This window comes from Paracidovorax sp. MALMAid1276 (assembly GCF_049198005.1).
Lineage (GTDB): Bacteria > Pseudomonadota > Gammaproteobacteria > Burkholderiales > Burkholderiaceae_C > Acidovorax.
Genome location: NZ_JBMIRS010000134.1, coordinates 1 through 53,180, shown reverse-complemented (window position 1 = coordinate 53,180; position 53,180 = coordinate 1). Strand labels below are relative to the sequence as shown.

At 67.5% G+C, this 53,180-nt stretch carries 43 protein-coding genes; 17 read left to right on the top strand and 26 right to left on the bottom strand.

Annotated elements, in window-relative coordinates; all coding sequences use genetic code 11:
• Nucleotides 1-132: 132 nt before the first annotated feature.
• Nucleotides 133-1,113 (bottom strand): bile acid:sodium symporter family protein, encoded by a 981-nt coding sequence (locus ACOQFS_RS09280; RefSeq protein WP_421562604.1) that lies wholly within the window; start codon nt 1,111-1,113, stop codon nt 133-135.
• Between the two features lie 94 nt (nt 1,114-1,207).
• Between ACOQFS_RS09280 and ACOQFS_RS09275 the strand changes: the two genes are divergently transcribed.
• From ACOQFS_RS09275 to ACOQFS_RS09265, 3 genes are all read left to right on the top strand, one after another.
• Nucleotides 1,208-2,101, top strand: a complete 894-nt coding sequence (locus ACOQFS_RS09275) for a LysR family transcriptional regulator (RefSeq protein ID WP_421562603.1) — start codon at nt 1,208-1,210, stop codon at nt 2,099-2,101.
• Nucleotides 2,102-2,157: 56 nt separating this feature from the next.
• Nucleotides 2,158-2,763, top strand: coding sequence for a hypothetical protein (locus ACOQFS_RS09270; protein ID WP_421562602.1), 606 nt, complete (start codon nt 2,158-2,160; stop codon nt 2,761-2,763).
• Nucleotides 2,764-2,924: 161 nt separating this feature from the next.
• Nucleotides 2,925-3,935, top strand: coding sequence for a hypothetical protein (locus ACOQFS_RS09265; protein WP_421562601.1), 1,011 nt, complete (start codon nt 2,925-2,927; stop codon nt 3,933-3,935).
• Nucleotides 3,936-4,097: 162 nt separating this feature from the next.
• On the opposite strand, the gene ACOQFS_RS09260 is transcribed toward ACOQFS_RS09265, so the two are convergent.
• Together ACOQFS_RS09260 and ACOQFS_RS09255 are read right to left on the bottom strand one after the other, a co-directional pair.
• On the bottom strand, nt 4,098-4,916 hold the full coding sequence (locus ACOQFS_RS09260) for an NUDIX hydrolase (protein WP_421562600.1): 819 nt from the start codon (nt 4,914-4,916) through the stop codon (nt 4,098-4,100).
• A complete protein-coding gene (locus ACOQFS_RS09255; RefSeq protein ID WP_421562599.1) occupies nt 4,913-5,899 on the bottom strand; it encodes a quinone oxidoreductase family protein in 987 nt (328 codons plus the stop codon). The genes ACOQFS_RS09260 and ACOQFS_RS09255 overlap by 4 nt, the downstream gene beginning before the upstream one ends.
• 167 nt (nt 5,900-6,066) lie before the next feature.
• Between ACOQFS_RS09255 and ACOQFS_RS09250 the strand changes: the two genes are divergently transcribed.
• The gene (locus tag ACOQFS_RS09250; protein WP_421562598.1) at nt 6,067-6,966 is read left to right on the top strand and encodes a DMT family transporter; all 900 of its coding nucleotides are present in this window, start codon (nt 6,067-6,069) and stop codon (nt 6,964-6,966) included.
• A gap of 172 nt (nt 6,967-7,138) precedes the next feature.
• Here ACOQFS_RS09250 and ACOQFS_RS09245 read toward each other — a convergent pair whose 3' ends face one another.
• The 3 genes from ACOQFS_RS09245 to ACOQFS_RS09235 all read right to left on the bottom strand — a co-directional run bounded on the left by ACOQFS_RS09245 (nt 7,139) and on the right by ACOQFS_RS09235 (nt 12,082).
• A complete protein-coding gene (locus tag ACOQFS_RS09245) occupies nt 7,139-9,820 on the bottom strand; it encodes a bifunctional diguanylate cyclase/phosphodiesterase (RefSeq protein ID WP_421562597.1) in 2,682 nt (893 codons plus the stop codon).
• 18 nt (nt 9,821-9,838) lie between these two features.
• The gene (locus ACOQFS_RS09240; protein ID WP_421562596.1) at nt 9,839-10,915 is read right to left on the bottom strand and encodes a TRAP transporter substrate-binding protein; all 1,077 of its coding nucleotides are present in this window, start codon (nt 10,913-10,915) and stop codon (nt 9,839-9,841) included.
• A 336-nt stretch (nt 10,916-11,251) separates the two neighbouring features.
• On the bottom strand, nt 11,252-12,082 hold the full coding sequence (locus ACOQFS_RS09235; RefSeq protein WP_421562595.1) for an SDR family oxidoreductase: 831 nt from the start codon (nt 12,080-12,082) through the stop codon (nt 11,252-11,254).
• A gap of 65 nt (nt 12,083-12,147) precedes the next feature.
• Here ACOQFS_RS09235 and ACOQFS_RS09230 point away from each other — a divergent pair, with 65 nt between their 5' ends.
• Together ACOQFS_RS09230 and ACOQFS_RS09225 are read left to right on the top strand one after the other, a co-directional pair.
• A complete protein-coding gene (locus ACOQFS_RS09230) occupies nt 12,148-12,765 on the top strand; it encodes an SH3 domain-containing protein (protein WP_421562594.1) in 618 nt (205 codons plus the stop codon).
• A gap of 22 nt (nt 12,766-12,787) precedes the next feature.
• A complete protein-coding gene (locus ACOQFS_RS09225; protein WP_421562593.1) occupies nt 12,788-13,858 on the top strand; it encodes a M48 family metalloprotease in 1,071 nt (356 codons plus the stop codon).
• Nucleotides 13,859-13,972: 114 nt separating this feature from the next.
• Here ACOQFS_RS09225 and ACOQFS_RS09220 read toward each other — a convergent pair whose 3' ends face one another.
• From ACOQFS_RS09220 to ACOQFS_RS09170, 11 genes are all read right to left on the bottom strand, one after another.
• A complete protein-coding gene (locus ACOQFS_RS09220) occupies nt 13,973-14,857 on the bottom strand; it encodes a DMT family transporter (protein ID WP_421562610.1) in 885 nt (294 codons plus the stop codon).
• Nucleotides 14,858-15,114: 257 nt separating this feature from the next.
• Nucleotides 15,115-16,413 (bottom strand): DUF3422 family protein, encoded by a 1,299-nt coding sequence (locus ACOQFS_RS09215; protein WP_421562592.1) that lies wholly within the window; start codon nt 16,411-16,413, stop codon nt 15,115-15,117.
• Nucleotides 16,414-16,531: 118 nt separating this feature from the next.
• Complete coding sequence (locus tag ACOQFS_RS09210; protein WP_421562591.1) at nt 16,532-18,043, bottom strand: tripartite tricarboxylate transporter permease; 1,512 nt, start codon at nt 18,041-18,043, stop codon at nt 16,532-16,534.
• Between the two features lie 30 nt (nt 18,044-18,073).
• Nucleotides 18,074-18,562 carry a tripartite tricarboxylate transporter TctB family protein gene (locus ACOQFS_RS09205; RefSeq protein ID WP_421562590.1) on the bottom strand — a complete coding sequence of 163 codons (489 nt, stop codon included), beginning with the start codon at nt 18,560-18,562 and terminating at the stop codon, nt 18,074-18,076.
• A gap of 146 nt (nt 18,563-18,708) precedes the next feature.
• A complete protein-coding gene (locus tag ACOQFS_RS09200) occupies nt 18,709-20,508 on the bottom strand; it encodes a GspE/PulE family protein (RefSeq protein ID WP_421562589.1) in 1,800 nt (599 codons plus the stop codon).
• A 48-nt stretch (nt 20,509-20,556) separates the two neighbouring features.
• Nucleotides 20,557-21,321: a spermidine synthase gene (locus ACOQFS_RS09195; protein ID WP_421562588.1), complete on the bottom strand. Its 765-nt coding sequence runs from the start codon at nt 21,319-21,321 to the stop codon at nt 20,557-20,559.
• Nucleotides 21,322-21,882 carry a DNA-deoxyinosine glycosylase gene (locus ACOQFS_RS09190; protein ID WP_421562609.1) on the bottom strand — a complete coding sequence of 187 codons (561 nt, stop codon included), beginning with the start codon at nt 21,880-21,882 and terminating at the stop codon, nt 21,322-21,324. It abuts the gene before it with no gap.
• Nucleotides 21,882-23,513 carry a Na/Pi cotransporter family protein gene (locus tag ACOQFS_RS09185; protein ID WP_421562587.1) on the bottom strand — a complete coding sequence of 544 codons (1,632 nt, stop codon included), beginning with the start codon at nt 23,511-23,513 and terminating at the stop codon, nt 21,882-21,884. The genes ACOQFS_RS09190 and ACOQFS_RS09185 overlap by 1 nt, the downstream gene beginning before the upstream one ends.
• Entirely contained in the window at nt 23,510-24,892 is a 1,383-nt protein-coding gene (locus ACOQFS_RS09180) for an SLC13 family permease (protein WP_421562608.1), read from the bottom strand. Before ACOQFS_RS09180 ends, ACOQFS_RS09185 begins: the two co-directional genes overlap by 4 nt.
• 21 nt (nt 24,893-24,913) lie before the next feature.
• Nucleotides 24,914-25,915, bottom strand: coding sequence for a universal stress protein (locus tag ACOQFS_RS09175; RefSeq protein ID WP_421562586.1), 1,002 nt, complete (start codon nt 25,913-25,915; stop codon nt 24,914-24,916).
• Entirely contained in the window at nt 25,912-27,663 is a 1,752-nt protein-coding gene (locus ACOQFS_RS09170; RefSeq protein WP_421562585.1) for a cation:proton antiporter, read from the bottom strand. Before ACOQFS_RS09170 ends, ACOQFS_RS09175 begins: the two co-directional genes overlap by 4 nt.
• Before the next feature lie 260 nt (nt 27,664-27,923).
• On the opposite strand from ACOQFS_RS09170, the gene ACOQFS_RS09165 reads away from it, so the two are divergent.
• Nucleotides 27,924-29,336, top strand: coding sequence for a GntP family permease (locus tag ACOQFS_RS09165; protein WP_421562584.1), 1,413 nt, complete (start codon nt 27,924-27,926; stop codon nt 29,334-29,336).
• Between the two features lie 19 nt (nt 29,337-29,355).
• On the opposite strand, the gene ACOQFS_RS09160 is transcribed toward ACOQFS_RS09165, so the two are convergent.
• Entirely contained in the window at nt 29,356-29,919 is a 564-nt protein-coding gene (locus ACOQFS_RS09160; protein ID WP_421562583.1) for a DUF2062 domain-containing protein, read from the bottom strand.
• 113 nt (nt 29,920-30,032) lie between these two features.
• Nucleotides 30,033-30,860: a TatD family hydrolase gene (locus ACOQFS_RS09155; RefSeq protein ID WP_421562582.1), complete on the bottom strand. Its 828-nt coding sequence runs from the start codon at nt 30,858-30,860 to the stop codon at nt 30,033-30,035.
• Nucleotides 30,861-31,005: 145 nt separating this feature from the next.
• Here ACOQFS_RS09155 and ACOQFS_RS09150 point away from each other — a divergent pair, with 145 nt between their 5' ends.
• The 5 genes from ACOQFS_RS09150 to ACOQFS_RS09130 all read left to right on the top strand — a co-directional run bounded on the left by ACOQFS_RS09150 (nt 31,006) and on the right by ACOQFS_RS09130 (nt 35,429).
• On the top strand, nt 31,006-31,938 hold the full coding sequence (locus ACOQFS_RS09150) for a trypsin-like peptidase domain-containing protein (protein ID WP_421562581.1): 933 nt from the start codon (nt 31,006-31,008) through the stop codon (nt 31,936-31,938).
• Nucleotides 31,939-31,996: 58 nt separating this feature from the next.
• Nucleotides 31,997-32,992, top strand: coding sequence for an AAA family ATPase (locus ACOQFS_RS09145; protein WP_421562580.1), 996 nt, complete (start codon nt 31,997-31,999; stop codon nt 32,990-32,992).
• The gene (locus ACOQFS_RS09140; protein ID WP_421562579.1) at nt 32,973-33,986 is read left to right on the top strand and encodes a DUF58 domain-containing protein; all 1,014 of its coding nucleotides are present in this window, start codon (nt 32,973-32,975) and stop codon (nt 33,984-33,986) included. Before ACOQFS_RS09145 ends, ACOQFS_RS09140 begins: the two co-directional genes overlap by 20 nt.
• 38 nt (nt 33,987-34,024) lie before the next feature.
• A complete protein-coding gene (locus ACOQFS_RS09135; protein ID WP_421562578.1) occupies nt 34,025-35,068 on the top strand; it encodes a VWA domain-containing protein in 1,044 nt (347 codons plus the stop codon).
• Nucleotides 35,069-35,177: 109 nt separating this feature from the next.
• Nucleotides 35,178-35,429, top strand: a complete 252-nt coding sequence (locus tag ACOQFS_RS09130; RefSeq protein WP_421562577.1) for a hypothetical protein — start codon at nt 35,178-35,180, stop codon at nt 35,427-35,429.
• Between the two features lie 57 nt (nt 35,430-35,486).
• On the opposite strand, the gene lolD is transcribed toward ACOQFS_RS09130, so the two are convergent.
• Together lolD and ACOQFS_RS09120 are read right to left on the bottom strand one after the other, a co-directional pair.
• Nucleotides 35,487-36,206 (bottom strand): lipoprotein-releasing ABC transporter ATP-binding protein LolD, encoded by a 720-nt coding sequence (gene lolD / locus ACOQFS_RS09125; protein WP_421562576.1) that lies wholly within the window; start codon nt 36,204-36,206, stop codon nt 35,487-35,489.
• Between the two features lie 16 nt (nt 36,207-36,222).
• Nucleotides 36,223-37,476 (bottom strand): lipoprotein-releasing ABC transporter permease subunit, encoded by a 1,254-nt coding sequence (locus tag ACOQFS_RS09120; protein WP_421562575.1) that lies wholly within the window; start codon nt 37,474-37,476, stop codon nt 36,223-36,225.
• A gap of 82 nt (nt 37,477-37,558) precedes the next feature.
• On the opposite strand from ACOQFS_RS09120, the gene ACOQFS_RS09115 reads away from it, so the two are divergent.
• Nucleotides 37,559-38,518: a phosphoglycerate mutase gene (locus ACOQFS_RS09115; RefSeq protein ID WP_421562574.1), complete on the top strand. Its 960-nt coding sequence runs from the start codon at nt 37,559-37,561 to the stop codon at nt 38,516-38,518.
• Nucleotides 38,515-40,230 (top strand): single-stranded-DNA-specific exonuclease RecJ, encoded by a 1,716-nt coding sequence (gene recJ, locus ACOQFS_RS09110; protein WP_421562573.1) that lies wholly within the window; start codon nt 38,515-38,517, stop codon nt 40,228-40,230. Before ACOQFS_RS09115 ends, recJ begins: the two co-directional genes overlap by 4 nt.
• A gap of 68 nt (nt 40,231-40,298) precedes the next feature.
• Here recJ and ACOQFS_RS09105 read toward each other — a convergent pair whose 3' ends face one another.
• The 5 genes from ACOQFS_RS09105 to dnaG form a co-directional block, all read right to left on the bottom strand.
• Nucleotides 40,299-40,781, bottom strand: coding sequence for a chemotaxis protein CheW (locus tag ACOQFS_RS09105; RefSeq protein WP_421562607.1), 483 nt, complete (start codon nt 40,779-40,781; stop codon nt 40,299-40,301).
• Between the two features lie 17 nt (nt 40,782-40,798).
• Nucleotides 40,799-42,559 (bottom strand): methyl-accepting chemotaxis protein, encoded by a 1,761-nt coding sequence (locus ACOQFS_RS09100; protein WP_421562572.1) that lies wholly within the window; start codon nt 42,557-42,559, stop codon nt 40,799-40,801.
• 48 nt (nt 42,560-42,607) lie between these two features.
• Nucleotides 42,608-43,636: a Bug family tripartite tricarboxylate transporter substrate binding protein gene (locus tag ACOQFS_RS09095; protein ID WP_421562571.1), complete on the bottom strand. Its 1,029-nt coding sequence runs from the start codon at nt 43,634-43,636 to the stop codon at nt 42,608-42,610.
• A 223-nt stretch (nt 43,637-43,859) separates the two neighbouring features.
• Nucleotides 43,860-46,229 carry an RNA polymerase sigma factor RpoD gene (gene rpoD / locus ACOQFS_RS09090; RefSeq protein ID WP_421562570.1) on the bottom strand — a complete coding sequence of 790 codons (2,370 nt, stop codon included), beginning with the start codon at nt 46,227-46,229 and terminating at the stop codon, nt 43,860-43,862.
• 265 nt (nt 46,230-46,494) lie between these two features.
• Nucleotides 46,495-48,567 carry a DNA primase gene (gene dnaG / locus ACOQFS_RS09085; RefSeq protein WP_421562569.1) on the bottom strand — a complete coding sequence of 691 codons (2,073 nt, stop codon included), beginning with the start codon at nt 48,565-48,567 and terminating at the stop codon, nt 46,495-46,497.
• 66 nt (nt 48,568-48,633) lie between these two features.
• Between dnaG and ACOQFS_RS09080 the strand changes: the two genes are divergently transcribed.
• The 3 genes from ACOQFS_RS09080 to ACOQFS_RS09070 all read left to right on the top strand — a co-directional run bounded on the left by ACOQFS_RS09080 (nt 48,634) and on the right by ACOQFS_RS09070 (nt 53,104).
• Nucleotides 48,634-49,719: an ABC transporter substrate-binding protein gene (locus ACOQFS_RS09080; protein ID WP_421562606.1), complete on the top strand. Its 1,086-nt coding sequence runs from the start codon at nt 48,634-48,636 to the stop codon at nt 49,717-49,719.
• Nucleotides 49,720-49,722: 3 nt separating this feature from the next.
• Nucleotides 49,723-51,381 (top strand): diguanylate cyclase domain-containing protein, encoded by a 1,659-nt coding sequence (locus tag ACOQFS_RS09075; RefSeq protein ID WP_421562568.1) that lies wholly within the window; start codon nt 49,723-49,725, stop codon nt 51,379-51,381.
• 76 nt (nt 51,382-51,457) lie between these two features.
• Nucleotides 51,458-53,104 carry an acyl-CoA synthetase gene (locus tag ACOQFS_RS09070; protein WP_421562605.1) on the top strand — a complete coding sequence of 549 codons (1,647 nt, stop codon included), beginning with the start codon at nt 51,458-51,460 and terminating at the stop codon, nt 53,102-53,104.
• Nucleotides 53,105-53,180 lie beyond the last annotated feature (76 nt).

The window sequence follows — 53,180 nt, the reverse complement described above, 5'->3', positions numbered from 1 at the left end:
CTTCGACAGGCTCAGCCCGAACGGTGGGGCGAGGAGCCTGAGGCATGCCATTTATCAAGCATTTATCAGCCATTTTGGCCTCCAGCGCTTACTGGATAAGCGCTGGCAGCTATCCATTCAATAGCATTCCACTCACACGGGGCGCCGCGCATACCGCTGCGCCAGCACCGCGCACACCATCAGCTGCATCTGGTGGAACACCATGATGGGCAGCAGGATGGCGCCCACGGCGTGCGATGCAAACAGCACCTTGGCCATGGGCACGCCGCTGGCCAGGCTCTTTTTGGACCCGCAGAAGACGAGGGTGATCTCGTCCTCCTTCGAGAACCCCAGCCGCCGCGCGGCCCAGGTGGTGGTGGCCAGCGCCACCGCCAGAATCACCGCGCACACCGCCACCAGCCCCAGCAGCGCCGCCAGGGGCAACTGCTGCCACAGGCCCTGCACCACGGCCGCGCTGAAGGCCGTGTACACCACCAGCAGGATGGAGCTTTGGTCCACCGACCGCAGCACGGCCGCATGCCGCTGCACAAACCCGCCGATGAAGGACCGCAGCAGATGCCCCGCCACAAAGGGCACCAGCAGCTTCAGCATGATGCGGCCGATGTTGGCCAGCGTGCCTTGCGCCCCCTGCGCCGCGCCGCCCTGCGCCTCGGGCAGCAGCAGGCCCACCAGCAGCGGCGTGATCACGATGCCCAGCAGGGTGGAGGCTGACGCGCTGCAGATGGCCGCCGGCATGTTGCCGCGCGCCATGGCCGTGAACGCGATGGCCGACTGCACCGTGGCCGGCAGCACGCACAGGTAAAGCACCCCGGTGTAGATGGACGGCGTGACCAGCGGCAGCAGCACCGGCTTGAGCGCCCAGCCCAACAGCGGGAACAGCACAAACGTGGTGCCCACCACCACCAGGTGCAGCCGCCAGTGCGACAGCCCCGCCACGATGGCATCGCGCGACAACTTGGCGCCGTGCAGAAAGAACAGCAGCGCGATGGCCGCCACCGTCAGCCCCTCCAGCGCGCGGGCCACGGCCCCGCTGGCGGGCAGCAGGCTGGCCAGCGCCACGGTGCCCAGCAGCGCCAGGGTGAAGTTGTCGGGAAGGAATCGGGAGCGGGCCATGGTGCGCGGAGGCGAAAGTGGGGGTGCCGGTATTGGAGCCGTTCCGCATTCCAAAGAGAAATGGATTTCTCTGATGGATTTATGATTTGGCCGCATGAATGTCACCCTGCGGCAGCTGCGCGTCTTCCAGTCGGTGGCGGCCACCGGCAACTTCAGCCGCACCGGCGATGCCGTGGGCCTGACCCAGCCCGCCGTGAGCCGCTGCATCACCGAGTTGGAGGCGCAGCTGGGCCTGCAGCTGCTGAACCGCACCACGCGCGAAGTCACGCTGACCGAGGCCGGCCAGCACCTGGCCGCGCGCCTGCCGCGCGCACTGGAAGAGCTGGACAACACCCTGCTGGACGTGCAGGACATGGCCACCGCCCGGCGCGGCCGCGTGCGCGTGGCCAGCAGCCCCACGCTGTCGGCCAGCCTCATGCCCGACTGCATCGCCCATTGCCAGGCCACCCACCCGGGGCTGGAGCTGCTGATGCTGGACCGCATCCAGAGCGCCGTGCTGGCCAGCATCCTGACGGGCGAGGTGGACTTTGGCGTGGTGATCGACCCCGGCGACCGCGAGGCCCTGCACTGCGAAACCATTCTGACCGAGCCCTTTTGCCTGGCCTGCCCGCCCACCCACCGCCTGGCCCGCAAACGCCAGGTGCGCTGGGCCGACCTGCAGGGCGAGCCCCTGGTACTGCTGGACCACGACTCCGGCAGCCGCCGCCTCATCGACCGCGCCCTGGCCGACCACGGCATCACAGGCCCCGTGGCGCACGAGGTGGGTCACCCCACCACCATCTTCCGCATGCTCGATGCGGGCCTGGGCATCTCCGTCATCCCCACCCTGGCCCTGCCCCCCGAAGGCCTGGCCCGCCTGGCCGTGCGCCCCCTGATTCCCCGCGTGGACCGCGACATCGTGCTGGCCCACCGCCGCCACCGCGCACTGTCGCCACTGGCGCAGACGGCGTGGGAGCTGGTGCGGGAGGTGGCGGGGCGGAGGGGGTAGAAAAAAACGGGAGCGGCGGAAGCGCGTGACAGTGGCATCCGACCGCCGGGCTATAGTTGGCGGCGTTTTCCACTGCCGGGTTTGGCGGAATTTTTATAACTGTGTTTTTGCACAGTTCATCGACCACCGACTCAAGCTGCAAGCCAATTTCAGGAGGATTCCGTGTCCAGAATATCCCGCACGGTCCAGTTTATTTCGCAAGGTTTGCGGGATACATCAAGTTGGACATTGGGATTTGCCAGGTCAGTTCCGCCGTAATCGATATGAAAAAGAGACTATCAACGCAGGTTCAATCTCTCAAATCCGTTTACGTTCCTGAGTCAGCGATCGACTACGCAGGCATCTTCGGGCGAGGTGGACAAAACTCGGGTGATGAAGATTTTGCGCTGTTCAAGTGCCCAAGTTGCAGTCATGTTTATCTTATGGACTACGAAGATGACACCGTCTACGTCGATGGAAACGATCTGTCGCAACGGGAAGGCGTGTCGGATCCACGCTATCCACGCCGCTTGCTCGTTTGTGTCAACTGCAAGCGTCGGTTGCCGAAAGGGAAGTGGATTGGCCCTCGTGCGGAAGAGCAGTTCCAAGTGACATGGTCGGAGTTGGAGGCAAGCGCTTGGTCATGGGTCGCAAAGCCATCGGACCCCGACGATGAAATCTGAGGGCTTCAGAGTTGCAGGGGTCTGGTGCAGAAGAGACTGAGCCCAACCCGGCGCTCAAGCGGACGGCCAACGGCGGGGCTGATCGCTGGTTTTTGCAAACACTGGCGGCGCCGTTGTCCGCCGGTTAGCTACAACGTTAGACCGCAGAAAAAGCAATGCGCATGTTTGAGCCACTCCGCTTTGAGAAGCTGAATGAGACCGATGTCCGCGAGGAGGTCATTGCCCCTCTGATTCGCCGTTTAGGGTACCGGTCGGGAACAGATTGCGACGTCATCCGAGAGCAGTCACTGAAGTACCCGAAAATCTTTCTTGGCAGAAAGGAGGCGAAGAAAGATCCGGAGCTTCGCGGCAAGGCAGACTACATCCTTGAGGTCGACGGTCGCCTCAGGTGGGTCATTGAGGCTAAGGCTCCAGAAGTCCCACTCGGCCAAGATCCGATTGAGCAGGCATGGAGCTATGCCAATCACCCGGAAGTACGCTCAATCTATTTTGCTTTGTGCAATGGACGTGAGCTGGCGGTCTATCGAACCGCATTCGGGCCAGCGGCCGATGCGACGCTTTGCGTTTCGTATGAGAACTTTGAATCCGAGTGGCAACTTATCGAGAATCTACTCGGGCCGGTCGCGATGCGTCGAGACTATCCGAACATTGAACTGGACGTTGGCTTGCCAATTGCTCCCGGGCTTCGATCAATTGCCCGGATCACAAACGGAGTGATTCGGTACGAGAAGAGCAGCATCGCTCTTCCAGTGCTCACGGAACTGCAGCACTCTATCCGTGATGGAGCCGTAGAGCGAGATGACGGTGGTAGGCTGGTCGCATTCCTCCGAACCTCCGGCCCGAGTCGCTCGCTTCAGGCCCTTAACGAAAAGCTCGGCTTAGACGCATTCGAAATGCTGTGCGCTGATACGCAGCTCTCGACGGATCCCGCATTACCTTCTCAGTTTGTGTACGAGAGTGTGGTAACCATTCCTGCCGGCGAGAAGATGCTGGATCTATCCACCTGGAAGGAGGTGCAGCTTCCCATGACGATGACATGCACGATCAGGGCTGAAGCACGCGGCAGTTTCAATGCCGGAGTGTTCGCCGGGCCGTTTTTCACCCTGATGGAGTATCCGGGCCTTGGACTGAAGGTCTTGATGTCGGGAGCGTTTGAGGTGCATGTGGCGTGAGCGCCCTGCTGCTGCGGTCTAACAGGTCGTATTTGGACTCCCCCACAACAACAAGAGCCTGATCGATTGGGAACCAGAGGGTAAAACACCTGCAGTCATCTATCCGGCATCTGTAGTGGACTCAGCGGCGGTCCGTGCCGACATGGAATCTGCACCTCGCCCCTACACCCCCCAATACCCCGCCATCACCAGCGCCGCCTCCAGCGTGAACCGGTCTTCGGCCACCTGGGCGTGCAGTTCGCTGTCGCTGCGCAGCGCGAATTCGTCCACCTCGCCATCCTGGTTGGATGGCGCCAGGCCCTCGGGCACGGTGGCGATGAACCAGTCGATGCGTTCGACCATGTAGCCGGTGCCACCGGCCTCGCTGCTGGGGCGGCTGAAGAGCACGTGGCCGCCGTGGGTGACGTGGTGCAGGTCGGCCACGTGCAGGCCGGCCTCTTCCCAGGTTTCGCGCGCCAGGGCTTGTTCCAGTGAATCGGTGGCGGCGATCATGCCGCCCATCAGCGTGTCCCACAGGCCGGGGTCGTTGGGCTTGGTGAGGGCGCGCTTTTGCACCCACATGCGGCCGTCGGGCGCCAGGCCCACCAGGTGCACGGCGACGGTGGTGATGCCCAGCGCGCGCACGGCGCCGCGCTCCACGGTGGCCACGCGCTCGCCCTCAGCGTTGCACACGGCCAGTTGTTCGTTGCGCCAGGGGCCGCACAGGTTGGCGTCGCGCAGCGCAGCGGCCAGGGTGTTGAGGGCGTCGGTGGCGGCTTCGGGCGGCACATCCAGGTGCCAGCCGGTCACGCCGGATTGCTCTGTTTTTGATAGCTGATAGCGCTTATCCAGTAAGCGCTGGAGGCTTATTTGACTCAAAACCCCATGCGCCACCGAGCCTACGACCTGCCCCGCCACCCACAGGGGCAGGCGGGGCTGGGCGGGGGGCTGCTGCGCGCGCAGGCGTGCGGCCTGCAGCCAGGCGTGCAGCGCCGCGCTCACGGCAGGGTGAGGATGGTAGAGCCGGTGGTCTTGCGCGCTTCGAGGTCGCGGTGGGCCTGTTGCACGTCGCGCAGGGCATAGCGCTGCTCGATGTGGATCTTGACCTGGCCGCTGGCCACCACGGCAAACAGGTCGTCGGCCATGGCCTGCGTGGCCTCGCGCGTGGCGATGTGGCTGAACAGCGTCTGGCGCGTGACGTAGAGCGAGCCCTTGGCGCCCAGGCTGCCGGGTGCGAACGGCGGCACGGGGCCCGAGGCGTTGCCAAAGCTGGCCATCAGGCCGAAGGGGCGCAGGCATTCGAGCGACTTGTCCCAGGTGTCCTTGCCCACCGAGTCGTAGACCACCTTCACGCCCTTGCCGCCGGTGATCTCCTTCACGCGGGCCGCAAAGTCTTCAGTGCTGTAGTTGATGGCGTGCGCTGCGCCGTTGGCCAGGGCCAGCTGGCATTTGGCGTCGCTGCCTGCGGTGGCGATGAGCTGCAGGCCGAGGGCCTTGGCCCACTGCGTGGCGATCAGCCCCACGCCGCCCGCCGCGGCATGGAACAGTACGTGGTCGCCCGCCTGCAGGCCCTCCACGGGCAGTGTCTTCTTGAGCAGGTATTGCGCCGTGAGGCCCTTGAGCATCATGGCGGCGCCGGTTTCGAAGCTGATGGCGTCGGGCAACTTGCACACGCATTTGGCGGGCATCACGCGCAGCTCGCAGTAGGCGCCGGGCGGGTTGCTGGCGTAGGCGGCGCGGTCGCCCGCCTTCAGGTGCGTCACACCCTCGCCCACGGCTTCGATCACGCCAGCGCCTTCCATGCCGATGGCGGCGGGCATGTTCAGCGGGTACAGGCCCGTGCGGTGGTACACGTCGATGAAGTTGAGGCCGACCGCGTGGTGGCGGATGCGCACTTCGCCGGGGCCGGGCTCGCCCACGGCCACATCGACCACCTGGAGTTCTTCGGGACCACCGTGCTGGCGGATCTGGACGGCTAGGCTCATGGCAACAATCTCCTCTGGATATGTGGGGGGGGGTGGCTGACAACGGCGGCCATCCTGCCACGAATCGCCGGGCCTTGCCCGCAACGGCGTGCATGGGCCCGGCGCCCGCCGAGGTCGTCAGGGCCGCGCGCTGCAGCACGGCGCGCGCACCGCTACAGTGCGGGCCCATGACTCAAAAACTCACACCCGGCACGGCGGTGCTGCTGGTGGTGCCGCCCCTGCTGTGGGCCGGCAATGCCGTCACGGGGCGGCTGGTACATGACCTGATTTCCCCCGCCGCCCTGAACTTCATCCGCTGGGTGCTGGCCTTCTTCATCCTGCTGCCAATGGCCCACGCGGTGCTGCGCAAAAGCAGCCCTCTGTGGCCGCACTGGCGCCGCTATGCGCTGCTGGGGCTGCTGGGCATAGGCGCCTACAACGCGCTGCAGTACATGGCGCTGCAGACCTCCACGCCCATCAACGCCACGCTGGTGGGGTCGAGCATGCCGGTGTGGATGCTGGCGGTGGGCGCGCTGTTCTTTGGCGCGGCGGTGACGCGGCGCCAGGTGGTGGGCGCGCTGCTGTCGATGTGCGGCGTGCTGCTGGTGCTGAGCCGGGGCGAGTGGGCGCAGCTGATGGCCTTTCGCCTGGTGCCGGGCGATCTGTTCATGCTGCTGGCCACCGTGTCATGGGCCTTCTACAGCTGGCTGCTGGCACGCACGCACGAGCCCGAAGGCATCCGCAGCGACTGGGCCGCCTTTTTGATGGCGCAGATGGTGTTCGGCCTGGCCTGGTCGGGCAACTTTGCGGGGGTGGAATGGGCCAGCGGCCGCTCGCATGCCGAGTGGGGCTGGCCGCTGGTGGCGGCGCTGGTGTTCATCGCCGTGGGGCCGGCCGTGCTGGCCTACCGCTGCTGGGGCGTGGGTGTGCAGCGCGCGGGGCCTGCGGTGGCGGGCTTTTTTGTCAACCTCACGCCGCTCTTCGCCGCCATCCTGTCGGCCGCGTTTCTGGGCGAGACGCCGCAGGTCTTTCACGCGGTGGCGTTTGCGCTGATCGTGGGCGGGATCGTGGTCTCGTCGCGGCGCTGACGGGCCGAAAAATTTGAATCAAAATCGGCCCCAGCGCTTATCCATAAAGCGCTGACAGCTATCAAAAATGTAGTATCAACCGGCAGGGTTGAAGGTGTGGAATGTCGCTCTGGCCGGCGCCTCGGCACGCCCAGGGTGAACGGTTTCAAGCCGTGGACGCCGGCCCCAGGCGTCAGCCCTGCACGGCTGCGGCGGCAGAGGCAGCGGCCGCCTCCAGCAGCGCCTCCAGCCCGGCCAGCGGGGTGGGTCTGCCCAGCAGATAGCCCTGGAACAGGTAGCAGCCGTATTCGGCCAGAACCGCCTTCTGCGCCTCGGTCTCCACGCCCTCGGCGATCACGTCCAGCTCCAGGTTGCGCGCCATGCCGATGATGGTCTGCACGATCACGTCGTCGGTGTGGCGCACGCCCAGGTTGTGCACGAAAGACTGGTCGATCTTGAGCTGGTCGAGCGGCAGCCGCGTGAGGTAGGCCAGCGACGAGTAGCCCGTGCCGAAGTCGTCCACCGAAAACCGCACGCCCTTGGTCTTGAGCAGGCCCATCTTGGCGATGGTGTCGTCCACGTTGTCGAGCACGAGCGATTCGGTCAGCTCCAGCTTCAGGAGGTGCGGCCGCGCACCGGTTTCGCGCAGCACCTCCACCACACGCGCCACGAAGTCGCGCTGGCGAAACTGGCGGGCGCTCACGTTGACCGACAGCTGCACATGGCGGTAGCGCGCGTCGTCGGCCCAGCGGGCCAGCTGCTCGCACGCGGTGCGCAGCACCCAGTGGCCCATGGGGATGATGAGCTCGCTCTCTTCGGCCACGCCGATGAAGGCGCCGGGCGCCACCAGGCCCCGCTCGGGGTGGCGCCAGCGGATGAGCGCCTCGGCCCCCACGATGCGGCCGTCCAGGTGGAATTGCGGCTGGTAATGCAGCTCGAACTGCCGCCCCGTGAGCGCCTGCTGCAGGTCGCCCTCCAGCTGCGCACGCGCGCTGATGGCGATCTGCATCTGCGGGTCGAAAAAGCACAGCGCATTGCGCCCCTGCGACTTGACCTGGTACATCGCGATGTCGGCCTGCTTGAGCAGGTCGACCGTGGGCTGCAGCGCGCCCCCCATCAGCGTGGCGCCGATGCTGGGTGTGCTGTGGTGCGTGATGTTGCCCAGGGTGTAGGGCACGTTGAGCTTGCGCAAAATCTTCTCGCCCACGCGGCGGGCGTAGGCGGCAGCCTCTTCGCTGTTGGCCGACAGCTCGTGCAGCATCACCACGAACTCGTCGCCGCCCAGGCGCGCCACGGTGTCTTCGCGGCGCACGCAGGTCTTCAGGCGATGGGCCACCTGGCGCAGCAGCATGTCGCCCACTTCGTGGCCCTGGGTGTCGTTCAGGGTCTTGAAGTGGTCCAGGTCGAGGAACAGCAGCGCACCGTGCTGGCCGCTGCGCACGCTGGCGGCAATGGCCTGCTGCATGCGGTCCATCAGCAGGCGGCGGTTGGGCAGATTCGTCAGCGGGTCGTAGAAGGCCAGGCTCTCGATCTCGGCGCTGGCCTGGCGCAGCGCGGTCACGTCGTGGTAGGTGATCACCATGCCGCCCTCGGGCGTGGGCCGCTCGGTGATCTGGATGGTGCGGCCGCTGGGCAGCGCCTGCTCGTGCTGGCCCTCGCGCTGGCGCAGCTGGGTCAGGCGCTGCTCCACCCAGCGCATGCGTTCGTCGTCGGTGGCGTCGGGCAGATGGTGGTGCGAGGTTTGCTCGAGCACGCGCTGGAACAGCAGGCCCGGTGCCATGACGTCCTTCAGCCAGGGGTAGATCTGCTCGAACTGGCTGTTCCACTGCACCACGCGGTGCTCGCGGTCCAGCACCAGAAACCCGCTCACCATCGACGCGAGCGCCTGGTCCAGCGTGGCCTTGGACTGCGCGATGGCCACCCGCGCCTGCGAAAGCCGGTCGAGATAGCGCAGGGCCAGCCAGCCCGCCGCCAGGATCATCACCACGAACAGCAGGGCGGTGAACGCAATGGCGTTGCGCTGGGTGCGCCAACCCGACAGCGCTGCCCCGCGCGGAATGCTGGCCGATATGCGCAGGTCCTGGTAGAGGATGGGCCGGAAGACGACCAGGCCCGGCTCGCCGCTCAGGCGCACGGGCGCGCTCCAGTCGTCGCTGGCTTGGGCGACCGTCGCCAGCGGGGGGCTGAGCGTGGGCGCGAGGGCCTCGTCGCGGGTGGGCACGCTCAGCAGCAGCTGGCCCTGCGCGCGCTCCAGCGTCACCTGCAGCCCGCTGATGTTGACGCCCTGCACCAGCACCGAGCTCAGCGCCGCCACCGGCAGCTCGGCCACCGCAACCACCATGGAGCTGTCTGCCATGCGCAGGTAGCGCGCGACGTAGATCACGCGCTCCGAGCTGGCAAAGCTGACGACCGGCGCGCTGATGAGCAGGGTGGAGACCGGCTGCTCCATCACCAACTCCATGAAGCCCGCCGGCAACTGCACCTGCAGCGCCTTGCCCGACGCGTCGGAGGACGCCATGGTCCTGCCCGTGCTGTCCAGCAGCGCCACATAACGCACCATGAGGTTCTGGCGGGCCGAGCTGCGCAGCCGCTGGCTTGCGCTCTCGGGGTCGATCCAGTCGGCCATGGCACTGGCCAGGCCCAGCATTTCATCGGTGCTGGCCAGCAGCACGTCCACCGCCAGCAGCGAGCGGTTGAGCGCGGCCTCGGCCCCGGCCACGAAGCGCGTGGCCTGCGCCTCGCTGTCGGCCAGCGCCACCATGCGCGCGTTCCACACCAGGGCCGCCGCCACCGCCACCACGGCGGCCACAAACACCGCCACACCGGCCCAGACAAAGGCCCTGATGCGCAGCGGTGTGGTGGACGACTCACTCATCTTGGGGCGGCCCTCGGGTTACTTGCCGGACGGCGCGGTGGCCACCAGGCCGCGCACGGGCCCGATGGTCTGGTTCCAGATGTCGGCGCAGCGGGCGCCGCAGCGCTGCACCCAGCGCGGCAGCACGGTGGCCGAAAGAATGTCCTGTCGGCCCCGGTCGTCCTGCGGCGACACCGGCACCACCACCATGCGCCCCTTGGTGCCAGCGGTGCAGCTGGGCGCACCCTGGTTGCAGGCCATGCCCTCGGCCGTTTCGCGCTCGGACTCCTCCCAGATCGCGGCCTCCAGGCGCGGCAGCTCGCGCCGCAGCAGCGCGCGCAGGTCAGGCGGCAGCGCGGACCAGGCCGTCTGGTTGGCGCCGAACACGGCCAGCCCCCAGGTGATGGGCAGGGCATGCACATGGCTGGTGAGGCTGGCCAGGCCGAGCGTGTTGCCCGACATGGTGCCGGTGATGGCGCATTCGGTATTGCCGGCCGTGAGGCTGGGCACGATCTGCGCAAACCCGGTGAGCACCGGCACACCGCCTAAAGCGCCCACGAAGTCGGCCTGCGTGGACGACGACACGCGGATGCGGCGGCCCGACAGCTCGGACAGGTTGCGCAGCGGCTTCTTGCAGAACACCACTTGCGCGGGGTAGACGTAGATCGCCAGGGCCTCCACCCCATGCTGGTCGCGCAGGGCCTTTTCCAGGAAGGGGCGGAACGCGGCCAGCGTGGTCTTGAGCGTGGCAATGTCCGGATTGAGGCCGGCAAGATCGGGGGCGGTGTATTCGGGGTGCTGGGCGGTGAATGAGCTCATCAACGTGGTGCCAAAGGGCACCACGCCCAGCTGCAGCAGCCTCAGCATCTCCGAGCCCGGCACGCCAGCACGGTCAAAGGGCACGATTTCTGCCTCGAAGCGGCCGTTGCTCAGGCGCGCAAGTTCCTTGTTCCAGAACGGCTCTTCCTTGCGCGTGTACTGGTTCAGCCCCGCCAGCCCGCCCACGATGCGCAACTTGTAGGGCCCCGCCGCCGCCCCGGTGGGTGCGGCCTGCGCAGCCGCTGGCGGAGGGCTCTGCGCTGCGGCGCCCGCCGCCCACAGCAGCCCGAGCGCCATGCAAAGGCTCGAAGCGCGTCGACGCATCGCAGGAATCGTGGCCGGCTGGGGAGTGTGCATGGGAGGGTGCATGGCTGTGTCTCCGGCCCCATTCTTTACCAAGTTTTTCCGCCTACCGGAAAAAGCTGTGTGCAAAACACCACTCTTGCGGCAGTGTCTGCAGGCATGGGCGCGCCCATTGTGCCGAATACAAGGCGCGGGCGGACAAAAAAATCGGGCGCTGCGGCGCCCGGTGGCGAAAGGGCCTGCGCGGAGGGCGAAGGCTTGGCGAAGGTGCGCGGCAGGTGCGGCGAAGGCGGCCCCCTGCGGGGCCGGCCCTGCTGCGCGCAGCAAGGGTCAGAAGGTGCCGGCGTAGGCGCCCCCATCGGCCAGCACGTTCTGCCCCGTCATGTAGCCCGCCTGCACGCTGCAAAGAAATGCGCAGATGGCGCCGAACTCGGCGGCCGTGCCGTAGCGGCCGGCCGGAATCTGCGCCTGCTGCGCGGCGCGAAACTCGTCCACGCTTTTGCCGGCCTTGCCTGCCGCGGCATTCACCGTGGCGGCAAGGCGGTCGGTGTCGAACTTGCCGGGCAGCAGGTTGTTGATGGTGACCCCGCGCCCTGCGATCTTGCTGCGCGCGGCACCGGCGACGAAGCCGGTCAGCCCGCTGCGCGCGCCGTTGGACAGGCCCAGGATGTCGATGGGCGCCTTCACGGCGCTGGAAGTGATGTTCACGATACGCCCGAACCCGCGCGCGGCCATGCCGTCCACCGTGGCCTTGATGAGTTCGATGGGGGTGAGCATGTTGGCGTCCACCGCCTTGATCCAGGCTTCGCGGTCCCAGTCGCGGAAGTCGCCGGTGGGCGGTCCGCCGGCATTGGTCACGACGATGTCGAAGTCGCGCCCGGGCCCGCCCGCAGCCGCAAACACGGCGGCACGGCCAGCCTCGGTGGTGATGTCTGCCGCCACTGCCAGCACCTTGGGTTTGGCATCATTTTGCGCCCCAGCGCTTGCTGCATATGTGTTTTCAGCTATCAAACGTGTAGCAGCCTCTTCCAACGCACCGGCGTTGCGGGCGTTGATGACCACGTTCACCCCCTCGTGCAGCAAGGCCTGCGCGCAGCCATAGCCCAAACCCTTGCTGGCGCCGCACACCAGCGCCCATTTGCCTGCAATACCCAAATCCATAACAATCTCCAGGTTGCACACTGATACATGTGCGTTCGTCCGAATCATAAATGGAGAGGTTCCCCATGAAATGGCTGCACCGTGGAACCCTGGCCGCCGCGCTGGCATGGGTGGCGCTGGCGCCTGTGGCGGGCCCGGCCCAGGCCCAAGATGCCGCCGTGGTCAAGCGCGCCACGCAGTTGCGCGACGCACCGGCCGAGACTGGCGCCAGCGTGGCCGCCCTGGCCGCCAACACGGTGGTGACCCGCAGCGCCGAGCGCAAGGGCCCATGGACCAAGGTCAGCACGCCCCAGGGCGCCAGCGGCTGGGTGCACATGTTTGACCTGGGCCCGCAGACGGGTTCGGCCTCGGGCAGCAACAACGCGGCCACGGGCGGGCTGCGTGGGCTGGGGGGTTTGTTTGGCGGCAACTCCGGCACGACCACCACCGCCACGTCCACCGTGGGCATCCGCGGCCTGGGCGCTGAAGACATCGCCAACGCGCAGCCCAACCCGGCCGCCGTGGGCCAGGCCGAGGCCCTGCGCGTGAATGCCGACCAGGCCCGCCGGTTCGCCACCACCGCGTCGCTGCAAAGCCGCACGGTGCCGCCGCTGGCCGAGCCACCACGCCCTGCCTCCAGCGGCGGAGGCGGTGCCACAGGTTCTTCGACCAATCCGTCCGACCCCAACTTCAGTCCCAACTGAGAAAGACCCGGGGAGAAACACGATGCGAATGCTTGGACTTCTTCCAATGCGCCTGCCCGCCGTGCCGGCGCGCCTGGTGGCCACGGCCTGCGCGGCCCTCACGCTGGGCCTGCTGCCCAGCCACGGCCACAGCCAGAACGTGATGAACCTGCTGAACTCTCTGAGCGGAGGCGGCAGCAGTGGTGCCGGTGGCATCCTGGGCGCCGTCACCGGCGGGGGGGGCAATGCGGCGCAGGGCGACGACCTGGTGGGCATGCTCAGCCGGTCGGTGGAGAACATCGACGAGCCGCGCGAGATCCAGATCGGCCGCCACCTGGCCGCCGTGCTGCTGGGCAGCAAGCCGCTGCACCCCGACATGGCGCTGCAGCGCTATGTGAACCAGCTGGGCCGCTGGATCAGCCTGCAGTCCGAGCGCCCCAACCTGCCCTGGACCTTCGTGGTGCTGGACGACCCCGGCTACAACGCGTTTGCCGCGCCGGGGGGCTATGTGTTCGTGACCAAGGGCCTCATCGACCGCTGCGCGGACGAGGCCGAGCTGGCGGGCATCCTGGCGCATGAAATCATCCATGTGACCGGCAAGCACCATCTGCACGCCATGCGCAAGACGGCGCAGTCGGGCGTGCTGACGCAGCTTCTGGCCTCGCAGATCAGGACCAATGCCGTGGGCAACATGGTGGCCTCGCAGTTCCTGGCGCTGGGCCGCAACCTGTATGCGCGGGGGCTGGACCAGACGGACGAGTACGAGGCCGACCGCGCCGGCGTGGCCCTGGCCACGCGCGCTGGCTTTGACCCCTATGGCCTGGTGGCCGTGCTGCAGCAGCTGCGCACCGCCACGCCCGACAACCCGATGTTCACCCTGGCCCTGGCCACCCACCCACCGGCACAGGCGCGGCTGGACCAGCTGGAGCTGGCCATGGGCAAGAATTTGGATGGATTCACGGGCGCCGCCCCGGTGACGGTGGCGCAGCGCATGACCGCCCGCGCACCGGCACCCGCACCGGCCGCAGCGGCCGCCCCGCCCGCACCGGCACCCGCCGCCGCCCCTGCGCGCAAGCCTGCGCCGCCGCCCAAGAAGAAGGAGAAGGCGTCCTGACACAGGCGCAGGCGCCCGGCGGTTTGCGAACAACGCGAGCCGCCGACCGAAGCGGCGATTGATGCTGCGGCGCTGCGGCGGCCGCCCCGGGTTTTCGGCCCGCGCCAGCGGCAGTCACCCTGCCGGGCGGCGTGCGAGGCGGGTGAAGACGAAGATGCCGGCAACCACCAGCGCCGTGCCCGCCGCCACCCACACGGTGAAGGGCTCCCCCAGAATCAGCACGCCCATGAGGATGGTGGATAGCGGCCCCACCATGCCGGCCTGTGCGGCCATGCCGGCACCGATGCGCTCGATGGCCATCATCACCATGAGCACGGGCGCAGCGGTGCAGAGCGTGGCGTTCAGCACCGACAGCCACAGCACCTCGGGCGCCACCACCGCCGCACTCATCGGCCGCAGCAGCACGAACTGCAGCAGGCAGCACAGGCACGCTACCGTGGTGGCCAACCCCACCAGCCGCAGCGAGCCCAGGCGCCGCACCAGCTCGCCGCTGTAGACCAGGTACACGGCGTAGCTGCCCGCGCTCAGGAACACCAGCAGGGCGCCCAGCGCCACGTCGCTGCCCTGCAAGGTGGCCTCATGCCCGAACACCAGCACCACGCCGCAATAGCTGATGGCCATGCCCAGGGCCTGCCCCCAGCGGATGCCATGGCGGTACAGCACCCAGCCCAGCAGCACGACAAGGGTGGGGTTGAGGTACAGGATGAGCCGCTCCAGGCTGGCGCTGATGTAGGCCAGCCCGGCGAAGTCCAGAAAGCTCGACAGGTAGTAGCCCGTGAAGCCCAGGCCGAGCACGCCCAGCCAGTCCTTGCGCGTGAGCGGCGGCTGGCCGCGGCTGGCCCACCAGGCCATCACGGCAAAGATGGGCAGCGCAAACAGCATGCGGTACATGATGAGCGTGACCGCGTCCACGCCATAGCGGTAGGCCAGCTTGACGATGATGGCCTTGCCGCTGAAGGCGATGGAGCCGAACAGCGCCAGCAACAGGCCTGATGCCATGCCCTTGCGGACGGCGGGCGCGGGTGGGCGGGGGACGGTAGACACGGGGGCGATGGTCCTTGGGGTGCGAGCGCGCGACAGGCGAGCGGTGCGCGATGGGGGCTGCGCGACCCGCGCGCCCGGCAACACAGTGTGGCACGCCGGCAAGGCCCTGCGGCATCGGCCATGCGCCGGGGCGCCTGCGCGGTTGGCGATGGCGAAGGCGATGTAGATGGCCCGTGCCGACGCGCCACCGAAGGCGCGGACGTGCGCCCCGCTCAATCGTGTCGGCGGAACACCTTGTGGTGCAGCCGGCGCAGCGACCACCACACGCCCAGCGCCACGGCCGGAATGGCCACGGCCGCCGTGGTCTCGGGCGACAGCGGCCAGCCCATCTTTTGCGCGCCCTTGGCCAGGTAGCTCACCAGACCCACGATGTAGTAGGTGATGGCGGCGACGGACAGGCCTTCGACCGTGGACTGCATCTTGAGCTGCAGGTCCTGCCGGTGGTTCATGGCGGCCAGCAGCGCCTGGCTGCTTTGCTGCTGCTCGATCTCCACGCGCGTGCGCAGCAGGTTGCTCATGCGCGAGACGCGCTGCGACAGCGCGTCCTGCCGCCGCGCAGACGAAGCGCAGGTGCTGCGCGCGGGGGTGAGGCGCCGGTCCATGAACTCGCGGATGGTCTGCATGCCCGCGAGGCGTGACTCGGCAATGTCCTCGATGCGCCGGTCCAGCAGCTCGAAGTATGCGCTGCTGGCCGAAAACCGCGAATGCGTGGCCGCGTACTGGCTTTCCACCTGACCCGCGAGGCGCGTCAGCCGGTCGAGCAGCGCGGGCTCGGCGTCGCGGTTGGCCGTGCGGATGGCATTGGCCAGTTCCGCCAGCTCACGTTCGGCAAAGGCGAGCACGCTGGCCGCCTCGCGGGCCGCCGGCAGCCCCAGCAGCGCCGCCATGCGATAGGTCTCGATCTCCAGCAGCCGCTGCACCAGGCGCCCCAGGCGGCGCGGTGTCATGCCGCCGGTCAGCAGCACCATGCGCGACGAGCCATCGGCATGGATGGCAAAGTCGGTGTACACCTCGCCATGGCCGTCGGCCACGGTGGAGGCGACCAGAGTGTCCTCATGCAGCACGTGCTTGACCAGCGATGTGGAGCCGAACGTGTGGGTGGGCAGCACCCACAGATTCAGGCTGCACAGGCACTGGCCGGGCAGCGCCGCCAGCCAGTCGCGCGGCACGGCGTCGGCGGCACCGTCGGGCTCGCGCTCGCCAAAGCCTTCGGCCGCCACGGGCACCATGAAGGTCCAGGAGACAAACTCGGTGTGCAGTTCCCAGCGGATGCGGTAGGGGCCCAGATCCATGCGCAGGTGGGTGGTCTCCGCATGGGGCAGCGCCAGGTGGTGGTCGCGCAGCAGCGCGGCCAGGTGCGCGCGGCTGGCTTCTCGCCCGGCGGCGTCTGCCAGCATCACGATGTGCGCAATGGCCAGCGGAGCGGCAATGGCTTCGGGCGGTCGGGCGTGGATCTCGTTGTGCAGCAGGGCCCGCTGGGGGTGCTGCGTGGGATGTGCGGGTGTGGGCATGCGGTCCTCTGCCCGCGATTGTTACCGGCCCGCTCGCGCCCCCGCCCGCATGCTCGCCAAAAAACAACGGCACCCGAAGGTGCCGTTGCTGGGGATTCGATCAGCGAACCGGCCGATCTCAGTCTTCCACGAAGGCCTCTTCGCGCTTGTTTTTCACTGCAGGCAGCAGCACGATGATCAGCAGCAGCGCGGCAGCAGCCAAGAGCCCGGCCGACAGAGGACGCGTGACAAACACGCTCCAGTCACCGCGCGAGAGCAGCAGCGCGCGGCGCAGGTTCTCTTCCATCATCGGGCCGAGGATGAAGCCGAGCAGCAGTGGCGCGGGCTCGGTGCCGAGCTTGTGGAACACGTAGCCCACCAGACCGAACAGGCCCACCATCCACACGTCCCAGGTGTTGTTGTTGGTGGAATACACACCGACAGCACAGAACAGCACGATGGAGGGGAACAGCCAGCGGTAAGGCACGGTGAGCAGCTTGATCCAGATGCCGATCAGCGGCAGGTTCAGGACCACGAGCATGGCGTTGCCGATCCACATCGAGGCAATCAGGCCCCAGAACAGTTCGGGGTTGCTGGTCATCACCTGGGGGCCAGGCTGGATGTTGTGGATCGTCATGGCACCCACCATCAGCGCCATCACGGCATTGGGCGGAATGCCCAGCGTGAGCAGCGGAATGAAGGAGGTCTGCGAACCGGCGTTGTTGGCCGACTCCGGCGCCGTCACGCCGCGGATGTTGCCCTGGCCGAAAGGCACCTCGCCCGGCTTGAGCTTGGTCTTCTTTTCGATGGTGTAGGCCGCAAAGGCCGACAGCAGCGCGCCACCGCCGGGCAGGATGCCGAGCGCAGAGCCCAGGGCAGTGCCACGGACCATCGCGGGGAACATGCGCTTGAAGTCTTCCTTGGTGGGGAACAGGCCCTGCACCTTGGCCGTGAACACTTCACGCTCTTCTTCAGGGCGCGACAGGTTGGCAATGATTTCGCCATAGCCGAACACGCCCATGGCGATCGTCACGAAACCAATGCCGTCGGTCAGCTCAGGAATGTCGAAGCTATAGCGCGCAACGCCCGAGTTGACGTCGGTGCCCACCAGGCCCAGCAGCAGGCCCAGCACGATCATGCCCACCGCCTTGAGCAGCGAACCCGAGGCCAGCACCACGGCGCCGATCAGGCCCAGCACCATCAGCGAGAAGTACTCGGCCGGGCCGAACTTGAAGGCCACTTCGGTGAGCGGAGGCGCAAACGCCGCAAGGATGAGGGTGCCCACGCAGCCCGCGAAGAACGAGCCGATGCCCGCAGCCGCCAGCGCCGGCCCCGCCCGGCCCTTGCGCGCCATCTGGTAGCCGTCGATCACGGTCACCACCGACGATGACTCGCCCGGCAGGTTGACCAGAATGGCGGTGGTGGAGCCGCCATATTGCGCGCCGTAGTAAATGCCGGCCAGCATGATCAGCGCCGACACGGGTGGCAGCGCATAGGTGGCGGGCAGCAGCATGGCGATGGTGGCCACGGGGCCGATGCCCGGCAGCACGCCGATCAGCGTACCCAGCAGGCAGCCGACAAAACAGTAGATGAGGTTCTGAAAGGTGAAGGCGACGCCAAAACCGATCGAGAGGTTGTTGATGAGATCCATGGGAATGCTCTGCTTCTCTTGTCGTTGTTCTTAGCCGGCAATGAAGCTGGGCCACACCGGGAACTGCAGCTTGAGCGCCCAGACGAATGCCACGTAGCTGCCTACCGCGAGGATGGTCGCGAGAATGAAGGATTCCTTGACCTTGAATTCGCTGCCTGCAAGGCCAGAGATGAAGGTCAGCGCATAGATGGCGACCATCAAACCCATGGCGGGAACGCCCAAAGTGGGCAGTCCGGCGAGCAGGATGCCGAACGCGAAGTTGGATGCCAGGATGAAGAACAGCGGCTTCCAGGCCCACTTGCCGATCTTGTCGCCGTCGGCGGTTTCCACCGTGACGGCCTTGAACATGATCAGCGCACCGATGAGGGCCAAGAGGATGCCCAGCATCAGCGGGAAGTAGCCGGGGCCCATGCGGGCGCCGTTGCCCACGTTGTACGTGGTGGCACCCCACGCAAACGCGCCTCCGACACCCATGAACATGAGGCCGGAGAAGAAGTCTTTTTGACTCTTGATTTTCACGAATTGTCTCCTTTGGGGGAAATCACGACTGCGCGATTGTGCGGGCAAGCACCCCGCTTTCGGATGTGGATTCCACCTACATCCGGTAACGGGTCCGCCCTGGCAGGAAGCCAGTCGCGCAGGAGACACCGCCGCAAGGCGGGCGATCAGCCGTGTTCGAGCGGTGGTGTGGCGGCCACCACTTCTTCCAGGGTGGTCAGGCCCTCGGCCACGCGCAAGGCCCCGGCCAGCCGCAGCGGGCGCATGCCGTCGGATACGGCCTGGCGGCGCAGCACATCCATGGAGGGCGCCTGGGTGATCTTGTCCTTGAGCTGTTCGCTCACGGTGAGCAGCTCGTACAGGCCCATGCGCCCGCGAAAGCCGCTCATGCGGCAGTCCACGCAGCCCACGGGTTTGTACGCCTGGTAGGCGCCGTTGATCTTCCAGGGCTTGACGACTTCGGCCAGGGTTTCGCGCGCTGCGGCTTCGTCCTTTTGCTTGCACTGCCGGCACAGCGTGCGCACGAGCCGCTGCGCCAGCACGCCCAGCAGGGTGGCGTTGATGAGGTACGAAGGGACCCCCAGCTCCATCAGCCGGGTGATGGCACTGGGTGCGTCGTTGGTGTGCAGGGTGGAGAACACCAGGTGGCCCGTGAGCGCCGCCTGGATGGCCATCTCGGCGGTTTCGAGGTCGCGGATCTCGCCCACCATGATGATGTCGGGGTCCTGGCGCATCAGCGCGCGCAGGCCCTCGGCAAAGTTGAAGTCGAGCTGGGGTTGCACCTGCGTCTGGTTGAAACTGGGCTCGATCATTTCGATCGGGTCTTCCACCGTGCTGACATTGACCTCTTCGGTGGCCACGCGCTTGAGCGTGGAATACAGCGTGGTGGTCTTGCCCGAGCCGGTGGGCCCGGTCACCAGGATGATGCCGTGCGGGCGCTTGACCAGGGCCTCCCAGCGCTGCGCGTCATGCTGCGCAAACCCCAGCGCGTCCAGGTCCTTCACGGCGTTGTCCGGGTCGAAGATGCGCATCACCATTTTTTCACCGAAGGCGGTGGGCAGGGTGGACAAGCGCATTTCCACCTCGTCACCACGCTGGTTGCGCGTCTTGATGCGGCCATCCTGCGGGCGGCGCTTTTCGACCACGTCGATGCGGCCGAGCAGCTTGATGCGCGACACCATGGCGTTGTGCACGCCCATGGGCATCTGGTAGACGGGGTGCAGTACTCCGTCGATACGAAAGCGGATCACGCCCTGGTCGCGCCGCGGCTCCAGGTGGATGTCGCTGGCACGCTGGTCGAACGCGTACTGCCACAGCCAGTCCACCACCCGCACCACGCCCTGGTCGTTGGCATCGAGCTGCTTGTTGCTCTTGCCCAGTTCCACAAGCTGCTCGAAGCTGTTGCCGGCCGAGGCGCCGCCAGCCTTCTGCGCGGCCTTCACCGATTTCGCCAGCGCAAAGAATTCGGCCGTGAAGCGGTGGATGTCCTGCGGATTGGCCACGACGCGCCGCACGGTGCGGCGCGACTGGCGCTCCACCTCGGCCACCCAGTCGGTGACAAAGGGCTCGGCGGTGGCCACTACCACTTCCTTGGCGCTTACCTGCACGGGCAAGACCTTGTGGCGCTCTGCATAGGTGGCGCTCATGGTGTCGGACACACGCCCCACATCCACCTTGAGCGGGTCGATGCGCAGATACTGCAGGCCCGCGCGCTGGGCGAGGTATTCGGACAGCGCCTCGATGTCCAGCGGCTTGCCGTCGCTGGCCCGCGCCATGGCCACGCTGGCCAGGCGCACCAGCGCGTGCTGGGAGCTTTCGGCCTGCGAGCAGCGTGCGATGGTGCGCTCGGCCTCCTCGTGCGCGATGACCCCGTCATCGCTCAGCCATTCCACCACACGCCGCCAGTCCACCGGGCCCGAGAAGCGCGCGGGCGCGATGGGCAAGGGCGTCGACACATTCGTTTTCATCACTGTCCTTTCCGTGGCAGCAGGCGCCGGAACGCCGCAGGGCGCATTTCAGGCCGGGACGGGCTTGAAGGCCCGCAGCCACTTGGTGGTAGGAAGGCCCCACCGGGCCTGTATGACCTCGGCCCGCGCAGCGAGTTCTGCCCGCTTCGGTCGGCTGGGCGTGCGCTGTGCCAGCACCACGGTGTTGCCCTCGCGCGTGGGCTTGAAGGCCCACAGAGCGTCACGACCAAAGGCTTCGGCCATGCTTTGAAGGCTGCGATCAAAGCTGGAAGCCCGGCCAAAGAGGTTCACGGTCATGCAGCCCGACTCGGTGAGCAACGCCCGGCAGTCGGCATAGAACGCGGGGCTGTCGAGCACCGGCGCGGCTGCTTCATGGTCGTACAGATCGACGGCCAGCGCATCGACCGTGCCGAGCCACATGGGGTTCCGGATCTCTTGCGCCGCGTCGGCCAGCACCACGCGCAGCTTGGGGCCGTCAGGCGGCAACTTGAACCACTGGCGGCACACCGCCAGAACCTGCGGATTCAACTCGATGGCGGTGGAACACACGCGCAGCTTCTTGTGGCAGAACTTGGTCAGGGCCCCCGCCCCCAGTCCCAGCTGCATGGCGTGGCCCTTGGAGACCTGCGCGGGCTCTGCAAACAGCAGCCAGGCCATCATGCGCTGCACATATTCGAGCTCGATGTCAAAGGGCTGGTCCACCCGCATCGAGCCCTGGATCCACGGGGTGCCCAGATGCAGATGGCGCACTTCGCCATCGTCCGACACACTGACTTCGGGCAGTTCTGCCAATTTCTGTTTTCTTCGGGTCATTCACAACATTCCGTGCCGGGCCATCAGGTCCGCCCAGGCCGCCAATTTACGCTCGAAACTCCAGGAGGCATTTGCCGGGCTGGTGGACGGCAGCTTAATGGATTCGATGGGGGGTGCGGCGCCATGCCCGGGCCCGCCGGCTTGGAGGCTGTGCAGCACGGCGGGTGCGTGCCTGAAGCTCTCCGCCCCGTTGTGGGCAATGGCGCGCAGACCGGGACAGTGCGCGCGCAACAGCGCGAAGTCGTTCACCACGGGGTCGCGAATGGCCGCATCCAGGCTGCCCTGGCGCAGGCAGCTCGCGTACACATCCCACACGCCCAGGCCCCGGTCCAGCAGCCACTGGCAGCGCAGCGCATAGCTGTGCGCGCCCCCGGGCAGCGGATGCTGCGGCCAAAGCGCCTGCAGGATGCGCCAGAAGTGATTTTGCGGGTGGCCGTAGTACTGCCGCGCGCGCAAGGACGCCACGCCCGGGAAGCTGCCGAGCACCAGGACTGCCGTGCCAGGCGACACCACGGGTGGCAGCCCGTGCAGGCGCTCTGGCGCGGCCGCCTCTTGTGGCATCAAGGCTTCGCCTCGGCAGGTGCGCTGGCCTCGGCGGGCTGTTCACCACCGTGTGCATACCCTGCCCGATGAGTGAACGCCTTCGCGGCCTGCTGCGCTGCATGCCGCAGGGCGGCCAGGCGGCACAACGTGTCTTCCATGGCGGTCAGCCGCAGCAAGCCCTGCGCACCCGCAGCCAGCAAGGCGGCCTTGGCGTCCTGGTACGCCTGCTCCATGGCGGCAGAGCGGGCCGCCAGATGGGGCAAGCCGTCATCTCCCGCCTGGGGATCGCACAGGGCCAGCAGCCCATCGGCCTGCTGAAAGAACACCGCCTGCAACCCGCCCGTACCGCCCTCCACGGGCACGAGAGGGGCAGCGTCCAGAGCGCGCTGTGCCGTAGTCTGGTGGTAGCGCTGCACCCGCAGCACCCGCGCCAGTCGCTCGCTGGTGGGCTGAGGCATCGCAGTGCGGTTCATGCGCTCCACAAACGAATCGGCTGCCGCGTCCAGCTGCTCAACGATATACCGGTCGCGGACCAGCGCCGGGGGCGAGGCGCCCTGTGCTGCCGCCCTTGCCATGCGCACAGCCACATGGCCCATGCGCGCCACCTCCTGGTCCAGCGCACCCAGCGCCAGGGATGGAACCGCGAGCACCGTGTCGTCCAGATGCCGTGGCTGGGCCTCGTCCTCCTCGCGGGCGCGAAACCGCTTTTGCAGCCAACGGGCCAGGGCATCCGCCAGAGGCCACATCAGCAGCACCCCCATCACGTTGAAGAGTGTGTGAAAAAGGGCCAACCGTGCCGCGGGATCTTCAGGCAGCCCCATGGACTGGCGCGCCGCGGCGATGGCGGGCACCAGCCAGGGCAACAACAGCAGGGCCACCACGCCGGTGATGCCGTTGAACAGCACATGCGCCGCCGCTGCACGCCGGGCATTGGAAGTGGCGCCAAGCGTGGCCAGCACGGCCGTGACGGTGGTGCCCACGTTGGAGCCAATGACCACTGCGGCAGCGCCCTGGGGGGTGAGCAGCCCTTCCTGTGCCGCAGTGAGTGCAATCGCCATGGAGGCACTGGACGACTGCATCAGCACCGTCATCAGCGCGCCCACGGCCACCTGTGCCGCCACACCCAGCGCACCCTCGCCCTGGGGCAGAGTGATCTGGCCGGCCAGGCCGGTGAACGACTGCTGCAGCATGGCAATGCCCATGAACAGCAGCCCGAACCCGGCCAGCGCGGTGCCCAGTGCGCCGCGCCGCTGCCCCTCGCCCGTGAGCCGCAGCACCACACCCACCCCCAACAGCGGCAGGGCCAGCACCTCGACCTTGAACTTGAGCCCCACCAGCGCCACGATCCAGCCTGTCATGGTGGTGCCCACGTTCGCCCCGAACAGCACCCACAGGGCCGCCCCCAGCGGCAGCAGCCCCGCATTCACGAAACCGATGGTGGCCACGGTGACCGCGCTGGAGGACTGCACCAGCGACGTGACCAGCACCCCCGACCCCAGCGCATGACCACGCGTGCGCGTCGCGGCGGCAAGAATGCGCCCCAGCGCCGGGCCGGCGGCCAGCCGCAGGCCGTCCGTCATCATGGTCATGCCCAGCAAAAACAGCCCCAGCCCGCCCACCACGCTGGCCAGCATCTCCCCCAAACTCATGCCCACACCCCTGAAGCGAAGGTCGTGATTGTGACGATGCACACCGCGTTGAGCCACAGTCCGCACCGCATCATCGTGCCCTGAGGGAGAAGGCTGGTGGAAAACACCAGCGCGTTGGGCGGTGTGGCAACGGGCAGCATGAAGGCACACGATGCCGCAACGGCGATGGCCGCCCCCATGGCCAGCGGCGGTAAATCAATAGCGGCGGCCACCGGCAGGAAGACGGGCAGCAGCAGTGCAGCGCTGGCGGTGTTGCTGACCATTTCGGTGAGCAACACGACAAAGGTAACCATTCCCAGCAACAGCAGCGCCGGCGGCGCGTGCCGAACAACCGCCAGCAGGCCTGTGGCCAGGTAGCTGCTGGCCCCTGTGGACGCCATGATGTCGCTCAGCGCCAGCCCGCCGCCAAACAGCAGCAGCACACCCCACTGCGTATGCCGCTCGATGTCCTTCCAGCCCAGAGCGCCCGAGAGCGTCAACGCGACCATGGCGACGAGCCCGACCAAGGTATCGATTTCGCCCGTCACACCCAGCCACGCAGCCAGCGGCGCGCCAGCCACCCAACCTGCAGCGGTGAGCAGGAAAATGACCACCGTCAGGCAGCGCTCGCGCGTCCATTCCAGCGGTTCGGCCGCCAAAGTCACCCGCCCGCCGAGCGAGGGCCGAAGCACCACCCACAACACGACCACCATGGCCGGCCACAGCAGCAAGGCCAGCGGCAACCCGATCCGCAGCCACTGTGCAAAACCGATGTTCAGCTGCGCTGCGACGATTGCATTGGGCGGGCTGCCGACCAGGGTGGCAATTCCACCGATGCTTGCGCTGTAGGCGAGGACAAGCAGCACAAAGGCCTGCTCGCGCCCCCCCACGGGATGTTGAGGGCTCGTCTCTGCGGTAGGGCGTGAAGCCTGCTCCGCCTCGCCGCCTTGCAGCAGAGAGAGAGCCAACGGCAGCATCATTGCCGCTGTGGCCGTGTTGCTCATCCACATGGACAATAGCGCGCACAGCCCGCCCAGAAGCAAGGCGGCGGCCAGACGGTGGCCCCGCGCTGCGCGCAGCACAGCCCGCGCCAATGCCCGATCCAGCCCCTGCCGGGCCAATGCCGCCCCCAGTGCAAATCCACCCAAGAACAGAAAAATGACCGGGTGCGCAAAGGGAGCGAGGGCTTGACGCACAGGCATGACGCCTGCCAGCACCGCCAGCAGCGGCACCGCCAGCGCGGTCACGGCCAGCGGCAGGGCCTGCGTGACCCAAAGCCCGCCGATCAGCACGAACATCGCCAAGCCTTCGCGCAGCTGCCCGTGCGCAGGCACCGACGAAGCTACTGCGGCCGCCAAGGCCACGCATCCTGCCCCTCTAGCCCAGGCGCCTAGCTGCATAGACACACACGCACCGTTACGTCAGCCCGCCAATCCGTGCGGGGTATCCGGGGAACGCGGCAAAGGGGTCGAAGCTGGCGATGCTTCAGTCGGCACCACCAGCACGTCCAGGTCGGACTCGCCCAACACATAGCGCGTCACGCTGCCCAACAACAGGTCCTGCGTTGCATGCAGCCCATGTTTGCCGACCACGATAAGGTGGCAGTCGGCGTCCAAAGCCGCCTGGGCGGTCGTGAGCGTCGCATCTCCGCGGACCAGGCTCGGAGTCCACGCATTTGGCCCGAGTCCGTGGGCAGATGCGAGAGCGTGCAGGCGGCTCAGCGCATGGGCGTACGCGGTGTTTTCGTACGAATGCACCGTTGCACGCTCCACCCCTGCGAACCGCAGCTTTTCTTCAAACGGAACGCTCCAAGCATGGTGCAGAACAATATGTGCGTGGGGTGCTACCGTTCTCGCCCATGCCAAGCTAGCCGCGCTCCAAGCCGAGAAATCCACTGCGACGAGCACCCGTTCGCCAGATTCACCTGTTGGCCATTTCTGCGCAACGCCGCGTGCAACCAGCACCGGACGGTGCCCGCGCCGCAGCAACCGGTCGGCCGTTGAGCCCAGGGCTACACGGCGCAGCGGGTTGGTCGAGGGCCTTGCACCCACCACCAGCAATTCGGCGTCCACACGGTGTGCCGCGGCAATCACCTGGTCGGCCACAGACCCCGCCAGCACAATGGCGTGGACCCGCACTTTGCGGTCTGACACGGCCAACGCCATGGCCCGCTGCAGTTCGCCCTGCGCCTGGCCCAGAAGGGCCAGCTCGGCTGTGGAAGCCGCGCCCAGCCATTGGCGCAAGGCGTCCATGGAGGTGCCGCCCACCACATGTACTGCGTGCAACTCCGCTTGGTGTTCATGCGCAAGCTGCGCCGCACGTCCGAGGACCACCACGGCACCGTCTGACAGATCGGTGGCACACAACACGGACCGCAGCGGCATGGTGTGCACGGAAACAGTGGGCTTTGCGGGACGTGTCATGGCGCAGTCTCCTCGCGGGTCACCAGTTTGGCCAGTTCGCGCGCCGCATGGTCCGCGGCGTCATCAAATGGGTTCAGCACCAGGGCCACGCCCGAGGCCTGAAGCAGGCTGTCATGGGTTGCATCGCGCACCGCTGCTGCCACTTTCCCCGGGAAACCGGCGGATTCCAGCGCACTCAACAGGGCTCGATTGGAATCCCACTGCGGGAGGCTGCTCACCACCCATTGCGCCTGCAGCAGGGGCAGTGTCTCCATGAAGTCCGGGTCCTCCCCGTCGCCAAACCGCACGGGCAGGCCCTGCCTGCGCAGGCGGCGGACGGTTTCGGGGTCGAAGTCCACCCCCAGCGCCGTCACGCCCGCATCGCGGAGGCCACCAAGCAGACGCGCGCCGTAACGCCCAAGGCCCACCACCACCACCTGCACCTGCGCATCGCCGCGCGGCTGGCGCTCCACAGCCAGCGCCCGAAAGGGCCGCTTGCGCTCGAACACGTCAAGCCAGCGTATGAGAAGCTCGTACAGGGGCTGCGAGTAGAGGATCATGTAAGTGGATAACGTGATGGTCACCACCCCCACCAGAGTGGTCAGACTCAAGGTGCCCACGCCCACATGCCCCAGTGCAATACCCATGGCCACAAACACGATGGAGAACTCGCTGATCTGCGCTACGGTGAGGCCCGCCATGAATCCGGTCCGCTTTCGGTAGCCCATGTATCCCATGATTGCCATCACGATGAGCGGGTTGCCGATCAGCACAAACGCCGACAGCACCGCTGCAGGAAGCACCTCGGCGCCCAGGCTCGAAAGATCGAGCTTCGAGCCCAGGTCAATGAAAAAGAACAGCAAAAGAAAGTCGCGCAGCCCCGTCAACCGCGCGCTGAGCGCCTCGCGGTAGGGCGTGGAAGCCAGCGAGAAACCTGCGAGAAAAGCGCCCGCCTCCTTACTAAAGCCTACCGATTCACCCAGCGCCGCCAGTGCGATGCCCCAGGCCACGCCAAACAGCAGCAGCAGCTCCTGCGAGCGGGCCATGAGCGCAATCGCACGCGGCAGCACCCAGCGCATCAGCACAAACATCAGCAGACCCACGGCAGCCAGCCTCCCCAGCAGCGACGCCACCACCATGGAGTACCCGCCGGAATCGCTGGCCCCATCCACCGCACGCAGAGTGCTCACTGCCATCATGGCAAGCACCACAGCCAGGTCCTGCACAATGAGAAAGCCCACGGCAATACGGCCGTGCAGCGAATCCAGCTCGCGCTTGTCGGACAGCAGCTTGACGATGATGATGGTGCTAGAGAAGGTGAGCGCCACAGCCACATACAACGCCTCCACCCACCCCTTGCCCAGCAGCAGCACCAGCAAAAAACCAAATGCAATCGTGAAGACCAACTGCCCCAGGCCGGTGGCCAGAGCCACGGGGCCTATGTGCCGCACGTGCTGCAGGTCCAGCTTGAGCCCCACCACAAAAAGCAAGACCACCACCCCGATCTGCGCGAGCAGGTCCACCTGGTCGTGTGCTTGCACCAAGCCGAAACCCGCCGGGCCCACGGCCACACCCACCACGATGTAGGCAATCAGCGCAGGCTGTCGCAAGCGCACAAATAGCGCACCCACCAGGGCACACACCAGCAGCAGCGCCGCAATCTCTGCAAAGGGTTCCCTGAGCAGAGCAGCCAGACACCAGCTGCTGTCGCACAGCGCAGAGGCGACGCCGGGCAGGTTGTCGGATGGAGGGGCGAGAGGGGTGCTCATGTCTCCAGGGCGGTATTGGGCGGCGGCACGGCGGGCTTGTGTGGGGCGTTTGCGTATGTGCTGTCGCTGCCGCCAAAGCGGCATGGCGCAAATGTGTCAGCCATTGGCCTGTCTGCAAAGCGTTTCTACCCGCTGTCTTGACATGCATCAAGCAAAACCGTGTGTGCGAGCTTAGGATGGGCTGTATGGTCACAGCGGTCGCCGCATTCGCGTGCCATGCTCCTACCTCGCTGTCAGCTCCGCTTCACGCATCCCTCACCATGACCAGCATCCTTGGCATCCTCGTTTCGCTGGGCCTGCTGATCACGCTGGCGTACCACGGCTTCAGCGTGCTGTTGCTGGCACCGTTAATGGCCCTGGTCGCGACCTTGTTCAGCGCGGAAGCGCCTCTGCTGGCCAGCTACACCCAGGTCTTCATGCCGGCATTGGGCAGTTTTGTGGTGTCGTTCTTTCCCCTGTTTCTACTGGGCGCCGTGTTTGGCAAACTCATGGAGTCCTCGGGGTCGGCGAACGCCATTGCACAGGGCATCGTGGATTTGCTCGGTCCCCACCGGGCGCTGGTGGCCATCGTGGCGGCGTGTGCCGTGCTGACCTATGGAGGTGTATCGCTGTTTGTGGTGGCTTTTGCCGTGTACCCGATTGCAGAGGCCCTGTTCCGCCAGGCCGGCCTGCCGCGGCGCCTCATGCCCGCCACCATTGCGCTGGGCGCATTCACCTTCACGATGACCGCGCTGCCCGGAACGCCGGCCATCCAGAACGCGATCCCTATGCCTTACTTCGGGACAACGCCCTTTGCCGCGCCCGGGCTTGGGGTGATTGGTGGCGCGATGATGCTGGGACTGGGCTGCTGGTGGCTTCTGGCTCGCGCGGCGAGCGCACTCCGGAGAGGCGAAGGCTACGACGTGGACGATGCCGCTGCGGGCTCACCGGGTGCCGAACTCGCCGCGCGCGGAAGCCCCGCGCGCGAACCGCAGCGCCTGGCCCGCGCCCTGGCCCCCATCGCGCTGGTGATTGCGCTCAACTACCTGCTGTCCACCTGGGTGCTGACCGCGCTGGACACCCGCTACTTGGCCGCCACTCGTTTCGGCAGCACCGACATTGGCGCCCTGCGGGGCGTGTGGGCGGTGATCGCTTCACTGTTTGCCGCCACGTTGCTCCTGATGATGCTGGAACGCGCCCGCCTCCCAGGGTTGAAAGACACACTGGGTGCCGGCGCAAGCGCATCGGTGCTGCCGCTGATGAACACCGCGTCGCAGGTGGGCTATGGCGCCGTGATCGCCTCGTTGGCCGGGTTCGGGCTGATCCGCGACGCCGTACTGAGTGTCGCACCCGACAACCCCTTGATTTCCCTGTCAATCGCGGTCAACGTGCTCGCCGGGGTCACCGGGTCGGCCTCGGGCGGCATGAGCATCGCGCTGCAGACCCTGGGAGCAACTTGGCTGGCTATGGGCGAGGCCGCCAACATATCGCCTGACCTGCTGCACCGCGTCACGGCAATCGCCACAGGAGGGCTGGACGCCCTGCCCCACAATGGCGCGGTGATCACGCTGCTGTCCATCTGCAAGCTGAGCCACCGTCAGGCCTATGTGGACATCCTGGTGGTGGCTGTGGCAGGCCCCGTGGTAGCACTGGCCGTCGTAGTGGCTCTGGGCACGGCGTTCGGATCGTTTTGAGCGGTTACTGCCAAGCCCGTCAGACATGTTCTGCGCCTTTGCCAGCCAGGCGCCTGCGACGCGACCACTTCACCTTGGCGAACCAGACCCAGGTCACCAGCAGATAGGTCAGCAGCCCCACGCCGGTGGCCACGACGGCCAGCCCCAGCATCAACGGCTTGCCCACGCTACGGATGCGCAGCACCAGCGTCTCCCACCAGCTGCGTTCGGGCGCTTCAGCGACCGCGTCCTCGGGCATCGGCGGCTCCTCGCCGGGCTTCACCGGCTCGCCCAGAAGGGTTCTGCCCAGGCGCCAGGCCGCGTAGTACACCGGCCCGAACGTGACGGGGTTGGTGACCAGGGTGCTGGCCACTGCGGCCGGCACATTGGCCCGCAGGGCCACCGCAGCGCCCGCCGCAAAGGGGATTTGCGCAATCGGGATCAGCAGCCCGAAAAAGACACCCAAGGCCATGCCCAGGGCGATGCCCCGGCGGCTCATGTGCCACAGGCGCGGATGCTGCAGCGCAGGCCCCAGCCAGCGCAGCCAGCGGTTGCTGCGCAGTGCTTCGGGGGAGGGCATCAGGCCCAGCAGGCGTTGTTTCATGCGGTCGTTGGCAGTCGTGGTGCACAGGCGCCAGCGCGAGGCTGTGCGGCCCTGCCATGCTATACAGCGGGCCATTGCCCCTTCCAGCGATCCGCCCTTTTCAGTTGTGTGCCTCAGCCCGGCAGCAGGGCCGCCAGCCTCGGCAGCGCCCGCAGCGCATTGGCGTGGGCAGCCTGCGCCAGCCGTTCCAACGGCAGGTGGCGCAGTTGCGCCAGCTCCCCCGCAATGCGCGGCAGCTCGCCCGGCGCGTTGCGGCCCTGGGGCGCTCCCGCAGCGCGCTGCTCGGCCGGGGTGTACAGCCAGTGGGGTGGGATGTCGGGAGCATCGGTCTCCAGCACCAGGGTTTCAAGCGGCAGTTCGGCGGCCAGGCGCCGCAACTGCAGTGCGCGGTCAAAGGTCATGGCGCCGCCAAACCCGAGCTTGAACCCCCTATCGATGAACCTCTGCGCCTGCTGCTCGCTGCCATTGAAGGCGTGCGCAATGCCGCCCTGCACGGGAATCTCGCGCAGACCCTTGAGCAGCCTGTCCGCCGAACGGCGCACGTGCAGGATGACCGGCAGGCCATAGCGCCGGGCCAGTTGCAGCTGGGCGCGGTAGAACCACTCCTGGCGCGCGGCATCCAGCCCGGGCACAAAGTAGTCCAGCCCGATTTCGCCCACCGCCACCAGCCGCGGGTCGGCCTGGTGCTGCTCCAGCGCCTGGGCCAGCCGCTCCAGGTCGCAATCGTCGGCCTTGCCGGTGAAGAGGGGATGAATGCCCAGCGCGTAGCTGTCCCCATACTGGTGCGCGAGGGCGCGCACGGTGTCCCAGTTGCTGCGTTCCACCGCAGGTATCACGCAGTGCTCTACACCCTGGGCGCGGGCGGCCTGGCGCACGGCGTCACGGTCGGCATCGAATTCAGGGGCATCCAGATGGCAGTGGGTGTCTATCCAGGCAGGCATGCGCGGATGATGCCCCGAACGCCCCGGGCCACGCCCGCAAAGCCCCCAAGGCGCTCGTGCCAGTGCCCCTGCCAGTGCATTTCGCAGCGATCCGTGCTACCGTGAAAACCGTGCGCCCGTTGACGGCGTTTGTAAAGGTGACAGCATGCCCCGGCCCGCCGTTTACAGCAGTTCACGCCCGACCCGCCGGCCTGCGCCTGCCATGGCCGACACCCCGGCCGCACCGGCCCCGCAAGCCAGCGACACCCAGCCCACCGGGGAACTCCCGTCCGGCGCGACGGCGGGCCCGCAGCCGCGGCGCCAGCTGCAGGCGCTGTGGGCCATGGTGCTGGTGCTCAGCGCCTTGCTGGTGGCCAGCCTCTGGCAGCAGCAGCGCCCCACCACCCGCAAGATCACCCAGGACGACATCGACGCAGCCGTGCTGCGCACGCTGCAGACCACCACGCCGCCCTCTGCGGCCGCGCGCGCCGCAGAGTCCATCGCGCCCTCGGTGGTGCGCGTGGTGGGCTATGGCCGCAGCAAGAACGGCAAGGAAGAGGTGGAGCGTGGCGTGGGCACGGGGGTGGTCATCGTCGACAAGGGCACCATCCTGACCAACCTGCACGTGGTGCTGGGCTCGGACCGCATCACCGTGACCTTCCACGACGGCATGGAGACCACCGCCAGCATCACCGGCGCCCAGCCCGAGAACGACCTGGCCGTGCTGCAGGCCCACAAGGTGCCCGACGACCTGGAGGCCGCTGCGCTGCGCTCCACGCAAGACCTGCGCCCCGGGGACCACGTGGTGGCCGTCGGCTTCCCATTCGGTATCGGGCCGTCGGCGTCCGCAGGCGTAGTGTCTGGCCTCAAGCGCGAATTCACCTCTCCGGAGGGCAAGCGCCAGCTCAGCAACCTGATCCAGTTCGACGCAGCCGCCAACCCGGGCAATTCGGGCGGCCCCCTGGTCACGCTCGATGGCGAAGTGGTGGGCATCGTCACCGCCATCCTCAACCCCACACCCGCGCGCACCTTTATCGGCATCGGCTTTGCCGTACCCATCGAGAACGCGGCTTCTGCCGTGAGCATGCCCCCGTTCTAGCGGGCCTTCGCGGCCGATGACGTTCACCCCATCGTTGACATTCACAAGGAAGAAAGCCATGGAAACCACTCCCAGCACCGCCACCCTGATGGAACAGGTGCTCTACGAAGTCAAGCGCGTCGTGGTGGGCCAGGACCGCTTTCTGGAACGCGTGATGGTGGCCATGCTGGCGCAGGGCCATCTGCTGGTGGAAGGCGTTCCCGGCCTGGCCAAGACGCTGACGGTGAAGACCCTGGCCAGCACCATCCAGGGCAGTTTCAAGCGCATCCAGTTCACACCCGACCTGGTGCCCGCCGACCTGGTGGGCACGCGCATGTACAACCAGAAGACCGGCGAGTTCAGCACCACGCTGGGCCCGGTGTTCACCCACCTGCTGCTGGCCGACGAGATCAACCGCGCCCCCGCCAAGGTGCAGAGCGCGCTGCTGGAGGTGATGCAGGAGCGCCAGGTGACGATTGCGGGCGAAACGCACAAGGTGCCCGAGCCCTTCCTCGTCATGGCCACGCAGAACCCCATCGAGACCGAGGGCACCTATGCCCTGCCCGAAGCGCAGGTGGACCGGTTCATGATGAAGGTGCTGCTCGGCTACCCCACCGAGGAAGAAGAGTTCGTGATTGCCCAGCGCGCGCTGGATGTGCCCGTGCAGGTGTTGCCCGTGGCCACCACGGCGCAACTGGCCGCGCTGCAGGCCGAATGCCGCACGGTGTATGTGGATCCGTCGATGCTGCAGTACGCCGTGAAACTGGTGGCCGCCACGCGCGAGCCCGCGCGCCATGGGCTCAAGGACCTGGCCGGCTACATCAGCTGCGGCGCCAGCCCGCGCGCCACCATTTCGCTGGCAGAAGGCGCGCAGGCCCTGGCCATGCTGCGCGGGCGCAACTACGTGCTGCCCGAAGACATGGTGGACCTCGCGGCCGACGTGCTGCGCCACCGCGTGGCCCTGTCGTATGAAGCGCTCTCCGAGGGGCTGGACGCCGACGCCCTCATCGCGCGCATCATGGCCAAGATTCCGGCGCCCGCCCGGCCGCTGCACCATGAGCAAAAAACAGCCTGACCCCTCGGCCGCGCCCGCCACGGCCACCGTGCATGCGCTGCCCACCGTGCCGGGCCAGGCAGACCGTCTGCTGCGCGAGCTGGAGTGGAAGGTCATCCGCCGCCTCGACGGGTTGCTGCAAGGCGACTACCGCACGCTGATGCGCGGCAGCGGCCTGGACCTGGCCGACCTGCGCGAGTACCAGCCGCACGACGATGTGCGCCACATCGACTGGAACGTGACGGCCCGCCTGAACCTGCCCCATGTGCGTGTGTTCACCGAAGACCGCGAGATGTCCGCCTGGTTTCTGCTCGACCTGAGCCCGTCCATCAACTTCGGCCCGCAGGGCAACGCCAAGCGCGACATCCTCACCGGCTTTGTGGCCGTGCTGTCGCGCCTGCTGACCCGCCATGGCAACCGCGTGGGCGCCATGCTGTACGGCGCGGGCGCAGAGGCCCCGGGCGCCCAGCGCGCCGTCGACCATGTTCTGCCGCCACGCAGCAGCCGCGCCCATGTGCTGCACTTGGTGCACCGGCTGCTGGCCCCGGCGGCGGCCGCGCACCCGCAAGGCGGTGCGGGCACCGAGCTGCACCGGCTGCTGCAGGCGGGCCTGGCCACGGTGCGCCGCCGCAGCACGGTGTTCGTGGTGTCCGACTTCATCAGCGCCCCGGGCTGGGAAAAGCCCCTGGCCCAGCTCGCGCAGCGCCACGACGTGGTCGCCGTGCGCCTGCTGGACCCGCTGGAGCTGGAGCTGCCCGACGTCGGCCTGGTCACCCTGCGCGATGCCGAAAGCGGCGAGCAGCTGCAGGTGGACACGCACGACGCGGCGTTTCGGCACCGCTTCGCCCGCCTGGCCGCCCAGCGCGAGGCGGCCCTGCGCGAGGGCCTCACCCGTGCAGGCGCCGACACGCTGGAGCTGTGCACCGATGACGACCTAGTGGACGCGCTCCTGCGCTTCATGGACCTGCGGCAGCGCCGCGTACGCACGGCGCGCGCGCCATCGCAGGCGGCCTGAACCTCCCACGCATCCGAACACCGCCTTCAAGGAACTCCATGGTTTTTCTCTGGCCCACCCTGCTTTGGTTGTTGCTGGTTGTGCCCCTGCTGGTGCTGCTGTACTGGTGGCTGCTGCACCGGCGCAAAAAAACGGCGCTCAGTTATTCCAGCCTGTCGCTGGTGCGCGAGGCCATGGGCCCGCGACAGAACCTGCGCCGCCACATCCCGCCCGCGCTGTTCCTGCTGGCGCTGGTGGCCCTGCTGCTGGCCGCCGCGCGCCCGCTGGCCGTCATCACCCTGCCCTCGCAGGACCAGACCATCATGCTGGCCATGGACGTGTCGGGCAGCATGCGGGCCACCGACGTGGAGCCCGACCGCATCACCGCCGCCCAGAATGCCGCCAAGGCCTTCATCGCCGAGCTGCCGCGCCATGTGCGCGTGGGCATCGTGGCCTTTGCGGGCAGCGCCCAGCTGGCCCAGTTGCCCACCCAGAGCCGCGAAGACCTGGTGAAAGCCATCGACAGCTTTCAGCTGCAGCGCGGCACGGCCACGGGCAACGGCATCATGCTGTCGCTGGCCACGCTGTTCCCGGACGCGGGCATCGACATCGCCGCCCTCGGCGGGCGCCAGGCCATGCGCCCGCGCCCCATCGAAGAGATCGGCAAGCAGGACCCGCCCAAGCCCTTTGTGCCCGTGGCGCCGGGCTCGTACAACTCGGCCGCCATCATCATGCTGACCGACGGCCAGCGCACCACTGGTGTGGACCCGCTCGAAGCCGCCAAATGGGCCGCCGACCGGGGCGTGCGCGTGTACACCGTGGGCGTGGGCACGGTGCAGGGCGAGACCATCGGCTTTGAAGGCTGGTCCATGCGGGTGCGGCTGGACGAGGAAACCCTCAAGTCCGTGGCCACGCGCACCAACGCCGAATACTTCCATGCGGCCACGGCGGCCGACCTGAAGAAGGTGTACGAGACGCTCAGTTCACGGCTGACGGTAGAGAAGAAGGAGACCGAAGTCTCCTCGCTGCTGGCACTGCTGGGCGCCGCGCTGGCGCTGCTGGCTGCGGGGCTGTCGGTGTGGTGGTATGGGCGCGTGTTGTAGCCGTCCAGCCCCTTCCCGTTGATCGAATCACGAGGCGGCGGCCGGGCGCCGCCTTGTGCATGCACCACCAGACCCGGCATCGCATCAACGCGACAAAAAAGGAGACTCCATGCGCCCCTCGATCCGCTCCACCACGCTGGCCGCCGTCTTGGCCTTTGCCGCTGCCAGCGCGCTGGCCCACAACTGCCCCAACGAGATGAAGGCCATTGACGCGAAGCTGGCCACGAACCCCAGCCTCTCGGCCGACAACGCGGCCAAGGTCAAGCAGCTGCGCGCGGATGGCGAAGCCCAGCACAAGGCGGGCAAACACGCCGAGTCGATGAAGTCACTGGCCGACGCCAAGGAGATCCTGGGCATCTGAACCGGCGGCGCTCTGCGGCGCAGCCTCACCGCCCCTGGCACGCGCCCGGGGTGGGCATCACAGCGCCGTCTGCAGCCTGCCTTCGGCGATCCGCACCACGCGGCCGCAGCGCGCGGCCAGGGATTCGTCGTGCGTGACCATCACAAAGGCGGTGCCGTGGTCGCGCGCCAGCTGCAGCATCAGCTCGAACACGCCATCGGCGGTGCGCCGGTCGAGGTTGCCGGTGGGCTCGTCGGCCAGCACGCAGGCGGGCCGCGTCACCAGCGCGCGCGCAATCGCCACGCGCTGGCGCTCGCCGCCCGACAGCTCGGCCGGGCGATGGTGCACGCGCGCCGCAAGGCCCACGGCCGCCAGCACCTGCTCTGCGGCCTGGTGCGCCTGCTCTGGCGGCATGCGCCGGATGCGCAGCGGCATGGCCACGTTGTCCAGCGCGCTGAACTCGGGCAGCAGGTGGTGGAACTGGTAGATAAAGCCCAGATGCTGGTTGCGCATCTGGCCCTGGGCCTGCGGCGACAAGGCCGACATGTCTTCGCCCTTCAGGCGCACGGTGCCCGCACTGGGCGCATCCAGCGCGCCCAGCAGGTGCAACAGCGTGCTCTTGCCCGAGCCGGAGGCGCCGACGATGGCCAGCGTTTCTCCGGCGTGGATCTGCAGGTCCACGCCCTGCAGCACCGTCACATCCAGGCGGCCTTCGGTGAAGCGCTTGGTGATGCCACGGGCTTCGAGCACCACCTCATTTTTTTTCAAGCCATTTTGGCCTCCAGCGCTTTCTGGCATTGCGCTGACAGCTACATTATTCATAGCGAAGGGCCTCGGCCGGGTTGACGCGGCTGGCGCGCCAGCTGGGATACAGGGTGGCCACAAAAGCCAAGACGAGCGAGACGACGCCGATCGGCACGATGTCGCTGCTTTGTGGCTCGCTGGGCATCTTGCTGATGAGGTAGATGTCCTTGGGCAGAAAGCTCGCGTTCAGGGCCTTTTCGATGGCGGGCACGATCACATCGATGTTGAACGCCACGCCCAGGCCCAGCAACAGCCCCACGGCCGTTCCGATCACGCCCACCATGGCGCCCTGCACCACGAAGATGCCCATGATGCTTTTCGGGCTGGCGCCCAGCGTGCGCAGGATGGCGATGTCGGCGCGCTTGTCGGTCACGGTCATCACCAGGGTAGAGACCAGATTGAACGCGGCCACCGCCACGATCAGCGTGAGGATGATGAACATCATGCGTTTTTCAAGCTGCACGGCGGCGAACCAGGTGCGGTTCTGCTGCGTCCAGTCGCGGATCAGCAGCATGCCGCTGAGGCTTCCCGCCAGTTGCTGCGCCACCTCGCGCGCCTGGTGCAGGTCCTTGAGCTTCAGGCGCACGCCCGTGGGGCCTTCCAGGCGGAAGATGCGCTGTGCGTCCTCATGGTGCAGCAGCACCAGGGCCGAGTCGTATTCGTAGTGGCCTGAGTCGAACGTGCCCGCCACCGTCATCTGCTTGAGGCGCGGCACCACGCCGGCCGGGGTGACCTGGCCGGCAGGCGCGATCAGCGTCACGGCGTCGCCCGCACGCACGCCCAGGGCCCGGGCCAGTTCGCCGCCCAGCACCACGCGGAACTCGCCCGGCACCAGCTGCTGCAGCACCTGCGCATTGGTGGCGGCCAGGTCGGTCACTGCGCCTTCCAGCGCCGGGTCGATGCCGCGCACCAAGGCGCCCTTCATGTCCTCGCCACGCGCCAGCAGGGCCTGCGCGGCCACAAAGGGCGCGGCGCCGATCACGTTGGGGTTCTGCTTCGCTTCGGCCAGGGTGCGCGCGGGGTCGGGCAGCGCTGCGCCCTGCGGGGCGAAGATCTCGATGTGCGAGACCACGCTGAGCATGCGGTCGCGCACTTCCTTTTGAAAGCCGTTCATCACGCTCAGCACGATGATGAGCGCCGCCACACCGAGCGCGATGCCCAGCATGGACACGCCCGAGATGAACGAGATGAAGCCGTTGCGCCGCGTGGCGCGGCCCGCGCGCGTGTAGCGCCAGCCCAGGGCCAGTTCGTAGGGGATTTGCATGGATTCGGAAGGAAGGCCGTGGGCTGCGGCGGAATGCCGGGTCTGGGCCGGGGCCGATTGTGGCATCCCGGACAATAGGGGGATGTCGGACACCAACCATTTGCTCATCCCCCATGCGGCCAGCGCCGCCAACGGATGCCAGCAAGCCCTGCAGGGCCTGTCCCTGCCCCACCTGGACCGGCTTCTGGCCCGGCTCAGCCCCCTGCCCAGTGCCAGCGACAATGGCGAGGAAACCAGCTTCTCCACCCCCCACGAACGCGCCCTGGCCCGCGCCCTGGGCCTGCCGGCCGGTGACGGCCGCACGCCCTGGGCCGCCTGGCACCGCCAGCAGCAAGGCCTGGCGGCGGGCGAAGAAGCCTGGGCCTTTGTCACCCCCTGCCAGTGGCAGGTCAGCACCGACCATGTGACGCTGCGCGACCCCGCCCAGCTCGGCCTGGACGAGGCCGCGTCGCGCGCGCTGCTGGCCATCGTGGCACCCTGGTTTGCCGAAGACGGCATCACCCTGCACTACGACGAGCCCACGCGCTGGCTGGCCAGCGGCGTGCTTTTTGCCGATCTGGCCACCGCCTCGCTGGAGCGCGTGCTGCTGCGCGACGTGCGCGCCTGGATGCCCGACGCCAAGCAAGCGCGCGTGCTGCACCGCCTGCACAGCGAGATGCAGATGCTGCTCTACACCCACGCCTTCAACGACGAGCGCACCGCGCGCGGCCTGCCGGTTGTGAACTCGTTCTGGGTGCACGGCACGGGCGTGCTGCCCCAGCCTGTGCCCGCCGCAACGGCCGCACCACCACACCTGCCCACCACGCTGCGCGACGCCGCCATGCGCGAGGACTGGCGCGCCTGGGCGGCTGCCTGGGCCGCGCTGGACGCGGGGCCCGTGGCCGACCTGCTGCGCCGGGCCGAGGGCGGATCTCCGGTGCAGCTGACCCTTTGCGGCGAACGCAACACGCGGGCCTTTCACAGCGCACCGCGCTCGCTGGCCCAGCGTTTTCAAAGCCTTTTCAGGCCCCAGCGCTTTATGGACGTGCTCAGGCAGCTATGAAAATAATAGCGAGAGACATTCCCCCCCGCGCTGCATGGGCGTTGGAGCAGGCCGGCGTGCACCCGCTGCTGGCGCGCCTGTATGCCGCGCGCGGCGTGCTGGGCAAGGACGAGCTGGACGACGGCCTGGCCCGCCTGCTGCCGCCCGGCGGGCTCAAGGGCATTGACGCCGCCGCCCGCCTGCTGGCCGATGCCGTGCTGCAGCACCGGCGCATGGTGATCGTGGCCGACTACGACTGCGACGGCGCCACGGCCTGCGCCGTGGGCGTGCGCGGCCTGCGGCTGCTGGGCGCGCAGCACGTGGATTACCTCGTGCCTGACCGTGTGACCGACGGCTACGGCCTCACGCCACCCATCGCCCGCCGCGTGGCCGAGCGCGGCGCCGACGTGCTCATCACCGTGGACAACGGCATTGCCAGCGTCGAAGGCGTTGCCGAAGCCAAGGCCCTGGGGCTCACCGTGGTGGTGACCGACCACCACCTGCCCGGCCCCGCGCTGCCTGCGGCCGATGCCATCGTCAACCCCAACCAGCCGGGCTGCACGTTCGAGAGCAAATCCATGGCGGGCGTGGGCGTGATGTTCTACGTGTTGCTGGCACTGCGCTCGGAACTGCGCGCGCGAGGGGTCTTCGATGCCGCCACGCAGCCCAAGCTCGACCCGCTGCTGCCGCTCGTGGCACTGGGCACCGTGGCCGACGTAGTCAGGCTCGATGCCAACAACCGCCGCCTGGTCGCCCAAGGCTTGAAGCGCATTCGCGCCGGGGCCATGCCGCCCGGCGTGGCGGCCCTCTTCCATGCCGCCGGCCGCAAGGCGCCCGCCGCCACCACCTTCGACTTTGGTTTTGCTTTAGGCCCGCGCATCAACGCCGCAGGGCGCCTGGCCGACATGACGCTGGGCATCGAATGCCTACTGACCGACAACACGGCCCGCGCCGCAGAACTTGCCAGCACGCTCGACGGCATCAACCGCGAGCGCCGCGAGATCGAGGGCGGCATGCGCGAGCAGGCCATGCTCATGGCCGAAAGCCTGTTTGACGAAAGCGAAGCGCCGCCGCCCGCGATCAGCGTGTTCGACCCCGACTTTCACGAAGGCGTGGTGGGCATCGTGGCCAGCCGCATCAAGGACAAGCTGCACCGCCCCACGTTCGTATTCGCGGCCAGCAGCGCGCCGGGCAAGGAGCATGAGCTCAAGGGCTCGGGCCGGTCCATCCCTGGGTTTCACCTGCGCGACGCGCTGGACCTGGTGGCCAAACGCCACCCGGGCGTGATCCTCAAGTTTGGCGGCCACGCCATGGCGGCGGGCTGCACCGTGGCCGAGGAAGCGTTCGACGTGTTCGAGCAGGCCTTTGCCCAGGTGGCGCAGGAATGGCTGGACGCCGCCACCCTCACCCGCCGCATCGAGACCGACGGCCCCCTGGCGCCCGAGCACGTGCGCGCCGACATCGTGGACCTGCTGCACCGCGAGGTCTGGGGCCAGGGCTTCTTGCCGCCCACCTTCAGCGAAGAGGTGCAGGTGCTCAGCCAGCGCCTGGTGGGCGAGGCCAAGAACCACCTGTCGCTCAAGCTCATGCACCAGGGCAGCCCCATCGACGCGATCTGGTTTGGCCACACCGAGCAGTTGCCCGCGCGCGTGGTGCTGGCCTTCCGGCTCGACGTGAACGAGTGGAAGGGCGAGCGGCGGGTGCAGTTTCTGGTGGAGGGGGCGCAGCTTTGAAGATCACAAGCAAAAATGCCCGCCAGCGCTTTTGCTGCGGGCATTTTTAGCTATTAACAAAATAGCAGCTAGGCGGCAGACCCATCGACCGGCGCCACGTCGCCGAGCAGCGCCTCGATGTCCAGCAGGATCAGCATGCGCTCGCCCACCTGGGCCAGGCCGCTGATGGCGTTGGCGTCCAGCGTGGCCGACATGCCGGGCGCAGCGCGCACCATGTCGGCTTCCAGCGTGACCACGTCGCGCACCGCATCCACCACCACGCCCACCACGCGGTCGCCCAGGTCAATCACGATGACCACTGTGGATGGCGTGATCTCCGCGCTGGGGCAGGCAAAGCGCAGGCGCAGGTCGATGATGGGCACGACCACGCCGCGCAGATTGACCACGCCCAGCAGAAAACCGGTGGTGTTGGGCATGCGGGTGGGCGTCTCGTACGAGCGGATCTCCTGCACCTTCATGATGTCGATGCCATAGCTTTCACCGCCCAGCGCAAAGCTCAGGTACTGGCCCGGGGCCGCCAGCGTCCGGCCGTCGGCGGCGGGCGCCGCCATCGTCGTTGCGTGGTGCATCAGAAGTTCTCCCATTGGTCGTCGTCGCCGGATGCGCCGGTGGCCGGCGCCTTGGCCGTGGCGGTGGCCTTGGCGGCAGGCCCCAGCGCCTTGGGCGCGGCGGGTGCGCGCGCCGGGGCAGCCACCTTCGGCGTGCGGGCCTGCGGCAGGGGCCGCGCCGGTGCGGGTGGTGGCACCGCCATGGGGCGCTCTGCCGCCGCGTGGGCCGCAGCGGGCGCCGTGCCCACGTTGAACACCGACACCACCTGCGACAGCCGCTCGGCCTGGTCGCGCAGCGCAGCCGCTGCGGCGGCCGACTCTTCCACCAGCGCGGCGTTCTGCTGCGTGGCCTCGTCCATGCGCACGATGGCCTGCGTCACGCGTTGCATGTCGGTGGTCTGGGCGGCGCTGGCCTGGCTGATGTCCTCCATCAGCGCGCTCACGCCCTGGATGGAAGACACCACCTCGGCCATGGTGGTACCCGCATGGCGTGCCAGGTCGGAGCCCGCCTGCACGCGCTCCACACTGGTCTGTATCAGCGCCTTGATCTCGCGTGCCGCGCTGGCGCTGCGGGTGGCCAGGTTGCGCACTTCGCTGGCCACCACGGCAAACCCGCGGCCTTGTTCGCCCGCGCGGGCGGCCTCCACCGCAGCGTTGAGGGCGAGGATGTTGGTCTGGAAGGCGATGCCATCGATGACTCCGATGATGTCGGCGATGCGGCGCGAACTCTCCTGAATGCCCTGCACCACGTCCACCATCTGCGTGACCACGTCGCCGCCACGCTGCGCCACGGTGGCGCCGCTTCGCGCAAGCTCGTTCGCGCGCTGCGCGTTGGCGGCGTTTTGCTTCACCGTGGCCTGCAGCTGCTGCATGGACGAGGTGGTTTCGTCCAGCGACGAGGCCTGGTCTTCGGTGCGCATGCTCAGGTCGGCATTGCCCTGCGCGATCTCGGCGCTGGCGCTGGCCACACCCTCGGCGTTGCTGCGCACGCCGGCCACCACGTTCTCCAGGTTGTCCTGCATGGCGCGCAGGGCTTCCAGCAGCCGGGCCGGTTCGTCGCGGCCCTCCACGCGGATGGCGGTGGTGAGGTCGCCCGCCGCCACCTTGTGCGCCAGCGAGACAGCCACGCCCAAGGGACGCACCACCGAGCGCGTGAGCAGCCAGCCCGCGCAGGCGCCCAGCGCCGTGACCAGCGCCAGCGCCACCAGGCTGCTGACCAGTGCGCGCCGCGCGTCCTGCGCCGCCTGCTGCGCGATGGCCGCGCTGCTGGCGGCCACCTGCTGGCCCAGTTCGGTCAGCAGCTTGGCGGGGCCCTGGTCGATGTCGGCCACGTCGGCATCCCCGGCCGAGGGCACAAAGCCCAGCGACTGAAACACCTCAAAACCCTTGCGGTAGCCCTGCGCCATCTGCGCGTGGGCCTGGCTGAACTTTTGCAGCGCTGCTTTTTCCTGCGCGTCGCTCAGCTGGGGCTCCAGCGCTTTGGCCGCATCGGCCACGCGTTTTTCGCTGGCCTGAAAGGCGGCCCAGTGCAGCTCGCGCTTGCGTGAGTCTTCGCCGCGCAGCAAGGTGTTCTTCCATTCCAGCACCTGGGTCTTGAACTCGCTTTCCATGCGGCTCACGGCGCGCTCCTGCGCCACGCGGCCCAGCACGGTGGTGTCGTAGGTGTCCAGCGTGCGGTACAGCGTGGCAATGCCGAACAGTGCGGCGCCCAGTAGCAGGGCCAGCACCAGTCCCAGGGCCGTGGCCATGCGCGCGCCGATGGAGTGGTTGGACATTTTCATGGGGGGCTCCAAAGGTGCAGCAGGGGGCGGTGCAGTGCGCGCGCGGCGTCAGGCCTTGAGCTTGAGCAGGTACACCATCACGCGGGCGGTGGTGAGATCGAGTTCCATGAACTCTGCCAAATCCTTGCCGGCAAGCCAAGAGGGCTCCCACCGGTTCTGCCTGAGCGTGCGCGCCCAGGACTCGTGGTGCGTGGCCGCCTCTACCGCGGCAAGCATCTCTGCGGTGCGGGCAGGCGCCACGCCCTTGCCGGTGAACACGCCGCGCCAGTTGGCCATCACCGCGTCCAGCCCCTGTTCGCGAAACGCGGGCACGCCGAACACGCTGCGGCGCGACGACACGCCAATGGCGCGCAGCTTGCCCGAGGCCAGCGCGTCGCTGAATTCGCTGTAGCCGGACAGGCCCACGCTGGCGGCGCCGCTCATCAACGCTTCCACCACGTCGGCGCCGCCCGCAAACGGCTTGTAGACCAGGTCTTCGGGCCGGGCCTTGGCAGCACGTGCCAGCACGCCCGCAAACATGTGGTCCACCCCACCGGCCGATCCCCCCGCCACGGGCATGCCGCGCAGGTCGGCCCGCAGCGCGCCCGCCAGGTCCTGTGTGGTCTTGATGGGCGACGGGGCAGCGACGGCCGCCACCAGGTAGTCGCTGGTCAGGCGCGCCAGGGGCTGGATGTGGCCCATGTCCACGGCGGGCTTTTGCAGCGCGACGGCGCCCACCATCACCATGCCGCCCATCAGCAGCGTGTTGGCATCGGCGCCGTACTTCTCGGCATATTTGGCGAGGCCAATGGTGCCGCCCTTGCCGCCGATGTTTTCATAGTCGATATGGTCGACAGCGCCCACACCCACCAGGGCGGCGCCCAGGGCGCGGCCGGTCTGGTCCCACCCGCCACCGGGGTTGGCCGGGATCACGATGCGCAGCGTGGTGGCCAGCCGGGGCGCCTTGGCAGAGGCAGGGCGGGGCGTTGCCGCCGAGCTGGCCTGCGCCCAGGCGGGAACGGCGGGCAGGCCCCACGCGGCAGCGGCGGCGGCGAACGTATGCGCAAGGGCCTTGCGGCGATGGATCGGTGCGGTCATGCGAGTCCCCTCCAGACGGTGTGGAGTGTTGTGTTCTTGTGAATGCAGCGCGAGGGCGCAGCGCCCGCGGTGTGCGCGGCCATGGTCGCTGTCCAAGCTGTCAGATGGCTGTCCGCGGTCTCAGGGAAAACGCGAATGCCGCGATGGCCCCCCAAAAAAAAGCCCTGCGCCGCAGGTGCGGGGCAGGGCGTTGAGCCTTGGGGCCGGGGGGCCAGCCGAGGGTTTACAGCGAATCGATGAAGCTGCGCAGCTTGTCCGAACGCGAGGGGTGCTTGAGTTTGCGCAGTGCCTTGGCTTCGATCTGGCGGATGCGCTCGCGGGTCACGTCGAACTGCTTGCCCACTTCTTCCAGCGTGTGGTCGCTGGTCATCTCGATGCCGAAGCGCATGCGCAGCACCTTGGCCTCGCGCGGGGTCAGGCCGTCGAGGATGTCCTTGACCACGTCGCGCAGGCCGGCCTGCATGGCGGCTTCGATGGGCGCGGTGTTGGCGCCATCCTCGATGAAGTCGCCCAGGTGGCTGTCGTCGTCGTCGCCGATGGGGGTTTCCATCGAGATCGGCTCCTTGGCGATCTTCATGATCTTGCGGATCTTGTCTTCCGGGATCTCCATCTTGGCGGCCAGGATGGACGCATCGGGCTCGAAGCCAAACTCTTGCAGGTGCTGGCGGCTGATGCGGTTCATCTTGTTGATCGTCTCGATCATGTGCACCGGGATGCGGATGGTGCGCGCCTGGTCGGCGATCGAGCGGGTGATGGCCTGGCGGATCCACCACGTGGCGTACGTCGAGAATTTGTAGCCGCGGCGGTATTCGAACTTGTCCACCGCCTTCATCAGGCCGATGTTGCCTTCCTGGATCAGGTCGAGGAACTGCAGGCCGCGGTTGGTGTACTTCTTGGCGATCGAGATCACGAGGCGCAGGTTGGCCTCGATCATTTCCTTCTTGGCATCGCGCGAGGTGGCTTCGCCCTCGTTCATGCGCTTGTTGATGCCCTTGAGCTCGGACAGCGGCACCACCACGCGCGCCTGCAGGTCCATCAGCTTTTGCTGCAGGTCCTGGATGGGCGGCACGTTGCGGGCCATCACGGCCGACCAGGGCTTGCCTGCGGCGGCCTGCTTTTCCACCCATTGCAGGTTCAGCAGGTTGGGCGGGAAGTCCTTGATGAAGGTTTCCTGCGGCATGCCGCACTTGTCCACGATGATGCGGCGCAGCTCGCGCTCCTTCTTGCGCACATCGTCCACCTGGCTGCGCACCATGTCGCACAGCTTCTCGATGGTCTTGGCGGTGAAGCGGATGGTCATCAGCTCGGCCGACAGGGCGTGCTGGGCCTTGAGGTAGGCCGGCGTGCCGTAGCCTTCCTTGTCGTACACCTTGTGCACCTTCTCGAACAGCTCGCGCAGCTTGTCGAAGCGCTCCAGCGCCTGCTTCTTCAACTCTTCGAGCTTCTTGGTCAGCGCCTTGCTGCCGCCCTTGCCGTCGTCATCGTCGGCCTCGTCGAACTCGTCGAAGTCTTCTTCGGCCACATAGTCGTCGGCCTCGTCGGGGTTGGAGAAGCCGTCCACGATGGTCGAGATGACGACCTTGCCTTCGCGGATCTCCTCGCCCATGTTCAGGATCTCGGCGATGGTGGCGGGCGATGCGCTGATCGCCTCCATCATGGCCATCAGGCCGCCTTCGATGCGCTTGGCGATCTCGATTTCGCCTTCACGGGTGAGCAGCTCCACCGTGCCCATTTCGCGCATGTACATGCGCACGGGGTCGGTGGTGCGGCCGAATTCGGAGTCCACGGTGGACAGCGCCGCTTCGGCGGCTTCTTCGGCTTCTTCTTCGGTCGCGCCAGCGGGGGCGTTGTCGGTGATGATCAGCGCTTCGGCGTCGGGCGTCTGCTCGTACACCGCCACGCCCAGGTCGTTCAGCGTGGTGATGACGGCTTCCAACGTTTCGGCATCGACCAGCTTGTCGGGCAGATGGTCGTTGATTTCAACGTGCGTGAGGTAGCCGCGCGTCTTGCCCAGCTTGATCAGGGCCTTCAGGCGCGCGCGGCGCTTGGCCATGTCTTCTTCGGAGAGGACGGTTTCGTCCAGGCCGAATTCCTTCATCAAGGCGCGTTCCTTGGCCTTGCTGATCTTCATGCGCAGGGGCTTGACCTTTTCCACCGTGGCTGCGGCCTCGGTGGTCTCTTCGACCTCGCCTTCCAGGTCGGATTCGATGTCCGACAGGTCGGCGTCGTCGCTGCCTTCGTCGCTGGCTGCGGCCGCCTTGGGCTTGCGGCCGCGCTTGGCGGGGGCCGCCTTGGCGTCAGCGGAGCCAGCCGCCTTGGCGGGGCGGCCAGGGCGCTTCTTGGGGGTGTCGTCTTCAGCGGCGGCAGCCGCCTTGGCGGGCTTTTTCTTCAGCAATTCGTCGGCAGCTTTGGTCAGCTCGGCAGAACTTTTCACGGGCACAGTTTTCACTTTCTTGGCAACCGGGGCGGGTGCGGCAGCAGCCTTCTTGGGGACGGCCTTTGCCGGGGCCTTGGCGGCGGTTTTGGAGACAACAGCCTTGGCGGCGGTGCCTGGAGCGGACTTGGATGGCTTCGCGGACTTTTGAGCGGGCATGAAGAACCTCAGAATCAAAAACGGACACAAAGAAAACGCAAGCGCCACAGGTCCCGGCGCGGGTGGCGGCGCGAAAGCGGTGTTTCGCGCTTTGAGGGGAGGCCCTCAGGGGCAAGATGTCTGGGCGATCATTTGGTGTGCAGTCCTTGCGATGGGTGGGCCCAGGGGCGCTGAGGTGCGCGCGAGTGTGGAGGCCCGGCTCGGAGGTGCTGCTGTCGCTCTTGCCGCTACTAACTAACCCTACATTATACCTTCGGGCCCGATTTCAAGCGGTCCGCCCCACCGGCTGCTCCAAAATCCTGCGTTTTTCCGCCAGAAGGCGGTAGCGCTCCAGCGCGGAGGGGTCCTGCTGCACCTGCAGCACCAGCAGCTTTTGCTGCTCCTTGATGTCTTCGATCTGCATGCGGTTGAGCAGGTCGCGCAGTTCCAGGCGCAGCTCCTGCACATCGCCTTCGGTCTGGGCGTGCGAGCCCGTCATCACCTTCACGGCCAGCGCTTCGCACTCGTGGTCGCGCAGGCTCTCGCGCAATACCGCCCAGGGCAGCGGGCCGTGCTCATGAAACTGCGCCTCCAGCCACGCAAACAAGGGGCCGTGGGGCGAGGGCTGGGCACACAGGCTGGCATGGTCGTCGTGCGTCAGCTCTTCCAGAAACGCCATGTGCGACAGCAGCAGCCGCGCGGCATGGTCGATGCGGCTGGCCGTGGGGGTGCGGGGCAGGCGAGGCTGCGGCGGCCAGGGTGCGGCATCGCGGTCTTTTTTCTTCCAGCTGCCGCCGCTTTTCCAGTCGCCGCTCTTGCGAAACGGCGGTTTGCCCTGGCCGTAGGCGCCGGGGGGGCTGTAGGCCTCGTGGTCGCCATATCCGCCATATCCGCCATGACCACCGTAACCCGCAGCAGCGGGATCGCCCGCCGGGGCCCAGCCGTCGGCGTCGGGGGGAAGGTCCCACGGGGGGGCTTCGCCTGGCGCCGCTGGCGTGCCATGGCGCACGGCCGGCAACGGGGTGCCTGGGCCCGGGTGGCGCGGTGCATCGCGGCCCGTGGCGGGGCCCCACAGGTCGGCCAGGTCGCGCGCGTTCAGCTGGGTCTTGTCGGCCAGCTCGCTCAGCAGCTGGCGCTTGAGCACGCCGTCGGGCAGCGCCGTCCACAGCGGGCGGGCGTTGCTGGCCATGTGGGCGCGGCCCTCGGCGGTGGCCAGGTCGCAGCCTTCGCTGGCGGCGTCCACCAGAAAGCGGCTCAGCGGCACCGCGTCGGCCACGGCGCGGGCAAAGGCGTCGGTGCCGTGCTCGCGGATGAAGGTGTCCGGGTCGTGCTCGGCGGGCAGGAAGAGAAACTTGATGCTGCGCGTGTCGCTGGCATGCGGCAGGGCCGCTTCCAGCGCCTTGCGCGCGGCGCGGCGGCCGGCGGCGTCGCCGTCGAAACTGAACACCACCGCATCGGTAAAGCGCAGCAGCTTGTGCACATGCTCGGGCGTGCAGGCCGTGCCCAGCGTGGCCACCGCGTTCGGAAACCCCAGCTGCGCCAGGGCCACCACATCCATGTAGCCCTCGGTGACGAGCGCATAGCCATGCTCGCGGATGGCGGTGCGCGCCTCGAACAGGCCGTACAGCTCGCGGCCTTTGTGGAACACCGGGGTTTCCGGCGAATTGAGGTATTTGGGCTTTTCATCGCCCAGCACCCGCCCGCCAAAGCCGATGCACTCGCCCTTGACATTGCGGATGGGGAACATCACCCGGTCGCGGAACCGGTCGTAGCGCTTGTCCTGCCCGTCCTCGCCCACGATGACCAGGCCGCTTTCTTCCAGCAGCGGGTCGTCGTAGCTCGGGAACACGCTGGCCAGGCTGCGCCAGCCCTCGGGCGCATAGCCCAGGCCATAGAGCTTGGCCACGTGCCCCGATACACCCCGGCCCTTGAAATAGTCGATGGCCCGCTGCGAGGCGCGCAGCTGCTTGCGGTAGGCCTCGGCCGCCTTCTCCAGCACATCGGTCAGGGTGGCCTGCTTCTGGCGCGCGGCGGCGGCGCGCTCGCGCTCCTGGGGCGAGATGTCGTCGTCCGGCACCGTGAGGCCAATGCCCTGCGCCAGGTCCTGCACGGCCTCCACAAAGCCCATGCCCGCGTGGTCCATCAGAAAGCTGATGGCGTTGCCATTTTTGCCGCAGCCAAAGCAGTGATAGAACTGCTTGGAGGGGCTGACGCTGAACGAAGGCGACTTCTCGCCATGGAAGGGGCACAGCCCCATGAAATTGGCCCCGCCCTTCTTGAGCTGCACATAGCGGCCGACGATGTCGACCACGTCCACGCGGGAAAGCAGTTCCTGAATGAAAGACTGAGGGATCGTCACCGGCGTATTGTCCGCGTAAACTATTTGTTACTGGATATTACGAGTGGGGCTTTCGGCATGACAGACATGGCGGGGCATCGGTTGGCAGTCACGGGGGCGCAGCAGACGCTGCCTCGCCGCAGGGCCTTGGCGCTGCTGGCCGGGGGCGTGGCGGGGCTGCCCGGCCGCCCTGCACGGGCTGCATCGGTTTTGCGCGTGCTGGCGTGGCCGGGATATGCCGACCCGGATGTGGTGGCCGTCTTCGAGAAGCGCCACCGGGTCAAGCTCGAAGTCACGATCGTGGGCTCGGATGACATCCTGCGCGCCAAGCTGGCCAGCACCGCCGGACCGGGTTTTGACCTGGTGGCAGCCAACACGGCCGAGATCGCGCGCCTGGTGGCGCAGGACATGCTGGCCCCACTTCCCGCGGGCAAGGTCCCGAATGCCGCGCGCCAGTTGCAGCGGTTTCGGCAACTGCAGTCCATCGCGGGCATTGCCGCAAAGGGCCAGGTGTTTGCGATGCCGTTCACGTATTCCGAGATGGGGATCGTGTACGACCGGGTGCAGTTCGGCAGGCCGCCGGATTCAATCAGCGTGATGTGGGATCCGCGTTGGCAGGGCAAGGTGCTTGCCTTCGATGGAAGCTCTCACGGGTTTTCGCTGGCGGCCATGCACCGGGGTCTGGCACCGTTTCGCATCGACCAGGCCCGCTTCAGCCCGCTGGCCCGGGACCTGGTGGCGTTGCGGCGCAACGTGCGCTCGTTCTACAGCCTGCCTGAGGAGTCGGTGGAGCTGTTTCGTCGGCACAAGGTGGCGGTCATGCATGCCAACTACGGCCAGCAGCAACTCAAGCAGCTGCGCGATGCCGGTCTGGATGTGGGGTATGTGGTGCCCCGCGAGGGCGCGCTCGCCTGGCTGGATTGTTGGGCCATCACCCGGCGCTCATCCCATGCCGCTCTCGCGGCCGAGTGGATCAATTTCATGCTCGATCCGGCCGTGAGCCGCGAGTTCACACGGCGCCAGGGGCTGGCCAACACGCTGGAGGAGCCCCCCGCGCTGTCGGGCGATGCGCCGTCTGGCCCTATCGTGTGGCTGGAGCCCGTGGAAGACGAAGGCCTGCGCGCGCGGCTGTGGCAGCGCATCGTGTCGGGCGATCGGCCCGAAAGGTTCTGACACGTGCCGCGCCTGACATGGGGCATCGCGCAGCGCCTGGGGGCCTTGCTGGCCTCGTTCAGCGTGTTTGCGTCCGTTCTTGCGGGCTACTACACCTTTGACTCCAGCCGGGCGCGCCTGCAGGGGCGGGCCGAGCGGGCCTTGATGGCCACGACCCAGGTGCTCTCCCAGCACATCCAGGCCGGCTTTGGCACCGTGGCCCGCAATACGCTGTTTCTGGCCACGGTGGCGGGGCAGCAGCCCGATATGGATCGACTGGCCGATGTGTTTCGAGCCAACCTGGAGGCCCATCCCAGCTATCAGCAGATCCGCTTCATCAGCGCGGGCGACCACGGGCTGGAGCGGGTGCGTATCGACCGCCAGGGCAGTGCACTGGTGCGGGCGCAGGGCCTGGCGCTGCAGGAGAAGGCGCATTTTCCCTTCGTGTTCGAGACCCTGACGTTGGCACCTGGTGCGGTGTATGTGTCCGATTTTGGTATCAACCATGAGGGCAGTTCCGAAGACGACCCCTTGCCCGTCTTCAACATGGCCTCGCCGGTGGTGCAGGGCGGCAAGGTGCGAGGCGTCGTGGTGGTGCGTGTGGCCGCCGAGCCGTTTCTGAAGAACTTCAATGCGGCGCTGCCCGCGACCTACGGCTTTTTCCTCAGCAACCGATGGGGCGATTTTCTGGTGCACCCCGATACCGCACAGACCTTCGGCTTCGACCGGGGGCAGCGCATTCTGATCCAAGAGGCGTTTGCACCCGTCGCTGCATTGATCGAAGGGCGCAAGGACGAGGTGGTGCTCAGCCAGCCGGACGCTGGCGACGCGCAGGCGCGGGTGTACTCGTTCGTGCGCATGCCGTTTGGCGGCCATGGCGAGGGGCGCTTCATGGTGGTGGGCCTGTCGCAGCCGCTTGCGGCAGTGCAGGGCGAGGTGGTCGACCTGGGCCACAGCATCCTCAAGATATTGTTGGTGCTCAGCCTGGTGGGTGTGGCGCTCGCGGTCGTGGTGTCGCGCGTGGTCACGCAGCCGCTGCAGGCCATGGTGGGCGCCACCAAGGCATTTTCGCAAGGGCAGGCGCATGGCGCTCTGCCCTTGCACCGCAAGGACGAGGTGGGCGAGCTGGCCCGCAGCATCCACGACATGGAGCAGCAGATAGGCCGCCAGATCACCGCACTGAACGTGAGCCACGACGCCATGGCCCACCTGGCACACCACGACGCTCTCACCGGCCTGCCCAACCGCCGGCTGTTCACGCTGCACCTGGAGCAGGCTTTGGAACGAGCGTGCCGCAGCGGGCGCGGCTGCGCGCTGCTGTTTGTGGACCTGGACGACTTCAAGGCCATCAATGACACACGCGGCCACGCCGTGGGCGACTTGGTGCTGCAGGCCGTCGCACGGACCATTGTGGGTGCGGTGCGGCAGGCGGATACCGTGGCCCGGCTGGCGGGCGATGAGTTCACCGTGCTGTGCGAGAACGTGGATTCCGACGCTGCCGCGCAGCACATTGCGAGCAAGCTGGCACAGGCCTTCGAGCCGCCCCTGCAGATTGAGGGCCAGCCGTTCCCGGTGCGCGCCAGCATCGGCGTGAGCCTGTACCCTCGCGACGCGCAAGATGCGCACACGCTGCTGGCCAGCGCCGACGCGGCCATGTACCGTGTCAAGCAAAGCCGCCGTTGATGGGCGCAACCCCAGCAAGCCCAGCAGGCACGATAGGCTGTGGCCCCTGTCCGTTCATAACCCTTCTCAACCCATGATGACGAGCATCTTCGACCAGCACCTGCCCCGCACCGAAGCCAACTTTGCGCCGCTGTCGCCGCTGTCGTTCATTGAACGCACGGCCGATGTCTACCCCGACCGCCCGGCCATCGTGCACGGCACGCTGCGCCAAACCTGGGCCCAGACCTACGCCCGCTGCCGCCAGCTGGCCAGCGCGCTGCAGCAGGCCGGCATCGGCAAGAACGACACCGTGGCCGCGATGCTGCCCAACACGCCGCCCATGGTGGAGGCGCACTTTGGCGTGCCCATGGCGGGCGCGGTGCTCAATGCCCTCAACACCCGGCTGGACCCTGAGGCGATCGCCTTCATGCTTGACCACGGCGAGGCCAAGGCCGTGATCGTGGACCCCGAATTCACCGGCACCATGGCCCGCGCGCTGGCCCTGCGTACGGGCACGGCGCCCATTCGCGTGATCGAGGTGCAGGACGCCCTCTACGGCCCCGCCGTGCAAAGCCTGGGCGGCACCGACTACGACGCCTTCGTGGCCAGCGGCGATGCGGCGTTTGCCTGGAGCTTGCCCGCCGACGAATGGGACGCCATCGCCCTCAACTACACCAGCGGCACCACCGGCAACCCCAAGGGCGTGGTCTACCACCACCGGGGCGCCGCCGCCAACGCCATCAGCAACGTGCTGGAGTGGGACATGCCCAAGCACGCGGTCTACCTGTGGACGCTGCCCATGTTCCACTGCAACGGCTGGTGCTTTCCCTGGACGGTGGCGGCCCGCGCGGGCGTCAACGTGTGCCTGCGCCGGGTGGAGGCCCAGGCCATCTTCGACGCCATTCGCCAGCATGGCGTCACGCACTACTGCGGCGCGCCCATCGTGCACGGCATGCTGGTCAACGCGCCCGATGCGATGAAGGTCGGTGTTCCTGCCGGGGTCAAGGCCATGGTGGCGGGCGCCGCGCCCCCTGCCTCGATGATCGAAGGCATGGAAAAGATGGGCTTCGACCTGACCCACGTCTACGGCCTGACCGAGGTGTATGGCCCGGCCACCGTGTGCGCCAAGCACGATGCCTGGGACGACCTGGATATCGGCGAGCGCGCCCGCCTCAACGCCCGCCAGGGCGTGCGCTACCACCTGGAGCGCGACGTGCGCGTGCTCGACCCCGAGACGATGTTGCCCGTGCCGCAGGACGGCGAAACCATGGGCGAGATCATGTTCAAGGGCAACATCGCCATGAAGGGCTACCTGAAGAACCCGAAAGCGACGGAAGAAGCCTTTGCCGGCGGATGGTTCCACAGCGGCGACCTGGCCGTGCAGTACCCCGACGGCTACATCAAGATCAAGGACCGCAGCAAGGACATCATCATCTCGGGCGGCGAGAACATCTCGTCCATCGAGGTCGAAGACGTGCTCTACCGCCACCCCGACGTGCTGGCCGCCGCTGTGGTGGCCAAGCCCGACCCGAAGTGGGGCGAAACGCCGTGTGCGTTTGTCGAGCTGAAGGCGGGCGCCCAGACCACGCCCGAAGACATCGTGGCCCACTGCAAAAAACACCTCGCCGGATTCAAGGTGCCCCGCGCCGTGGTGTTTGGCGAGTTGCCCAAGACCAGCACCGGCAAGATCCAGAAATTCGAGCTGCGGCAGCGGGCGGGGTCGGCCGCCGCCATCGACGTGTAGAAACATTGATTAGAAGTCCTGACTATGTACATGCCTCAGATGCCTGCCCCCATCCGTTCGGGCTGAGCTTGTCGAA

Bases quoted from the DNA above. Each gene is read 5' to 3' on its own strand.
- ACOQFS_RS09280 (WP_421562604.1), bottom strand. From the start codon at position 1,113: ATGGCCCGCTCCCGATTCCTTCCCGACAACTTCACCCTGGCGCTGCTG.
- ACOQFS_RS09275 (WP_421562603.1), top strand. From the start codon at position 1,208: ATGAATGTCACCCTGCGGCAGCTGCGCGTCTTCCAGTCGGTGGCGGCC.
- ACOQFS_RS09265 (WP_421562601.1), top strand. From the start codon at position 2,925: ATGTTTGAGCCACTCCGCTTTGAGAAGCTGAATGAGACCGATGTCCGC.
- ACOQFS_RS09255 (WP_421562599.1), bottom strand. From the start codon at position 5,899: ATGAGCCTAGCCGTCCAGATCCGCCAGCACGGTGGTCCCGAAGAACTC.
- ACOQFS_RS09250 (WP_421562598.1), top strand. From the start codon at position 6,067: ATGACTCAAAAACTCACACCCGGCACGGCGGTGCTGCTGGTGGTGCCG.
- ACOQFS_RS09245 (WP_421562597.1), bottom strand. From the start codon at position 9,820: ATGAGTGAGTCGTCCACCACACCGCTGCGCATCAGGGCCTTTGTCTGG.
- ACOQFS_RS09240 (WP_421562596.1), bottom strand. From the start codon at position 10,915: ATGGCGCTCGGGCTGCTGTGGGCGGCGGGCGCCGCAGCGCAGAGCCCT.
- ACOQFS_RS09235 (WP_421562595.1), bottom strand. From the start codon at position 12,082: ATGGATTTGGGTATTGCAGGCAAATGGGCGCTGGTGTGCGGCGCCAGC.
- ACOQFS_RS09230 (WP_421562594.1), top strand. From the start codon at position 12,148: ATGAAATGGCTGCACCGTGGAACCCTGGCCGCCGCGCTGGCATGGGTG.
- ACOQFS_RS09225 (WP_421562593.1), top strand. From the start codon at position 12,788: ATGCGAATGCTTGGACTTCTTCCAATGCGCCTGCCCGCCGTGCCGGCG.
- ACOQFS_RS09220 (WP_421562610.1), bottom strand. From the start codon at position 14,857: ATGGCATCAGGCCTGTTGCTGGCGCTGTTCGGCTCCATCGCCTTCAGC.
- ACOQFS_RS09215 (WP_421562592.1), bottom strand. From the start codon at position 16,413: ATGCCCACACCCGCACATCCCACGCAGCACCCCCAGCGGGCCCTGCTG.
- ACOQFS_RS09210 (WP_421562591.1), bottom strand. From the start codon at position 18,043: ATGGATCTCATCAACAACCTCTCGATCGGTTTTGGCGTCGCCTTCACC.
- ACOQFS_RS09200 (WP_421562589.1), bottom strand. From the start codon at position 20,508: ATGAAAACGAATGTGTCGACGCCCTTGCCCATCGCGCCCGCGCGCTTC.
- ACOQFS_RS09195 (WP_421562588.1), bottom strand. From the start codon at position 21,321: ATGACCCGAAGAAAACAGAAATTGGCAGAACTGCCCGAAGTCAGTGTG.
- ACOQFS_RS09190 (WP_421562609.1), bottom strand. From the start codon at position 21,882: ATGCCACAAGAGGCGGCCGCGCCAGAGCGCCTGCACGGGCTGCCACCC.
- ACOQFS_RS09185 (WP_421562587.1), bottom strand. From the start codon at position 23,513: ATGAGTTTGGGGGAGATGCTGGCCAGCGTGGTGGGCGGGCTGGGGCTG.
- ACOQFS_RS09180 (WP_421562608.1), bottom strand. From the start codon at position 24,892: ATGCAGCTAGGCGCCTGGGCTAGAGGGGCAGGATGCGTGGCCTTGGCG.
- ACOQFS_RS09175 (WP_421562586.1), bottom strand. From the start codon at position 25,915: ATGACACGTCCCGCAAAGCCCACTGTTTCCGTGCACACCATGCCGCTG.
- ACOQFS_RS09170 (WP_421562585.1), bottom strand. From the start codon at position 27,663: ATGAGCACCCCTCTCGCCCCTCCATCCGACAACCTGCCCGGCGTCGCC.
- ACOQFS_RS09165 (WP_421562584.1), top strand. From the start codon at position 27,924: ATGACCAGCATCCTTGGCATCCTCGTTTCGCTGGGCCTGCTGATCACG.
- ACOQFS_RS09160 (WP_421562583.1), bottom strand. From the start codon at position 29,919: ATGAAACAACGCCTGCTGGGCCTGATGCCCTCCCCCGAAGCACTGCGC.
- ACOQFS_RS09155 (WP_421562582.1), bottom strand. From the start codon at position 30,860: ATGCCTGCCTGGATAGACACCCACTGCCATCTGGATGCCCCTGAATTC.
- ACOQFS_RS09150 (WP_421562581.1), top strand. From the start codon at position 31,006: ATGCCCCGGCCCGCCGTTTACAGCAGTTCACGCCCGACCCGCCGGCCT.
- ACOQFS_RS09145 (WP_421562580.1), top strand. From the start codon at position 31,997: ATGGAAACCACTCCCAGCACCGCCACCCTGATGGAACAGGTGCTCTAC.
- ACOQFS_RS09140 (WP_421562579.1), top strand. From the start codon at position 32,973: ATGAGCAAAAAACAGCCTGACCCCTCGGCCGCGCCCGCCACGGCCACC.
- ACOQFS_RS09135 (WP_421562578.1), top strand. From the start codon at position 34,025: ATGGTTTTTCTCTGGCCCACCCTGCTTTGGTTGTTGCTGGTTGTGCCC.
- ACOQFS_RS09130 (WP_421562577.1), top strand. From the start codon at position 35,178: ATGCGCCCCTCGATCCGCTCCACCACGCTGGCCGCCGTCTTGGCCTTT.
- lolD (WP_421562576.1), bottom strand. From the start codon at position 36,206: ATGCCAGAAAGCGCTGGAGGCCAAAATGGCTTGAAAAAAAATGAGGTG.
- ACOQFS_RS09120 (WP_421562575.1), bottom strand. From the start codon at position 37,476: ATGCAAATCCCCTACGAACTGGCCCTGGGCTGGCGCTACACGCGCGCG.
- ACOQFS_RS09115 (WP_421562574.1), top strand. From the start codon at position 37,559: ATGTCGGACACCAACCATTTGCTCATCCCCCATGCGGCCAGCGCCGCC.
- recJ (WP_421562573.1), top strand. From the start codon at position 38,515: ATGAAAATAATAGCGAGAGACATTCCCCCCCGCGCTGCATGGGCGTTG.
- ACOQFS_RS09105 (WP_421562607.1), bottom strand. From the start codon at position 40,781: ATGGCGGCGCCCGCCGCCGACGGCCGGACGCTGGCGGCCCCGGGCCAG.
- ACOQFS_RS09100 (WP_421562572.1), bottom strand. From the start codon at position 42,559: ATGAAAATGTCCAACCACTCCATCGGCGCGCGCATGGCCACGGCCCTG.
- ACOQFS_RS09095 (WP_421562571.1), bottom strand. From the start codon at position 43,636: ATGACCGCACCGATCCATCGCCGCAAGGCCCTTGCGCATACGTTCGCC.
- rpoD (WP_421562570.1), bottom strand. From the start codon at position 46,229: ATGCCCGCTCAAAAGTCCGCGAAGCCATCCAAGTCCGCTCCAGGCACC.
- ACOQFS_RS09080 (WP_421562606.1), top strand. From the start codon at position 48,634: ATGGCGGGGCATCGGTTGGCAGTCACGGGGGCGCAGCAGACGCTGCCT.
- ACOQFS_RS09070 (WP_421562605.1), top strand. From the start codon at position 51,458: ATGACGAGCATCTTCGACCAGCACCTGCCCCGCACCGAAGCCAACTTT.